Raw genomic sequence first — 57,250 nt, forward strand, 5'->3', positions numbered from 1 at the left:
AAGGCGGCCCCTCCATTGACGCCGACGCCCACCTGCGCCTCTCCGCGCCCGAAACCATCTGGACGACGACGCTGAAGTGATCCTCGCCGTCATCAACGCCAGGCACTAAGGAGGTCCAACTCAGGTCCGGAGGGCAGCCACCTCGTCAATGCGGTGGCCAATGCCGCCGGCGCATCGATCTGGATCAGGTGGCCGGCATCGGGGATCTCGGTCATCGTCGCACCGGGGATGAGTGCGTGGAGTCGGCGGCCGGCGTCGATGGGGAGCCAGGTGTCGTCGGTGCCCCAGATGACGTGCGTGGGTGCCCGGATTTGGTGATACATCGGTTCGATCTCGTCGGTGAACCGCTCGTCGGCCTGGGCGATCTGGAGGTAGAACGCTGCCTGCCCGTCGTCGCCGAGCCATGGAGCGACGAGCATGTCGAGGTCGTCGGGGCGCAGCCGTTGGTGCGCCGCGCCGGCGATGTACGCCTCCAGCGCCCCTCGATGTACCGCGGTAGGGAGCTGGGTGAACACGTCGGCGTTGTCGCGAACCAGCGTGAAGAACGGTGAGCCCCATGGCCGTAGCGCGACGACGTCGACGAGGCACAGGGAGTCGTACCGGGCGCCGTGAAGCAGGTGGGCACGAAGGGCGACCGCCCCGCCGAAGTCGTGTGCGACGACGTGCGGGGCGTCGAGGCCCCAGATCTCGAGCAGGTGTGCGAACAACTCGCCTTGGACGCCGAGGTCGACGCGGGCGTCGGAGCCTTTCGAGGACTGCCCGTAACCGGGCATGTCCCACAGGAAGACCGTGAAGCGGTCCGCGAGCGGCTCTGCGATGGGCCGCCACAGAGCCGAAGACCATGGCGTTCCGTGGAGGAACACCAGTGCGGGGCCCGCCCCGAACGACTGCCAGGCGATGCTGTGTCCCCGCCACTCGACCCTTTCGGGGAGGGATCGCGGCATCATCCGGATGTTTCTCGCAGCCCCGTCATGCCGACGACTGATCCCGGCGGGGAACCACGACCATCGGCTCCGCCAGCACGCGCAGCATCTTGGCGGCCGTCGAGCCGAGGAACAGGGTATCCGGCGCAGCCAGCCTGCTGGAGCCGACGAGGATCAGGTCTCCCTCGTGCCATTCGACGGTGCCGACGGCGTCCTCGACGCTGTCGCCCCGAGCGACGGTCGAGCTGACGCCGATCGACTCCGGTAGTCGTGCATGTGCGGCGTCCAGCGTCCTCTGCGAGAGTTCTATGGCACGGGCCAACGCCTCGTCGTCGGGCGCGCGGCGAGGCAGGTCATCGCGTGACACGAGGGACAGGAGTCGTAGGGGGAGATCACCCCGCGCACTCAGATCGACAGCGGTGTCGAGAATGGTCTCGGCTCCTGGACGTGGTCCGATCGCAGCGGTGATCTCCCGGATGCGCGCAGGTCCGGTGTGGCGGAACCCGCTGGGGGCCAGTACCACCGGGATGGGCGACGAGTGCAGGATGTCGTTGACGACCGAGCCGAGACTGTGGCGGCCGGTGATTCCTCCCCCGGATCCGCCCACGATCAGGATCGACGATTCGAGGCGCTCGGCCTCTGCGATCAGCCCGCTCGCGGGATTCTCGTTCACGGCGACGTGGGTCTCGGCCCGGACGTCGTCGGGGAGCAGGGCAGCTGCTTGGGCGAGCCACTTCTCGGCCGTCTCGTCGAGGATCGCGCTGAGGTTGGCATCGGAGCTGTCCGCTGGATCGCCGGGTGGTATGACCAAGGTGATGTCGAGCGACGCGCCGACCGTGCGGGCCAGGGTGACTCCCAGTGCGACCGCATCCTCCCCTCCGGGGGTGGCGAGGTATGCGACGAGCAGCTTCATTCCGGCTCCCATCATGCGCTCGTGGACCTGCAGGTGAACCCAGTGTGCGCCGTCGTCGCCGAGGGCTTCGGGTCAGGCGCCGCTCACCTGCGCCAGGGTATCGAACCCGACGCCGTCGGCCGGCGCGAAATGGGGGTCCGGCCCGGATCGAGGTGACGTCGGCGATCCGGGGCGAGTGTGTCGTCAGGAGAGGTGGTGGACGTCCTGAAGTCCGTACACCGGGGTCGGGATGCCGACGTGGCGGGCCTTGAGCTGCAAAGCGAGGTACAGCGAATAGTGCCGTGACTGATGCAGATTGCCACCGTGGAACCAGAGCCCCGGCTGTTGGGTCGGCTTCCACATATTGCGCTGCTCGCCTTCCCAGGGGCCCGGGTCCTTGGTGGTGTCCGACCCCAGGCCCCACACCTTGCCGACGCGGTCGGCGACGTCCTGGCCCATGAGGTCGGCGGCCCAGCCGTTCATCGATCCGTATCCGGTCGCGTAGACGACCACGTCGGCGGGTAGCTCGGTGCCGTCGGCGAGCACCACGCTGTTCTCGGTCAGATGATCGACCTGTCCGTGTTCGAGCTTGATCGTTCCGTCGGCGACGAGTTCACACGCGCCGACGTCGATGTAGTAGCCGGAGCCACGGCGTAGGTACTTCATGAAGAGTCCCGAGTCGTCGTCGCCGAAGTCGAGATCGAACCCTGCGGTCTCGAGACGATCGTAGAACTCCTTGTCGCGCTCGCGGATCTGGTCGTAGAGCGGAATCTGGAACTCGTGCATGATGCGGTACGGAAGGGAAGCGAACGTCAGATCTGCCTTCTTGGTCGTCATCCCGCCCGCGACCGCCTCCTCGCTGTAGAGCGCACCGAGGCCGATCTCCATCAGCGAGTCCGACCGGACGATGTGCGTCGATGACCGCTGCACCATGGTCGTGTCGACCCCGTTCTCCACCAATGCTTTACAGATGTCGTGCGCGGAGTTGTTGGAGCCGATCACCACGACCTTCCGGCCGACGAAACCGTCGGGTCCCGGATGTCGGCTGGAATGGTGCTGGTCGCCGGCGAAGACGTCCTGTCCCGGGATGCTCGGGACGTTGGCCTTTCCCGACATGCCGGTGGCGAGCACGAGCTGAGCCGGATGCAGGGTCATCCGTTCTCCGTCGCGGTCGAGTTCGACGGTCCACCGTTGTTCGGTCTCGTCGTAGGACGCGGACAGGCATGTCGTCTTGCTCCAGTACGGGACCTCCATCACCTTCGTGTAGAACTCCAGCCAGTCGCCGATCTTGTCCTTCGGCGCGAACACCGGCCAGTTGTCCGGGAACGGAAGATAGGGCAGGTGGTCGTACCAGACCGGATCGTGCAGGCACAGCGACTTGTAGCGCTTGCGCCATTGGTCGCCCGGTCGGTCATGACGGTCGACGACGATCGACGGCACGCCGAGCTGTCGCAGTCGCGCACCCAGCGCGATCCCGCCCTGGCCGCCGCCGATCACCAGCACGTACGGCTGCACAGACCGTCCTAGTGCGGCCTCCTCGTCGTCGCGCTTCTCCGCCCAGGATCGGCGATCGACGTCGGAGCCGTGCACCGCGCCGAGAACTCGCGTGGGCCCACTCGACTCCTCGTGCCCTTTGAGCTCCTGCAGCGTCGTGAGCAGGGTCCACGCGACATCCGCGCCGGTCAGGTCGTCCGGCTTGAGGCGGAGGTGACCCACTCCGCGTCCCGTCGCGGTCTCGAACTCGATGAACGCGGTGGCCACGCCGGAATCGTCGGCGGTGGCGGGCTCACTGGTCCGGAATCCCCGCGGGTCGGTGTCGTCGAGCCGCGCACCGAGCATGTCGGCGATGCCGTCGCGACCTTCGACGGTCCGCAGATTCCAGGTGAACGAGACCAGGTCACGCCAGAAGCCGTCCGTGGCGAACAGCGAGACCGCACGCCCGATGTCGCGGGCGGCGAGCGCCGCCTCGAAGGAGGCCAGCCACGCGTCGACGCGCTGTTGCGGATCGGTGGCGATACCGGCGGGTGGTTCCAATGTCTGCGTCATGGTGGTGCTCCTCGGGTCGACTCGGCGTTCCTGTGATCCACAGCACACGCGCCGACCGATGGGGGTGGCAAGGGTTGCATCGGGTTGCGGATCTCCTCCGCAACTCCCTGCAACCCCGGGTCCACCTTTGCCACCGGGTGTGACCGGGAGCACAATCGGGTCTGTGACGGTCTCTGAAGTCCACCCCGGCCCCGAACCCGCAGTCCCCGCGGGCGACGACCCGCGTCAGTACGCGCACCTGCTGAGCACGGTCTACGACGCCGCGATGGCGGGGGAGAAGATGCCCGCGCGGCCCCGGACGGTGATCGGCGAATCGTGGGACCGGGTCTCCGACGCCGGGGTCGACCCGGACGCCGGGGGCCCCGGCGACGGTCTCGACGCCGGTGATCTCGAGTCCCGTCGCCTGGACTCCGGTCTGTCGGTCGTCCTCGAGGACCTCACTCGGGGTCTCGATTCCGTGATCGCCGACGGCGACAACATCCTCGTCGTGGCCGACTCTGCCGGTCATGTGCTCTGGCGCAGCGGTGCACCTCGGGTGATGCATCGTGCCGATCGGCTCGGGTTCGTCGAGGGTGCGAACTGGGGTGAGAATTCCGTCGGCACCAATGCCATCGGCACGGCCCTGATGTCCGGACACGCCGTCCAGGTGTTCTCCGCCGAACACTTCGTGCGCACCCATCACGCGTGGACCTGCGCCGGTGCCCCGATCCGCGACCCGCGGACCGGGACACTCCTCGGCGTCGTCGACGTCAGCGGCCCGGCGGCGACGATCCATCCGACGACAGTGGCCCTGGTCGACGTGGTCGCGAAACTGGCCGAGGCGCGGTTGCGCGATCACCATCGCCGATGTCTGGATCAGCTCCGATCGGTGGCCGCGCCGATGCTGGCGCGCCTCGACGGGCCGGCGTTGGCGGTCGACACCGACGGCTGGGTCGTCGCGGTCGATGCCGTCGCCCCGCGTCCGCGCCTGGCATTGCCCCGGCATCCCGGTCCGGGCCGGGTGTGGCTGCACGGGCTGGGGGAGTGCGATCTCGATCCGTTGCCCGGTGGGTGGCTGGTGCGGGTGGCCGAGGACGACACCTCACCGTCGGGAACGATGCTCGACCTCGACTGGCGCGATCCGCGGGCGCCCTCGCTCACCGTCAGCGGAGCCACCGGTCGCTGGACCATGAGGCCGTCCCCGCGTCACGCCGAGATCCTTGCGCTGCTCGTCGAGCACCCGGCCGGGCGGAGTGCGGCGCAGATGTCGCGGCACCTCTTCGGGGTCGACGACCGGACGATCACGGTGCGGGCCGAGATATCGCGTCTCCGAAAGCATCTCGGCGGGCTGCTGGCGGCCAACCCGTACCGGTTCGCCGACGGGGTCACCGCCCGGGTGGACCGGGACGAGGGCGGCGTCCTCCGCTGACGCCCGGTACCGCCGTCACAGCGGCAGGCCCTCGCGGCGGGCGTAGGCGGTGCGGCAGCCGTCTGCACAGAATCCCAGTCGCACGCCGTCGTGGTCGAGGGTGATCGTTCCCCGTCCATCGGGGACGATCATCCCGCAGATCGGATCCACCAACCGGCCGGCCGGAGCGGGTGCCGCGGCTCCCTTCTCCTGCGCCGACCGGAAATCCTCGGTGAGAAACGACAGGACGTCTTCCGCGGTCGATGGCCGGCCGTCCAGACCGATCTGACCGTCGGGCACCCCCTCCACGCGTATCCACAGACTTCCCCGCGGTCGATCCCATCCGCGAGCCTCGTCGAGTCGCCGCACCGCCGTGCGCAGCAGTCCCATGAAGGTGTCGCCGCCTTCATCACGCCACGCGGCCGGCACGGTGAGGGTGACGATCACCGGCGGTGCGGTGTCGGCCGAGGGCGTACCGAATCCCGTGCGCCAGCCGTGTAGTTCGCGGAATGCGATGTGCGTGGCCTGTCGTGCCCGGTCGATCGTGTCGGTGGTCTGAGCGTCCGGTGCGAGGAACAGATCGAGGATCGCATCGCCCAGCATCGCGCGATCCTCGTCGTCGAACCTTCCTGCGGGGTGGGCGATCTCGATCAGCAACATGGGGACTCCTCGCTCGGTCGCGGACGGGCGTCGTCGTCACCATCAGCGTCCGTGAGAGTCCCGAGGTCTGCAATTACCTCCGAGGTCAAGACCTGAGGTCGGACAGTCGCTGCAGCACTGTGCGAGTCGCGGTGTCCGCGGGGACGAAGGTCTCGATGGCGATCTCGTCGACGGCGACGTCGCGGGGAGACCCGAACACCGTCACCGCGTACAGCAGGGAGAGGCGGCCGAAATCGGTGTCGAGCACCATCGGGGTCGCCAGTTCGGTGCCCGGGGCCATGCCGGGGTCGTCCTTGCCGTCCGGGTCGTCATCCCCGGCGCGGCCCGAGTAGCCGTCGAGCTCCGCGAGCAGATCGGCCAGATACGGGTCGGCCGTGCGCTCGTATTGACGTCGAATCCGTCGCAGCGTGATCGCCCGCCACTGGGCATGGTTTCGCAGCTGCGGTGCCAATCCGTCGGGGTGCAGGGTCACGCGCAGCATGTTCGGTCGCGGCTCGCGCAGGTACGCGGGCACACCGGACAGGAACGTCGACATCGCGCCGTTGGCTGCCAGCAGTTTCCATCGTGCGTTCACCGCGACTGCCGGGTACGGCTCGTGACCGGCGAGGAATTCGTCGATCGCCGTGCGGATCTCGCCGAGGTCGTCGGCGGTGTGCTCGGTGTGTACGGGCGCGAGACCTGCAGCCAGGAAGAATCGGTTCCGCTCGCGCAGCGGGACGTCCAGCTCATCGCACAAGCGCTCGATCATGCCGCGGCTCGGCCGGGATCGGCCGGTCTCGATGAAGCTCAGGTGCCGCGTCGAGACTCCGGTGGCGATCGATATCTCCAATTGGGATCGGCGGCGTCGCTGCCTCCAGTGACGCACCAGGGCGCCGACGTGCTCGTGCGCGGTCATGCTGCTCACGGTAGGGCGGGACGCTCGCGTCCATCACCGCTCCGGGCGATCGGGCCGCTACATTCGCTGTGTGGCATCCCTCGTCGACAGGTATCTCAGTCACATCACCACGGCCTGTACCGCGGATCGTTCCGGTGCGGTCGCCGATTACATCCCGGAACTCGCCCAGGTGGATCCCGAGGGCTACGGGCTGTCGTTGTGCATGCACGACGGGCAGATCTACTCCCGAGGCGACAGCACCGTGGAGTTCACCATCCAATCGATCTCCAAGCCGCTCAGCTATGCCATGGCGCTCAACCGGCTCGGCTATGTGCGTGTCGACGAGAAGATCGGGGTCGAGCCGTCGGGCGAGGCGTTCAACGAGATCAGCGTCGACGACCGCATGCGGCCGAAGAACCCGATGATCAACGCAGGCGCCATCCAGACCGTGTCGTTGCTGTTGCCACCTGTGCGTGAGGTGTCGGCGCAGACCGTCGACCAGGTCTTCGACGAAGTGGTGGCGTTCTACTCGGCATGTGCGGGGCGGCGGCTGGCGCTCGATTCCGCGGTCTACGGCTCGGAGGCGAGCACCGGATCACGCAACCGCGCGATCGCCTACATGCTCGACAGCTTCGGCGTCATGGACACGGACCCGGAGGCGGCGCTCGACCTCTACTACCGCCAGTGCTCCCTGCGGGTCACCACCGACGACCTCGCCGTGATCGGCGCGACGCTGGCCAATGGCGGGGCCAACCCACGCACCGGACGCCAGGTCATCGCACAGGAGGTCGCACAGCGGGTGCTGTCGGTGATGACGACATGCGGGATGTATGACGGCGCCGGCGACTGGGTGACGTCGGTCGGCCTGCCGGCGAAAAGCGGTGTGGGAGGGGGCATCCTGGCGACCCTTCCGGGGCAGCTGGGCATCGGAATCTACTCGCCGCGGCTGGATCGGCACGGCAACAGCGTGCGGGGGATCGACACGTGTCGTCACCTCTCGACCGACCTCGGGCTGCACATGTTCAATCTGAACCGGGAGAGCCGGGTCACGATCAGGTCCATCTACGACATCGGCGCTTTCGAGATCGGCGAGGAATGGTCCGGTCGGGAACGCGGCTTCCTGTCGACCTGTCGTGATCAGGTCAAGGTCTACGAACTGCAGGGCGATCTCACGTTCTCGGGTGCGGAGTCCGCGCTGCGCCGGATCGAGGCCGACATGGACGATTATCTGGTGGCCATCGTCGACCTCTCGCGGATCGACGTCATCGACCCGGTGGCCCGGACGATGATGCTCAGCGTCAAACACACCCTGGACGAGCGCGGGCAGTTGGCGATGGTGGTCGACCCCGACGGAGTGCTGCGCGCGAGCGTCGAGCGGCACCGCGAGGATCAGGTCGTGCCGGATCTGGTCGCACCGGAGACGCTTCGTGGCTTCGACCCGACACTGCCGCACGTCCACTCGTCGATGGCCGATGCGGTCATCGATGCGGAAGCATTTCAACTCGAGCGGCGTGCCGGGTAGAGCCAGAAGTCCGGCCCGTTACGCTGACCCACGTGCGTCTGGTTATCGCAGAGTGCCAAGTGGATTACGTCGGTCGGCTGACCGCCCATCTGCCGATGGCGAAGCGGTTGTTGCTGATCAAGTCGGACGGTTCGGTGAGTGTCCACGCCGACGACCGTGCCTACAAGCCGTTGAACTGGATGAGCCCCCCGTGCTCGCTGACCGAGTCGGCGGTACCCGACGGTGTCGACGCCGAGGCGTACTGGGTGGTCACCAACAAGGCGGGTGAGGAGTTGCGGATCACCATCGCGGCGATCGAGCACGACTCGGCCCACGACCTCGGCATCGACCCCGGACTGGTCAAGGACGGCGTCGAAGCCCACCTGCAGGAGCTGCTCGCCGAGCACGTCGAGACACTCGGGACGGGCCACACGCTGATCCGGCGTGAGTACATGACGGCGATCGGGCCGGTGGATCTGCTGTGTCGGGACGCCGACGGTGCGACCGTGGCGGTCGAGATCAAACGCCGGGGCGAGATCGACGGGGTCGAACAGCTGACACGATATCTGGACCTGCTCAATCGCGATCCGATCCTGGCTCCGGTGAGCGGTGTCTTCGCCGCGCAGCAGATCAAGCCGCAGGCCCGGACGCTGGCCGAGGACCGCGGAATCCGATGCCTGGTCTTGGACTACGACGCGCTGCGCGGCGCGGAGAGCACCGAGTTCCGCTTGTTCTGAACCGCCACGTCCGTGCGCAGGGTCAGGGCGCGGGTGTAGGGCTCAGGGCGACGACGGCGATGGTGCGACTGACCTTGTCCTGATATGCCTGGTAATCGAACACCGTGTCGTTCAGTGTCTGCCACATCACCGCACGCTCGTCCCCGGTGATCTCGGTACCGGTCACCGAGGTGACGGTGCCGGCGACGTCGATGCTGGCCGGGCTGCCCGCGCGCAGGTTCAGCCACCAGCCGGGCTCCCAGTCGGCCCCGCCGTTGGAGGCGACGACGATCCACCGTCCCCGGTCCGGCATGTAGATGAGGGGAGTCGTGCGCGGTTTGCCGCTGGTACGACCGGTCGTGGTCAGCAGCAGCAGGTCGGCGCCGCGGAACCGCTTGGGCCGCAGACGCGCGACGATACCGTTCATGACCCGGTTGACCAGCACGAACCCACGCCGCTTCATGACGAGATGGTAGCGAGCCACGCCCACTCACGCGGAGAGGTGGAGGTTCGCGTCAGTTCCCGGCGCCTCGTCCACCGGTCGAACCCGCCGAAGCCGACGCAGTCCCGTTCGGGCCGGACCGCTTGACCTGCGACTGTGTCGACAACGCTCGATTGAGCAGTTCCGCATCGTCGTTCTCGGTGAGTTCGGCGAGATCCGCGTGACGTTCGGACAACTGCGCGGGCAGCTTGGCGACCTCGTCGCGGACCCGGTCGAGCTGTTCGACGACCTGCTTACGTGCCTGGTCCGCCTTGCTCGCCAACTCGCGCGAACGGGCCAGGCGCTCGGTGGCGATCTCCTGCGCGGTGTCCTTCATACGTTGCGCCTCGCTGCGGGCGCGCTCGCGCTGGGCGGCGAGCTCTGCGTCGTGACGCTCCCGTTCGGCCTGCCGGGCCCGCGTGCTCTGCAACTCCAGCTCGGCCGCCTCGCCCTTGGCCTTGGTGACGATCCGGCGCGCCTCGTCGTGGGCGGCAGTCATCGTCTCTTTGTGCTCGGCTTCCATGGCGGCCTTGCGTTCGGCGATGAGCGTCGCGGCCTCCTCGGCTTCCTCGGCCGACCGCGCGGCCAGCTCGTCGGCGTTCTCGCGGATCTGGCGCGCCCGCTCCTGCGCTTCGGCGATCGTCTTCTTGGCGTCTTCGTCGGCGGTCTCGCGGATGCGGGTGGCGTCGGCCTCCGCGTCGTCCCGAAGCGTCGTGGCCTCCTGCCGGGCGATCGACGTCACCTCGGCGGCCTCGGCGGCGGCGTCGGCGCGGATCTCGGAGGCCTCGTCGGACGCCAGTTGCAGCATGCGGCCGAGGCGCTCACTCATCCCCTGCGCGGTGGTCGGCGGTACCGAGAGCTTGTCGACCTCGCGGCGCAACTCCTCGATCTCGTCGCGCGCCTCCTCGAGATGCGCGGCCAGTTCGTGCGCATTGGCGGTCGCGGCGTCGCGGTCGGCGGCGAGGACCCGCAACTCGGCATCCACCCGCTGCAGGTGTTCGGCCACCTGTTCGCGATCGAACCCGCGCATGACGATGGCGAACGGGAGATTACGCGGTGCCGGAGCTGACATGCGGCACAGTCTAACTCAGGGGTGCACCTCAGTGACCTGTGGAATCGGCCGCCGGCTCGACCAGTTCCAGCAGCACGCCGCCGGCATCCTTGGGGTGGACGAAGTTGATCCGCGAATCGGCTGTGCCGCGACGTGGCTGCGGGTAGAGGACACGGACACCCGCTGCGGTGAGGCGTTCGGTCACCGCGTCCACGTCGGTCACCCGCACCGCCAGCTGCTGCAGTCCCGGGCCGTTGCGATCGAGGAACTTCGCGATCGTCGATTCGTCGTTGAGCGGGGCGAGCAACTGGATGACCGCGCCGCCCGCGGTCCGCGGTCCGACCATCGCCTCGACGACACCCTGCTCCTCGTTGGTCTCCTCGTGGAGCGTCTCGAACCCGAGGTGATCGAGGTACCACTTTTTCGCGGCGTCGAGGTCGGGTACGGCGATGCCGACATGGTCGATGGCGACGACGAGATCCGAGATCACCGCGGTCGTCGAGGTGGCAGGGTCTGCTGCTGAGGTACTCATGCTCTAACGGTAGCGTTGAGGTCAGATGCTCACAGAGCGGGCGCTCGGTCTGCCGGCTCAGCCGATGTTGGAGGTCCCCCCATGTCCACGTCCACCGAACAGTCGTCGACGGTCATCGTCGCAGGCGCGCGGACCCCGTTCGGCCGCCTGCAGGGCTCGCTCAAGGATTTCAGTGCCGTCGACCTGGGTGCGCTCGCGATCGACGGCGCGCTGGAGCGTTCCGGGGTGCCGGCATCGGCCGTCGAGTACGTGATCATGGGTCAGGTGCTGACCGCGGGGGCCGGTCAGATGCCGGCACGGCAGACCGCGGTCAAGGCGGGTATCGACTGGGATGTCCCCGCCCTGACGATCAACAAGATGTGCCTGTCCGGCATCGACTCGATCGCGTTGGCAGATCAGTTGATCCGGGCCGGTGAATTCGACTGTGTCGTCGCCGGCGGCCAGGAGTCGATGACGCAGGCACCGCATCTGCTACCGGGCAGCCGCAGCGGGTTCAAGTACGGCAACACCGAGCTCGTCGACCACATGGCGTACGACGGGCTGTGGGATGTCTTCACCGATCAGCCGATGGGTGCGCTGACCGAACAGGGCAACGATGTCGTCGAGGGCCAGGAGGCCGAGGCGACCCGCGGCTTCACCCGCGCCGAGCAGGACGAGTTCGCGGCCCGCAGCCACCAGCGTGCGGCCATCGCGTGGAAGAACGGGGTGTTCGCCGACGAGGTGGTGCCGGTGAGCATCCCGCAGCGCAAGGGCGACCCCGTCTCGTTCGCCGAGGACGAGGGCGTGCGCGCGGACACCACCGCCGACTCGCTCGCCGGCCTGCGGCCCGCGTTCCGCAGGGACGGTTCTATCACCGCGGGCAACGCGTCACAGATCTCCGATGGCGCTGCCGCGGTGATCGTGATGAGCAAGTCGAAGGCACAGGAGCTCGGCGTGACGTGGCTGGCCGAGATCGGCCCGCACGGCGTCGTCGCCGGTCCGGACTCGACGCTGCAGGCCCAGCCCGCCAACGCCATCGAGAAGGCCTGCGCACGCGCGGGTATCGCCCCGTCGGACCTCGATCTGATCGAGATCAACGAGGCGTTCGCCGCCGTCGGGCTGGCCTCCACCAAGCAGCTCGGCATCGACCCGGAGATCGTCAACGTGAACGGCGGCGCGATCGCGGTCGGGCATCCGATCGGGACGTCGGGAGCGCGGATCACCCTGCACCTGGCGCTGGAGTTGCAGCGCAGGGGCGGTGGCGTCGGCGCGGCCGCGCTCTGCGGCGCCGGTGGTCAGGGCGACGCACTGATCATCCGGGTGCCCAAGAACTGATCGCCCGTCCAGACCGGCGGGGAGATCTTTACTACACCTCGTCGTAGAAGTATGTCCGATTCGGCACAATGGAACTCATGTCGCAACTCTTCGATCTCAGCACCCCCGCCAAACGCTTCCGGTTCGTCGCCGTCCTGGAGGCGATCACCTGGGTGGCGCTGCTGATCGCCATGTTCTTCAAGTGGGTCCTCGGTTACGAGGAGGCGGTCGCCGTGCCCGGGATGGTGCACGGCATCGTCTTCGTCGTGTTCGTGCTGGTGGCGCTGGTGACAGCGGTCCAGCTGCGATGGAACCTCGTCGTGACGGGGCTGGCCCTGGTGTCCTCGATCCCGCCGCTCGGCACCCTGGTCTTCGAATGGTGGGGCCAGCGCAACGGTCACCTCGCCGAACTCTCCGACGACGCGGCACCGCAGCGTCTCGCGGCCTGACGGCGAGCGCGCCGTGATCGTCGCGTTCAGCCTCACCCCGTCGGGTGGCGACGCCGTCGACGCCGACGGCGGCATGAGCGCCGCGGTGGCCGCGGCGGTGCAGGTGGTTCGCGACTCGGGCCTCCCGCATCAGACGACGGCGATGTTCACCTACCTCGAGGGCGACTGGGACGACGTGATGGCCGTGGTCAAACGCGCGATCGACGCCGTCGCGGCCAACGCTCCGCGTGTCGGGCTGGTTCTCAAGGCCGACATCCGGCCGGGGCACACGGACGAACTCACCGGCAAGGTCGACCGCGTCGACCGGCTACTCGGCTGACAGCATGGCGGCATGACGTCCTCTGCCGCCGCCGTCGCGACCGCAGACCGGCGGGCCCGCGGTGCGGTGGTCTCGGTCTTCGCGCTCAACGGTTTCCTGGCCGCGATGTGGGTTGCACACATCCCGGTCATCGTCGACCGGACCGGCGTTTCCGAGGACCAGCTCGGTGCCCTGCTGCTGTTGCTCGGGGGCTGCGCCTTCGTCGGCATGCAACTCTGCGGACCGATCATCGACCGTTGGGGGTCGAAGCCGATCACGGTGATCGCGGCGGTGCTGCTCTCCTCGGTCATCCTCGGGCCGGTCCTCGCCGACGACCTGGTCACCCTGGCTGCCGCGCTGGCCGCATTCGGGTTCGCCAACGGTGCTCTCGATGTCTCTATGAATGCGCAGGCGGTCGCCGTCGAACGGCGGTACCGCCGGCCGATCATGTCGTCGTTCCACGGGTTCTTCTCGGTGGGCAGCCTGATCGGATCCGGAGTGGTGGCGGTGACCCTGTGGCTCGACGTCGGAGTGATCCCGACAGTCGCAGTCGCCGCGGTGGTGGGCCTTGTCGTGGCCGGTGCCGTGTCGCGGTATCTGCTCGTGACGGTCATCGGGGAGCCGGCGGCGGCATCGCTGCCCGGCGTGGCGACCGGTCGCTGGTGGCACGGCATCGACCGTCGCCGCCTCATCGTGCTCGCCGCCGTGGCATTCGCGCTGATGCTCGCCGAGGGCACCGCCTACGACTGGAGTGCCCTGCACGTGGTCGAGACGTTCGGCACGGCGGAGTCGATCGGCGCGGTCGCGTTCGGCGCCTTCAGCGCGGCGATGACGGTGGCGCGTTTCGTCATCGATCCGATCGCCGCGGCGGTCGGGCCGATGGTGGTCGTGCGGGTCGGCGCGCTGATCGGTCTGGCCGGGATGTCGCTCGCCGTGGTCGCGCCGTCGGCGGGATGGGCGATCGTCGGCTGGACCGTGTTCGGTGTCGGGCTCGCGGGGCTCATTCCGCAGATCTTCACCGCCGCCGGCAATCTGACGGAGAATTCGAGCGGTCGTGCGATCTCGCTGGTGGTCGGATGCGGATATCTCGGCATGCTGGCCGGTCCGGCCGTGGTGGGCTTCATCAGCAGCCGCACCAGTTTGAGCATCGGTCTGCTCGCCGCGGTCGTCGCACTGACGTTCGCCGCGCTCGCCGCCGGGGTGGTGCGCGCACCTGCCGAGCGGCACGGCTCCGCGGCCGCGCGGCATGACACACTGGAGGGGTGAGCAGACCAACGAATCGGCAGCAGGCGGCGGGTGCCGCCCGGCAACAGGCTGCCGCAGCGGTAGCCATGTCGGGAGCGGTCGATCTGACCGCGCTCAAGGAACGCGCGGACGCGCAGCGCCAGCAGGCACAGCGGTCTGCGCAGGCGGCGCGGACGGCGCCGCCCGCGGACGGCGCAGCACCCCCGTCGCCGGGCGGTTCGCCCCCTGCGGGAGACGGCGGTGCCGTCATCGACGTCACCGAGGCGACCTTCGAAACCGAGGTGCTCGCGCGGTCGCAGCAGCAACTCGTGCTCGTCGACCTCTGGGCCGAGTGGTGTGGGCCGTGCAAGCAGTTGTCGCCGGTACTCGAGCGACTGGCCGGCCAGGCACAGGGCTCGTGGGTGCTCGCGAAGATCGACGTGGACGCCAACCCGCGGATCGCCCAGGCGTTTCGGGCTCAGTCCATCCCGATGGTGGTGGCCATCGCGCAGGGCCAACCGGTGGCTGCCTTCAACGGTGTGCGGTCGGAAGCGGAGATCTCACAATGGGTGGGGGAGATCCTGTCCCAACTCGGCGACGTGCTCCCGGGAGCCATGCCTGCCGATGCCGAACCGGAAGAGGACGACCCGCGGATGGTCGCGGCCGCGGACAAACTCAACGGCGGTGACTTCGAAGGTGCGCTCGCCGATTACCGCGCGATCGCGGAGGCGGAGCCGAACAACGTGGAGGCCGCGTCGGCGGCGCGCAACCTCGAGTTCGTGCTGCGCGCCCAGGCCCACGATCCGGCCATCGTCGACAACGCCGCCCCTGCCGACGTGGACGCACAACTGGCCGCCGCCGACGTCTTGCTGCTGTCGCAGCAACCCGAGGCGGCCTTCGACCGCATCATCGGCGTCGTGAAGGTCACCGCCGGCGACGACCGGACGCGCGCCCGCACCAGGCTGCTCGAGTTGTTCGAGCTGTTCGATCCGGCCGAACCATTCGTCGTCGCGGCGCGCCGCAAGTTGGCCACCGCCTTGTACTGACCCCCTCGTCGTCGTCGAACGTCGACTGGGCGCCACTTTCCGTCGACTGGGTGCCACTTCCCGTCGACTGGGTGCCACTTTCGCTCGACTGGGCGCCATTTCGCGTTGACTGGGCGCTATTTCGCGTTGACTGGGCATCCCGAGCTGAGGGGTTTGGTTGCGAGGCCCTTCGTGACGGGCCTCCGCAGGCTCCGGCCCTCCTCAGGGACCGGGGGTGGGACGGCCTCCTCAGGGTTCGGGAGTGGCCTCCGGCGCGAGGAAGATCGCGGAGTTGGGTGGCAGGGTGACCCGTGCCGAGGTCTCTCGACCATGCCAGCCCGGACCGTCGGCGACGACGCTGCCGAGATTGCCGATTCCGCTGCCGCTGTAGGCCGTCGAGTCGGTGTTCAGGACCTCGCTCCAGGTACCTGCCCTCGGCAGACCGATCTGGTAATCGGCGCGCTGGCTACCCGAGAAGTTGAACAGGCAGGCCATCATCGATCCGTCGCGTCCGAAGCGCAGGAAACTGATGACGTTGTTCGCGGTGTCGTTGGCGTCGATCCATTCGTAGCCGTCGGGCGTGGCGTCCTGACTGTAGAGCGCCGGACTCGCGCGGTAGACGCGGTTGAGATCGGTGATGAGTGCCGAGATGCCCGAGTGCAGTTCACCCTCCCATCCCTCGGTCTGGAACCAATCGAGGCTTCGGTTGTCGGCCCATTCGCCGGTCTGACCGAACTCCTGGCCCATGAACAGCAGCTGCTTGCCGGGATGTGCCCACATGTATGCCAGCAGCACCCGGACCCCGGCGGCCTTGGTGAAGGAGTCGCCGGGCATGCGGCTCCACAGCGTGCCCTTGCCGTGCACCACCTCGTCGTGGGAGATCGGTAGGACGAAGTTCTCGCTCCACGCATACATGAGCGAGAAGGTGATCTCGTGGTGATGGAAGCTCCGGTGCACCTGATCGCGCCCGAGGTATCCGAGCGTGTCGTGCATCCAGCCCATGTTCCATTTGAACGTGAATCCGAGCCCGCCGAGGTTGGTCATCTGGGTCACGCCCGGCCATGCGGTGGATTCCTCGGCGACGGTGACAACACCCGGAAAGTGTTTGTGCACAGTGGCATTGGTCTCCTGCAGGAACTGCACCGCCTCCAGGTTCTCCCGGCCGCCGTAGATGTTCGGGCGCCACTGTCCCTCCGGGCGTGAATAATCCAGGTAGAGCATCGAGGCGACCGCGTCCACACGCAGGCCGTCGATGTGGAACTGGTCGAACCAGTACAACGCGTTCGCGACGAGGAAGTTGCGCACCTCACGACGACCGAAGTTGAAAACGTATGTGCCCCAGTCGAGTTGTTCACCCCGCATCGGGTCGCCGTCTTCGTACAGCGGAGTCCCGTCGAACCGGGCCAACGCCCAGTCGTCCTTCGGGAAGTGCGCCGGGACCCAGTCGACGATGACGCCGATGCCCAGCGAGTGCAGGTGGTCGATGAGGTACCGCAGCTCGTCGGGGGATCCGAAGCGCGCGGTCGGGGCATAGTAGGAGGTGACCTGATAGCCCCAGGAGCCGCCGAACGGATGCTCGGCGACCGGCAGGAACTCCACGTGTGTGAAGCCCTTCTCCACCAGGTAATCACCGAGTTCGCCGGCGAGTTCGCGGTAGGACAGACCCGCACGCCACGATGCGATGTGCACCTCGTAGATGCTCATCGGTTCGCCGACGACGTCGGTGGCCTCCCGGCGGGCGATCCACTCGTCGTCGGACCAGGTGTACGACGACTCGGTGACCACCGAGACCGTCGACGGCGGGGGCAGCGTCCGCCGGGCCATCGGGTCCGCCTTGTCCCGGACGACACCGTCGGCGCCGTGAACACGGAACTTGTAGCGCATGCCGGCCCCGATGTCGGGGATGAACACCTCCCAGACGCCGCTGCTGCCGATCATGCGCATCGGCGCCTGGCGTCCGGACCAGTTGTCGAAATCGCCGACGACGACCACGCCGTGGGCGTTCGGCGCCCACACCGAGAACGCGGTGCCGCGGACCTCGCCGTCGGGAGTGGTGTACGAGACGATCCGCGCACCGAGGATGTCCCACAACGATTCGTGCCGGCCCTCGGAGAACAGGTGGACGTCTAGCTCGCCCAGGCTGGGCAGGAACCGATACCCGTCGGCGACGACGTACTCCTCGGTGCCGCCGCCGGCGGCGGGATATGCAACCCGGAGCCGGTAGTCGATCAGGTCGGCGTAGGGCACCGCAACGACCCACAGGTCGTCACTCTGCCGCGTCATCGGGTGGTCGACACCACCGATGACGGCGACCACCGACACCGCGTCGGGGCGCAGGGTGCGCAGGATGGTCCAGTCGCCGGGTGCATCGTGGGCGCCGAGAAAGGCGTGCGGGTCGGGATGGGTCAGGCTGAACAGTCGGCGCAGATCGTGATCTGAGGCGGACGGCTCCGGTCGGGGGGTACTGCTCCTCGTGGTCACGATCTACCTCACTGCATCCGGTAGGCGAGTCGGCGGGCGGCAGCGGGATCGAGCGGCGGCAGCGCCAAGATGTGCGCGACCGCGTGCCACGGTTCCAGCTGGATGTAATTGGCCTGGCCCCAATGGAACTCCTGTCCAGACACCTCGTCGCGGACGGTGAACCGATCCTGCCACTCGAAGCCGAGCGCCGGCATGTCCAACCAGACCGTGGACACCTCGGTGCCGAACGGGTTCAGATTGATCACCACGATCACCCGGTCCCCGGACACCGGGTCGAACTTGGAGTATGCGATCAGCGACGGGTTGTCGATGTGGTGAAAAGTGATGTGGCGCAACTGCTGCAACGCCGGATGACGTCGCCGGATGTCGTTCAGGCTGGTGATCCACGGTTCCAGTGACTCGCCGCGGCTGGTCGCGGCCTTGTGATCGCGCGGTCGCAGTTCGTACTTCTCCGAGTGCAGGTACTCCTCGCTGCCCTCGGCCACCGCGACGTGCTCGTAGAGTTCGTAACCGCTGTACACCCCCCATGTCGGTGCCAGCGTCGCCGCCAATGCCGCTCGCAGCGCGAACATTCCGGGACCGCCGTGCTGCAGGCTGGCATGCAGGATGTCGGGGGTGTTGACGAACAGGTTCGGTCGAGCCTCGTCGGCGTGGTCGGCGATCTCACGCCCGAACTGTTCGAGCTCCCACTTCTCGGTCTTCCACGTGAAGTAGGTGTAGGACTGCGTGAATCCGATGCGCGCCAGTCCGTACAGACGGGCCGGCCGGGTGAACGCCTCGGCGAGGAAGAGCACGTCCGGGTCGCGCTTCTTCACCTCGTTGATCAGCCATTCCCAGAAGTTCGGGGGCTTGGTGTGCGGGTTGTCGACGCGGAAGATCTTGACACCCAGTCCGACCCAGCCGAGCACCATCTTCAGAACCGCCCGATACAGGCCGTTGCGGTCGTTGTCGAAGTTCAGCGGGTAGATGTCCTGGTACTTCTTGGGCGGATTCTCCGCGTACGCGATCGTGCCGTCGGGCTGGGTCGTGAACCATTCCGGATGCTCACGCGCCCACGGGTGATCCGGCGCGCACTGCAGCGCGAGATCGAGCGCGACCTCGAGTCCGAGTTCGGCTGCGCGGGCGATGAAGTACCCGAAGTCCTCGCGGCTCCCGAGCTCGGGATGAATCGCGTCGTGTCCGCCCTCGTCGGAGCCAATCGCCCATGGGGAACCCACGTCGTCGGGACCGGCGACCAGCGTGTTGTTGCGGCCCTTGCGGTTCACCTTGCCGATGGGATGGATCGGCGGGAGATAGACGATGTCGAAGCCCATCCCGGCGATGCGCGGGAGGTCGTCGACCGCGGTGAGGAACGTACCGTGCACCGGATTGCCCTCGTGGTCCCAGCCGCCGGTGGACCGGGGGAAGAGTTCGTACCAGGAGCCGAACAACGCGCGACGTCGATCGACCCATACCCGGTAGGAGCGTGACTTCGTCACCAGCTCGCGCACCGGGTGGACCGTCAGCAGCTCGGCCACCTCCTCGGATACCGCGAGGTTGATGCGGTTCTCCACCCGCCGGCGCCGGGCGCGTAGTTGGTCGATCGCGTCGTCGACGATCTCCTGGGCGTCGATCGGCACGACGTCGCGCGCGGCGGTGAGGACCTGCGCGCCCACCTCGAGATCGTTGGCGAGGTCTCCGGCGCCCTGACCGGCATCGACCTTCTTCAACACGGCTGAGCGCCAGGTGGCGTACGGGTCGCTCCACGCCTCGATGCGGAACACCCAGTACCCGACCGCGTCGGGGACGAAGGCGGCGTTGAAGATGTCGGGTTCGCTCGCCGGCTCCATCCGGACATCCATGCTGCGTTGACCGGGGCCGTCGACATGCAGGGTCACACCGATCGCGTCGTGACCCTCCCGCCAGGCCGTTGTCGATATCGGGATCAGCTCACCGACAACGGCTTTCGCCGGCAACTGCCCGGCGGCCACCAGAGGCGCGATATCGTCGATCCCCATCCGCCCGATCACCGGCGGCCTCCTCTCGTACAACCTGCGACCCTGACATGACGCATGTTCCCGGTGCACGGTGGCGCCGGCATCCCTGCCTTCCTCAACCGTAGGGGATCGCGGCCAGTCTGCCCAACGCAGAACGGACCAGATCACCATCGGTCGTTCGCCAGAACGGTGGTAACGAAGCGAGCAGATACCCACCGTATCCGGCGGTGGCGAGCCGGGAGTCCAGAACTGCGACGACACCCCGGTCGTCGGTGGAGCGGAGCAGCCTACCTGCGCCTTGTGCGAGCAGCAGCGCCGCATGATTGGCGGCGACGGTGAGGAAACCGTTGCCGCCGCGGGCCTCGACGGCACGCTGACGTGCGGTGAGCAGCGGGTCGTCCGGGCGGGGAAACGGGATGCGGTCGATCACGACGAGGCTGCATGACGGCCCGGGGACGTCGACGCCCTGCCACAGCGACAACGTGCCGAACAGGCAGGTCCGCGGGTCCTCCGCGAAACGCCGGACCAGCGACGCCGTCGTGTCGTCGCCCTGGCACAGCACGGGCTGGGCGCACCGAGCACCGATCGCCTCGGCGGCCTCACGTGCGGCGCGCATCGACGAGAACAGTCCGAGGGTGCGTCCGTCGGCAGCCTCGACGAGGCCGGCGAGTTCGTCCAGGGTCTGCTCGGCGATCGCGTCGCGGCCCGGACGCGGCAGGTGCCGGGCGACGTAGAGGATCGCCGATCTCGGATAGTCGAACGGGGAGCCGGCGTCGAGTCCCGACCACCGGGGTGGCGCGGTGTCCGACGGGGGTGTGCGGCCAGACGCCGTCCTGTCGATGGCCGGGTGTGCGACGGCATCGGCGACCCGATCCCGGGTGGCGGGATCGGCGCCGTCGGTGTCGCGGCGGCCGGCAGCGGGCAGCCCCCACGTCGCGGCCAGCGCGTCGAAGTTGCCCCCGATCGTGAGGGTGGCCGAGGTCAGGATGACCGTCGCGTCCGCGAACAGCGAGGCCCGCAGCAAACCACCCACCGACAACGGTGCGATGCGCAGCAGTGCTCGCGTGTCGTTGCCCACCTTGTCGTGTGCGACCCACACGACGTCACGACGCTTCGACTCGTCGGGGTGATCGAAGGCGCCGAGCAGTCGCACGACGGTGTCGTGGGTGTCCTCGAGCGCCGTCAGTGCCGCCGATCGTGCCGCCGCAGAGTCGTCGGTGCCGTTGCGGGCCGGACCGATCTCGTTGCGCGCCAACCACAACCGATCGCGCAGACTCGCCAGCGACTCGGGGGCGCCGGACGGCAGGCGGGTCCATTCCCGAGCCGGCATCTCGGTGAGCAGTCCGTCGAGGTCCTCTGCGGCGCCCAGCAACGAATCGGTCGTCTCGTCGTCGATCAGTTTGCCGCAGCGCCGGGCCACCAGGGTGATCGCGGCGCCGGACAGCTCGGCGGTGGACACCGATGTGATCCGGTCGACGAGTTCGTGGGCCTCGTCGACCACCACCACGTCGTGTTCGGGCAGGATGGTCGCCGGGCTCATGGCGTCGATGGCGAGCAGTGCGTGGTTGGTGACGACGACGTCGACCTGCCCGGCCGCCCGCCGGGCCCGTTCGGCGAAACAGTCGTCGGCATAGCTGCAGTTCGCGGCGCCGAGGCACTCGCGGGCCGACACGCTGACCTGACGCCAGGAGCGGTCGCTGACACCGGGCGACAGGTCGTCGCGGTCACCGGTCTCGGTGTCCGACGACCATTCGCGCAGCCGCGTCACCTCACGTCCGGTCCGGGACAACTCGAACGCATCGAACAGTTCGCTCGCCGGTTCCTCGGCGGTCCCGCTGTGAATCTTGTTCAGGCACAGGTAGTTCCCGCGGCCTTTGAGGATCGCGAACTGCGGTTCCCGGCCGAGTGGACCGGCGAGTGCGGCCGCGACCCGGGGCAGGTCGCGTTCGATGAGCTGTCGCTGAAGGGCGATCGTGGCCGTCGACACCACGACCGTCCGGCCGGAGTCAACGGCATGACGGATGGCCGGCACCAGGTAGGCCAACGATTTGCCGGTGCCGGTACCGGCCTGAACGGCGAGGTGCTCGCCGGTGTCGATGGCGTGGGCCACGGCTGAGGCCATGCGAACCTGGCCGTCCCGACGGGCGCCGCCGAGAGAGGTGACCGCGGCGTCGAGCAGCGAGACCACCGATGGGCTGGGGGTCATCGGCTGATCGTCACCCGGTGTGCGACGAACCGTCGTAGATCAGGTCGCCGTCGAGTTCGACCCCGGCTTCGCGCATCGCGCCGAGAGCTTTCGTGGACGTGGTCGACGACACCGCCGCGGTGAAGTTCAACAGCACCCGGGTGTCGAATCCTTCGCGTACCGCGTCGAGCGCGGTGGCGCGCACGCAGTGATCGGTGGCGATGCCGACGATGTCGACGTGACGGATGCCGCGATCGCGAAGCCAGTCGGCGAGGCCGGTGCCATCCTCGGCGGCTCCCTCGAATCCGGAGTATGCCGCGCTGTAGTGACCTTTGAGGAACTGTTCGTGTGCGGCCGAGGAATCGAGGTCCGGATGGAACGCAACTCCTTCGGTTCCGACGCGACAGTGGGGTGGCCACGAGTCGACATAGTCGGGCTTGTCAGAGAAGTGGTCGCCCGGGTCGATGTGATAGTCGCGTGTGGCGACGATGGTGCGGTAGTCGCCGAAGAGCTGGTTGACCGCGCGGGCGACCGCCGCACCGCCGTTGACGCCGAGTGCGCCGCCTTCGCAGAAATCGTTCTGGACGTCGACGACGATCAGGGCGTGATCCTTCGGGGCCTGGTCTGACATGACTGGCTGTGGTCCTTCCAAGTTTCGACGAATGGCGCTAGCCGAGGACGTATCGGGTGGGCACCGCGGGATCTCCGTGGGACAGGCCCAAACCTTCCCACGGGAGGCTGATCAGTGCATCCGCGAGATGGTCGCGGGCGTCGGCGAGCGTGGGGAGGTCCGCAACCGGATCACCGTCACGGATGAGGGGAATCTGTAACGGGCGCAACGAGAATCCATTGGCCGACGGTGGTCCGTCGGTGGGTCGGTAGAGCACTTCTTCCACAATGGTGCCCGATGGTCGGGCCAGGCGTGCCGCGGTCTTCGCGCCACCCTTGGACTCCTTGTGGCTGGATCGCTTCGCAACGGGCAGGCCGTCGACCTCGACGAGTTTGTAGATCATCCCGGCGGTCGGGGCGCCGCTCCCGGTCACCAGCGACGTCCCGACGCCGTAGGTGTCGACGGGTTCGGCGCGCAGCGATGCGATCGCGTACTCGTCGAGGTCGCCCGAGACGACGATCTTGGTGTCTCGCGCACCGAGTGAATCGAGCTGTTCGCGCACCTGCCGTGCCAGCACACCGAGATCCCCGGAATCGATCCGCACCCCGCCGAGGTCGGGGCCGGCGACCTCGATCGCGTTGCGGACTCCCTGGGAGATGTCGTAGGTGTCCACGAGCAGGGTGGTGCCGATCCCCAGGGCCTCGATCTGGGCGGCGAAGGCGGCTTTCTCGTAGGGGCCCTGCGGGCCCGAGAAGCCGAGGGTGAAGGCGTGGGCCGCGGTGCCGGCGCTCGGCACGCCGTAGGTGCGGGCAGCCTCGAGGTTCGAGGTCGCCGCGAGTCCGGCGATATAGGCGGAACGGGCGCTGGCCACCGCGGCGCGTTCGTGGGTTCGCCGCGACCCCATCTCGATGATCGGCCGACCCGCGGCGGCGCTGACCATCCGCGCGGCGGCCGAGGCGACAGCACTGTCGTGATTGAGGATCGAGAGAACAAGGGTTTCGAGCAGGACCCCTTCGGCGAAACTCGCCCGGACGGTGAGGATCGGGGAGCCCGGGAAGTAGAGCTCTCCTTCGCGATATCCGTCGATGTCACCGGAGAACCGGTAGTCGCGTAGCCACGCGACGGTCTCGTCGTCGAGGAATCGGCTCACCACGGCCAATTCGTCCTCACCGAAATGGAAGCGGGACAACTCGTCGAGGATCCGCCCGGTGCCGGCGACGACGCCGTACCGCCGACCATCCGGCAACCGGCGTGCGAACACCTCGAACACGCACGGCCGGTGCGCCATCGGGTGACGCAGTGCGGCGGAGACCATGGTCAGCTCGTACTGATCGGTCAGCAGGGCGGTGTTCTCGATGGTCACAATCGCTTACCCTATGTCCTATGGCGCCTGACGAGACTAGTGCGCACGAGGCTACCGTCCCGGGCGAGCGAAGCGACGGGAGATTCCACAGGGGCGAGCGAAGCGACGGGAGAATTTGCAGTGCGCGGCCCGACGACGGCGATTCCGGCGGCACCACGGTCGTGGAACCCGGGCTTGCCGAAAATGCCGAGGCACTCGACAGGCCCTGGGTGACGATCGTCTGGGACGATCCGGTCAACCTGATGCGATACGTCACCTTCGTTTTCCAGAAGGTCTTCGGCTACTCCGAGTCCCATGCCAACCAGCTCATGATGCAGGTGCACACCGAGGGCAGGGCCGTCGTCTCGGCGGGCGAGCGTGACAAGGTGGAGGGCGACGTCCGCAAGCTGCACGCCGCCGGTCTCTGGGCGACGATGCAGCGAGACAGCTGAGCGGGGACGACAACCACGTGCGTACCTGGAAACGCAAGGGCCGGGGCTCGTCGCTGCGTATCTGTTCGCAGCTCGATCCCCACGAGGTGGAACTGCTGTCATCGATGGTCACCTCGATGCAGGAGTTGCTCCTCGAACGGGAATCGACCGCACCCACCGATGAGCTCTCCGAGGTCACCGGCATCCGGACGGGCCACTCGGAGGCTCCCTCGGACGTGACCCTGGGCCGTTTGTTGCCCGACTTCCACCGGCCCGACCAGGATCGGGCGCCGACTGCCGAGATGGTGAACGGCGAGGTCAACCGCGCGTTGCGGAGCGTGCACGAGCCGCACATCATCTCCGCGAAGATGGCCGCCGCCCAGGTCGTGTTGGACACCCTCCCGCGCGGTGGCGGCGAACTCGCGCTCACCGAGGCGCAGGCGATGGAGTGGTTGACCGCGTTGAACGACGTGCGGCTGGCGTTGGGAGCGATGCTCGGCATCTCCGAGGACACTCCCGATCAGCTCCCGCCGGAACATCCCCATGCCGCCCATCTCGACGTCTACCACTGGCTGACCGTGATGCAGGAACTGCTCGTCGAGGCGTTGATGTGACGGTCTCGGATGCCTGAGCCGCGGTCGGCCGTCGCGGTGCCCGGAAATCGCCTCTCCGATGTGGCGGGGATCGTCGTCGGCCATCATCACCGGGTCGACGCCGACGCGACCGTGGCGGATCCCGACGGTCGGGTCGAAGGGCGAGGGTGGGCGACGGGAACGACCGTCGTCCGCGTGGACCGATCCGATGACCGGCCGGCGCCGGTGTGTGCGGTCGATGTCCGGGGTGGTGGCCCGGGAACCCGAGAGACCGATCTGCTGGATCCGGTCAACACGGTGCAGACCGTTCATGCTCTGGTGCTGACCGGCGGAAGTGCGTTCGGTCTGGCGGCTGCGGACGGCGTCATGGCAGGGCTGGAGGAGGCGGGCACGGGCTTGCCGATGGACGAGTTTGGTCACGTGGTGCCGATCGTGCCCGGTGCGGTGATCTTCGACCTGCCGGTGGGGGATTGGCGTCTGCGACCCGACGCCGAGTTCGGCCGGCTGGCGCTGGAAGCGGCGTCGGCCGACTTCCGCACCGGAAGTGTCGGTGCGGGAGCCGGTGCGCGTGCCGGCGCCCTCAAGGGTGGTATCGGTACGGCCTCGGTCACCCTCGAGGAGGGGCCGGCCGCCGGGGTCACCGTCGGCGCGTTGATGGTGGTGAATCCGGTCGGCACGGTCATCGATCCGGCGACGGGACTCCCGTGGGCGGCCACCGCCGACGACCTTGGTCGCCACGGTCTGCGTGCCCCAGCGGCGGATCAGCTCGCGCAATACGTGGACCTGTCGGCGAAGCAGACGGTGCTCAACACGACGATCGGTGTCGTCGCGACCGATGCGGACCTGGGATCGGCCGCCACCCGCCGGGTGGCGATGGCGGGCCACGACGGCCTGGCGCGCGCCATCGTGCCCGCCCATTCACCGCTCGACGGCGACACGATCTTCGCGGTGTCGACCGGTGGTGTCCGGCCGGAGCCGACCGCCGAGGTTCCGGCGGGGATGAACCCGGACGTGGCGGTGCTCGCCGAGGTCTGTCGTGCGGCGGCGGCGGTGGTGCAGCAGGCCATCGTCGGCGGGGTGTTGTCGGCGGAATCGGTGGCCGGCATCCCGTCGTTCCGCGATGTGCTGCCGTCCGCGCTGTCAACCCGACCCTGACCTCCGATCGCGGCTCTGACATCGGCCAGAGATCGGGCACCGGGTCGCGTGGCGCGACCCGGTGCGGGGGAGGTTCAGGTGCGCGTGTCACGCTCCGGCCGTGTCCTTGTTGCTCTGCGCCCGCCGGAACCAGCGCCGCAGTCCACGCGGGTGGCGAACCATCAGGACGCCGATCGCGGCGAACGCGATGCTGCGGGGCGCCTCGTAGACGAACCCGGAGATCCCCTGCACGGCCGGGATCGGCAGGAAGAACCCGGCCATGCCCAGGAGGGTGAGGATCGCGATCCACCGCGGCACCGTGCGGTTGCGGAGCAGGCTCGCGCCGAGCAGTGCCATGCCGAGAAGCATCGCGAGACCGCCGACGACATTGAGCACCTCGACGCCACGCGACTCGATCATGTGCCCGTTGTCGGCGATCAGATGCGCGGTCTCGGGGTTCGCCGCGAGCGGGTGGGCAACGAAGAGTTCGATGGTCAGATGGGCGGCGCCGGTGACGATGTTGGCGATCAGGTAGGTGAGGATGCCGATGAAGCCGGCCATGCCGATCCGGGGCCGCATCCATGCATACATGCCCGGCAGCCCGAGGATCACCAGCACCGTGCCGATGCCGATGAGCGCCTGGGCGAGCGGCGTTCCGGGCGCGGTGAGGGCCGCGACGGAATGGGCCTCGCCGTCGACGATGGGGTGCAGGACCCCGCCGGTGAGGGTGAGGACACCGCTGATACTCAGCGCGGTGCCGCACATCCGCAGTACAGTTTCGCGAGACGGACCACCGGGGGCGACGAACTCGTCGGCGCCGGTAGGGGTGAGCAGGAGTGCTTGTGTGTTGGTCATGAGCAAAGACTCGGCGAGAGCGCTGGTGTGATGCTGGTGCGCGACTTGTCGGACGACGCCTCCGAACACCACCCGGCCATCGCGGTCCTCGGATCCCTCGAAGTGCGCGCACCCGATGGCGATCTCGTTCCCACCTCCGCTCGCCGACACGTCGACCTTCTGGCGATCCTCGCCGCCGAGCGCAGCGTTCGATCGGCGGGATATCTGTGTGAGCTGCTCTGGCGAGGTGATCCGCCGGACAGTGCCCTGGTGACCCTGCAAGGCTATGTGCTGCGCCTGCGTCGTGCGCTGAAGACGGTACCGGACATCCGGATCGACACCGAGGGAGGCGGATACGTCCTGAGGTGCACCGGTCCCAGTACCGATCTCGACCTGCTCGACGTGCTGTCGCGCGACGCCCGCGAGGCGTCCGCGGACGGGGACGTCGAACGAGCGGTGACCCTCCTCGTCGGCGCATTGCGGCTCTGGCGTGGCGATGCGCTCGCCGACATCGACGACATCACCGAGATCGCGCCGGAGCGCGCCCGACTCGACGAACTGCGCTCCGAACTCACCGAGATGTGTGCCGAAGGTCTGATCACCCTGGGCCGTGCGCGGCAGGCCGTCTCCATCCTCACCGAGGCACGTGGCCGACATCCGTTGCGGGAGGGCACAGCCCGACTGCTCGCCTTGGCCCTCCGGGACAGCGGCCGGACATCGGAGGGACTCGACGTCCTGGTCGATGTGCGACGGCGTCTGCGCGACGAACTCGGCTTGGACCCCGCGGTCGACACGGTCCGTGTCGAGGCCGAACTGCGTAGCCCGGTGACGGCTGAGCCGACGGCTGCGCCGGTCACCCGCCTCGTCGGGCGCGAGGATGCCACGGTCGCGATCGACCGGGCGTGGCGCAACAGTGCAGGCGAACTCACCGTCGTCACCGTGCGCGGAGCGGCCGGTATCGGAAAGTCGGCCCTGGTGGCGGACGCGCTCCAGCGGCATCGGGCGCCTGCGCTGTTCGCGGGCGGGCCCGCCGGGGCGAAGAACAGTGCGCTGGAAGCGGTCTCGACATGGTTGGATCAGCTCGCGGTCGATGGACGGGCCGTCCCGGAGAATCCCACGCCCCGCAGTCTCGCGTCGTTGCTGGCGACACTGGCCCGCGAGACGGGCCACGTCGTCGCCGTCATCGAGGATGCGCACCGGGTCGACGTAGACTCCCTGCGGATGATCGCCGCCGCCGCGCGCGTGGTGCGCGGACAGCCCGTACTGATGCTGATGACCGTTCGTCGCGACCCGGTCGCCCCAGATGTCGATGACGCCTTGCGGACGTTGCGCTCCGCGGGCCCACATCACCTGATCGACCTTGCCGGGCTGACCGACAAAGACGTGTCCGCGATCGTCGACGGCGAGTTGGGTTCTGCCGCAACCGGGGTCAGCGCGACGATCATCGAACAGAGTGCCGGGAGTCCGTTCGTCGCCGTGCAACTGTGCGATCTCGTCCGAGCAGGGGGTGACCTGACCCCGGGAATCGCGACGGCCGAGGTCATCCGGATGAAGCTCGACTCCGTCTCCGGCCCGGCTCGCCGGCTCGCCGACCTCCTCGCCGTCATCGGTTCTCGCGCCACCCTCGGGCTCGCCATGACCGCCGACGCGGAGCCGCAGTTCGACGATCGGTTGCGTGAGCTGGTCACCGCACAGATCGTCCGTACTGCCGACGGTTTCATCGACTTTGCGCACGATCTGGTGCGTGGCGCGGTCCTCGACCGCGTCGGCGCCGGACGCCGGTCAGAACTGCATCGGCGGGTCGCCGACGCGCTCGAGAGCACCACGCCCGACGCGGACACCGCCATCGCGTCGCATCGCAGCGCGGCAGCAATGGACCGACTGGACCCGTCTGCCGCCGAGGCCTGCGCATCGGCCTCTCGAACAGCTTTGCGGCACAGTGCGTTCCATGATTGCATCGAATTCTGCACACGCGGTCTGCGGCACGCGGGACCGTCCGAGCGGTACCTGCGCATCGAATTCGACTCCCTTGCCGGTCAGGCTCAGACACGGCTCGGAGACTATGACGCCGCGGCCGCCTCGTTCGATCGCGCCGGCCGCACCTGCGCCGACGAAGGCGATTGGGTCGGTCTCGGTCGTGTGGCCCTGCTGGGTTCTCAGAGCGGGGTGGGCGGGTACTTCTCCGGTTACGGCGTCGTGCAATCGGGTTCGGCTGCGCTGCGCACACAGGCTCTCGCGCACCGCGACGAACTGCCGGACCGCCTGGTGGCGGAGCTGGAGGCCGTCGAAGCCGTCGAACGAGCGGTCCACGGCATGCCCGGCGATCTCGACCATCTCGCCGAAGCGCGCGCCCGGTGCGAGCCGGGCAGCGATGCGTGGCAGCAGGTGAAGCTCGCCGAGTTCATCTGTATCTGGGATCCGGCCACCGTCGCCGAACGGAGCACGATCGCCGACGAGCTCTCCGATCTGGCCGGCGCCGACCTGCCGGCGCGCGCGACGGCGCTGCATCTGCGCCGGGTGTGCGCGCTGGAGTCGGGTGATCTCCGTCTGGTGCGCAGGCTGTCGGCCGAGTTCGCGCGTATCGCTGTCGATGGGGGCAGCGACACGGCCGCGATGCAACTGTGGTGGCGAGTGATGATCGCCGTACTCCGCGGCGACTACGACCGATCTCGAGAACTGATGCGTCAGGCCGTCGAAGGCCTGGGTGCCGTAGACGGACCTGCGCGTTTGCTCGCCGAGGCTTCGTTGCTGACCAGCCGTTCGATCGAACTGTGGCACAAGGGCCGTCTCGCCGAGGCCATGCCCGAGGTCGACCGCATGATCGAGGACATCGATGACGACTTCGCGTTGGTCGCCGCCATGGGGGCTGCCGAACTCGGCGATCACGGCCGTGCGTTGCGGCTGATCGAGACGATCCTCGCCCAACCCGGTCGCATGCACGGCCCCCGCCTGGTGACCCGTGTCCCGCTGCTCATCGAGGCCTTGCTGGTGGTCGCTCGCGATCCCCGGTACCGCAGCGAGGCCCAGGCGTTCGCGGGGCGGCTCGAGCCACACACAGAGGGCTGGGGAGACACGTTGCTGGTGCAGTGGCCGGGCCTGGTGTGCCTCGGTCCGTCCGGCTTGTACCGCGGGACCATCCGTGCACTCCTGGGACGGTCCGACGCCCGTGACCAGGTCGTCGCCGCGATGAACCGGGCCCGGGCCCTGGGCGCGCTGCCGTACGAGAAGCGGGCGGCGGAGCGGCTGACGATGTGGCCGTTCGTGGCGGACTAGGGCGGTGCCGGGGCGACTGCCTCGGTGCGCTCCCCGAGGAATAGCGTGATGGGCATCGGCGTTGATCGCCGGTGTGGTCCGTCGCCCGGGGTGACCGAGAGTTCAGGAGGAAAAGGGAGTGCTGACGATCAGCCAGGAACTGGTTGACGCCATGGTCGGGCATGCACGTGCCGACCATCCCGACGAGGCGTGCGGGGTGATCTCCGGCCCCGAGGGGGCGGATCGTCCGGAACGCTTCATCGCGATGATCAACGCCGAGAGGTCGCCGACCTTCTATCGGTTCGATTCCGCCGAACAGCTCAAGGTGTGGCGGGAGATGGACCGACGCGACGAGGAGCCGGTGGTGATCTACCACTCGCACACCGCGACCGAGGCGTACCCGAGCCGGACCGACATTTCGTACGCCAGCGAACCCAATGCCCACTACGTCTTGGTGTCCACGCGTGAGCCCGACACCGCCGAGATCCGGAGCTATCGCATCGTCGATGGCGTGGTGACCGAAGAGCCGATCGAGATCAGGAGCTGACCATGGCCGTAACCGTGTCCATCCCGACCATCCTGCGCACCCACACGGGGGGTGAGAAGCGTGTCGAGGCCACCGGTTCGACGCTGTCGGAGATCATCGACAACCTCGAGTCCGGCAACCCCGGCATCAAGGAGCGCCTGGTGGCCGACGGCAAACTCCATCGCTTCGTCAACGTGTACGTCAACGACGAAGACGTCCGGTTCTCCGGCGGTCTCGACACATCCGTCGACGACGGCGACGACGTCACGATCCTGCCTGCCGTCGCCGGCGGCCAGTAGTCCGTGGCGCGGTACACGTCCCTGATCGAGTCGGTCGGTCACACCCCACTGATCGGACTGCGGCGGTTGTCGCCCCGGTGGGACGAGACGGCCGAGGGGCCACACGTGCGGCTGTGGGCCAAGCTCGAGGACCGCAACCCCACCGGCTCGATCAAGGACCGTCCCGCTCTGCGGATGATCGAACAGGCCGAGCAGGACGGACTGCTGGCGCCGGGCTCGATCATCCTCGAGCCGACGAGTGGCAACACCGGCATCTCGCTGGCCATGGCCGCCAAACTCAAGGGCTATCAACTCATCTGCGTCATGCCCGAGAACACATCCGAGGAGCGGCGCTCGTTGCTGCGGATGTTCGGCGCCCAGATCATTTCGTCGCCCGCCGCCGGCGGGTCCAACACCGCGGTCGCGATGGCGAAGGAACTCGCCGCCGAGCACCCCGAGTGGGTGATGCTCTATCAGTACGGCAACGAGGCCAACATGCTCGCCCACTACGAGGGCACCGGGCCCGAGCTGTACGCGGACCTGCCCGAGATCACCCATTTCGTGGCGGGCCTCGGGACCACCGGAACCCTGATGGGTGTCGGTCGCTACCTGCGTGAACAGAATCCCGACATCGAGATCGTCGCAGCCGAGCCCCGCTACGGCGACGAGGTGTACGGCCTGCGCAACATCGACGAGGGTTTCGTGCCCGAACTCTACGACGACACGGTGCTCACTCGTCGGTTCTCGGTGCAGGGCGTGGATGCGGTGGCCCGGGTCCGCGAACTCATCGACACCGAGGGCATCTTCGCCGGCATCTCGACCGGAGCCATCCTGCAGGCCGCGCGTGGGATCGGCCGCAAGGCGATGAAAAACGGTCAGCGTGCCGACATCGGCCTGGTCATCCCCGACGCCGGGTGGAAGTATCTGAGCACCGGCGCGTACGAAGGTAGCCTGGAGGAGGCAGAGCAGGCGTTGGAAGGCCAGCTCTGGGCGTGAGCAGCGCTTCGCTGGCCCGACAAGCCTCGCTGGTCCACATATTCGATGGTCGAGTAGCGACGAGCGAGCGCAGCGAGCCCGACGCGTATCGAGACCCCGACGCGCTGTGAGTCCGACGCGTGTCCAGACCAGGTACCGACAGGAAGAGCAATGACCGTCAACCCCGCGCCGCCCGGATCGGGCACCACGGGCGCCCGCCCCCTGTGGCAGCGGTCGGTGATCATCATGGCCGCGATCACCGCGCTCCTGTTCGTCATCGAGGCAGTCGACGTCGCCACCGACTACCAACTCGACGCGGCCGGCATCGAGCCGCGAGAGATCGACGGGCTCGACGGCATTCTCTGGGCCCCGTTCCTGCACGCTGACTGGCAGCACCTGATCGCCAATCTCATCCCGGGACTCGTCCTCGGTTTCCTGCTGTTGATGTCGCGACGCTTCGTGATCGTCACCGCGATCGTATGGGTCGTGTCGGGGCTGGGGGTGTGGCTGTTCGCGCCGCCGTACACGGTGACCGTCGGTGCCTCCGGCATCATCTTCGGCTGGCTCACCTACCTGCTGCTGCGTGGCCTGTTCAATCGCGACATCTGGCAGATCCTCGGTGGTGTGGTGCTGTTCCTCATCTACGGCTCCCTGTTGTGGGGTGTGTTGCCCACCGATTCGACCGTGTCGTGGCAGGGCCATCTCTTCGGCGCCCTCGGCGGCGTGATCGCCGCCTGGTACCTGGCCGACCGTGACCGCCGCAAGTCCAAGAAGGTTGCCACGCAGCAGTTCCCGGGGGTGCGGTCATAGGGCCCGAGCACGCCCCCATCGGGATCTTCGACTCCGGTGTGGGCGGTCTGACAGTGGCCCGGGCCATCATCGACCTCCTTCCCGACGAGGACGTCACCTACATCGGGGACACCGCCAACGGGCCGTACGGGCCGCTCGCCATCCCCGACATCCGGCGCCACGCCCTGGCCATCGGCGACGACCTGGCCGAGCGGGGCGTGAAGGCGATCGTCATCGCGTGCAACACCGCGTCGGCCGCGTGCCTGCGCGATGCGCGTGAGCGCTACGCGCCGATCCCGGTCGTCGAGGTCGTCCTGCCGGCGGTTCGACGCGCGGTGGTGGCGACCAGGTCCGGTCGTATCGGGGTGATCGGCACCAAGGCCACGATCGCCTCACGCGCATACCAGGATTCCTTTGCGGCGGCCCGCGACGCCGAGATCACCGCCGTCGCCTGCCCGCGGTTCGTCGACTTCGTGGAACGAGGGATCACCAGCGGGCGCCAGATCCTCGGTCTCGCGCAGGGATACCTGGAACCGTTGCAGGAGGCCGACGTCGACACCGTCGTGCTCGGCTGCACCCATTATCCGTTGCTGTCCGGTGTCATCCAGCTGGCGATGGGCGATCAGGTCACGTTGGTGTCGAGTGCCGAGGAGACCGCCAAGGATCTGTTCCGGGTGCTCACCGAACTCGATCTGTTGCATCCCCATTCCGACCGCGATGCCGTTCGGGAGTTCCGGGCAACGGGCGATCCGGAGTTCTTCGCTCGTTTGTCGACCCGGTTCCTCGGGCCGGCGATCGGTCAGGTGCAGCACCTCTGAACCCGACCGGGTCATCGTTGGACAGTTGTGACCCCGTAGGCGAGTCCTGGTTCGACCCGCGTGGCACAGTAGGGCGTATGCGTTTGACCGTCCTCGGGTGTTCCGGAAGTGTGGGCGGGCCCGGTAGTGCCTGCTCGGGCTACCTGCTCTCGGTCGACGGTGAACGGCCGGTCCTGATGGACTGCGGACCGGGGGTACTCGGTGAACTCCAGGGTCGGGCGGACCCCGTCGACGTCGATGTGGTGTTGAGCCACCTGCACGCCGACCACTGCCTGGATCTGCCCGCGATGCTGGTGTGGCGCCGGTATGCGCCGCGCCCCGCCGAGGAGCGGGCCCGCCTGTACGGGCCGCCCGGCACCGCGGTGCGGATCGGTTCGGCGTCGTCGGAGATCAGCGGCGAGGTCGACGACATCTCCGACACCTTCCAGACCATCGAGTGGGAGGACCGGGTCGACGTCGACCTGCGCGGGATGACCATCAAACCGGTCCGCGTCAACCACCCGCCGGAGACCTTCGGACTCCGTGTGACCGGGCCCGATGGTCAGGTCGTCGCGTTCAGCGGTGACACCGGGATGTGTGACGAGGTCGTCGAGGTCGCCGAAGCGGCCGACATCTTCCTGTGCGAGGCGACCTGGACGCACGCACCGGACGACCGGCCCCCCAATCTGCACCTGTCCGGGTACGAGGCGGGCCAGATCGCCACCAAGGCGGGCGTGCGTTCCCTGGCCCTGACCCACCTGGCGCCCTGGTACGACGCGGAGGAGATCCTCGCCGAGGCGCGCTCGACCTTCTCCGGTCCGGTGAATCTCGTCCGTCCCGGCCAGGTCTTCGACCTGGTGCCCTGAGCAGTGAAATCTCCGGTGCCCGAGTAGCGACGTGCGAGCGCAGCGAGCCCGACGCGTATCGAGACCTCCCGCCTCGGCCGACGCCGGTGACCGATCGTTAGAGTTGGTGCCGTGACGACACGAGCTGACGGCAGGGCCGACGACGAACTCCGACCGATCACCTTCACCCGCGGTTTCACGACCCATCCGGCGGGTTCTGTACTGGTCGAATTCGGTGGCACGCGCGTGATGTGCACAGCCAGCGTGACCGAGGGTGTGCCGCCGTGGCGGCGCGGCTCGGGCCTCGGCTGGCTGACCGCAGAGTATGCGATGCTGCCGTCGTCGACCCACGAGCGCTCGAGCCGGGAGTCGGTGAAGGGCCGGGTCGGTGGCCGGACCCACGAGATCAGCCGACTCGTCGGCCGGTCGCTACGGGCCTGCATCGACCTCGGCGCACTCGGCGAGAACACCATCGCCATCGACTGCGACGTGCTGCAGGCCGACGGCGGCACCCGTACCGCCGCGATCACCGGTGCCTACGTCGCATTGGCCGACGCCATCACCTATCTGAAAGCCGCCGATCGGCTGAACGACCCACAACCGTTGTCGTGCATGATCGCCGCGGTGAGTGTGGGCGTCGTGGACGGCCGGGTGCGAATCGATCTTCCCTACGAGGAGGACGCGCGTGCCGAGGTCGACATGAACGTGGTCGCCACCGATGCCGGCACATTGGTCGAGGTCCAGGGCACCGGAGAAGGCGCCACCTTCCCGCGCGCCACCCTCGACAAGCTGCTCGATGTCGCGATGGCCGGAACGGAGAAGCTCTTCGAGGCGCAGCGTGAGGTGCTCGCCGCGCCGTATCCCGGCACGCTCCCGACCAAGTCCTGACAACGGGGTCCTGATGCCGAAACTGCTGGTGGCCAGCCGCAACGCCAAGAAGCTGGTCGAACTGCAGCGAGTGCTCGACGCGGCCGGTATCGACGGTATCGAGGTCATCGGACTCGATGCGGTGGACGAGTACCCGGAGGTGCCGGAGACGGGCGCGACGTTCGAGGACAACGCTCTGATCAAGGCGGTCGCCGGTGTGGAAGCAACCGGATTGGCATGTCTGGCAGATGATTCCGGACTGTCGGTGGACGCACTGAACGGAATGCCGGGGGTGCTGTCGGCACGGTGGAGCGGCCGCCACGGCGACGATCAGGCCAACAACGACCTGCTGCTGGCCCAGATCTCCGATGTACCCGATGATCGGCGGGGCGCGGCGTTCGTGTCCGCCTGCGCGCTGGTGGTCCCGTCGGGGGAGCGAACAGTGGTGCGCGGGGAGTGGCGGGGCACGATCCTGCGCGAGCCGCGAGGTGCCAACGGCTTCGGATACGATCCGTTGTTCGCGCCCGATGATGCTGTGGCGCAGGGTCGTTCGTCGGCCGAGCTGCCGGCGGAGGAGAAGGACGCGCTCAGTCACCGGGGCGCGGCGCTGGCGCGACTGGTGCCGACCTTACGGTCGCTGGCCGACTGACACCGGCTCGCCCTCCGCCCCGCCGTGGATGGCCAGCATCCGCGCCACCGAATCGGGCCAACGGAACAGCGCCGCGCGACGTCGCGCCGCGGATTCCCGCTCCGGGCGGGGGAGTTCGAGCACCTGCTCGATGGCCTCGGCGAACCCGACCGCCGTGTTGTGCGCCAGCGCACCGCAGGTCGGATCGACGAGGCCGGCGACCGCCGAGGACCGCGACGCCACCACCGGGGTGCCCGACGCCAACGACTCCAGCGCGGACAGGCAGAACGTCTCGTGCGGCCCGGGTGCCAGGGAGATCTCGGTTGTCGCCAACAACGCGGCCACCTGCCGGCGGTCGGCGAGGTGGCCCAGAAAGGTGACCGGTAGGCCGCGAGCGGCGCGTTGCAGCGCCGGTCTGCGGGGACCGTCCCCGGCGACGACGAGATGGACCCGTCGCCGTGACGAGTGCAGTTCGGCGATGGCCGCGATGCTGCGGTCAGGCCGCTTCTCCGGCGACAGCCGGCCGCAGTGGGTGATGAGAGTGGTGGTGTCGTCGGCGAAGCGCGCCCCGACCTCGGGGTCGGCATGGCGCGGATCGAAGACGTCGAGGTCCACCCCCAACGGTGCGTGCCGCACGTTGGTCGCCCCGATCCGGCCGAACTCGGCGGCGGCGAAGTCGGTGGTGCACACCACGGTGTCGAACGATCGCGCGGTGCGGCGGTTGGCCTCGTCGGCCATCGAGCGGGCCATGGGATGTGGCATCGCCATGCTGAGCAGGCGGTCGAGCCGCTCGTGCGAGACCATCGTCGAGTGCACGTCCCGGGCGCGGGCCCAGCGTCCGAAGCCGCGGAGCGTCAGCCGATCCGAGACCTCGAGAGCGTCCGGCCGCAGGTGGCGAAGGATGTCCGCGACCCGACCGGGTGACGCCACCCGATAGCCGCCCGAGAACGGCAGTCGGGGTGCGCGGACGGACAGACGATGGACACCGGACGGCAGCGTCTCGGCACCGTCGTGCGCTCCCGGAACGACGAGCACCACCTCGTGGCCCTCGGCGACATAGCCCGCTCCCCACCGATCCACCGCGGTCCGGAGGCCGCCCGAGCGGGCTCCGTAGAAGTTGGCGAGTTGCACGATGCGCACCCGCTCAGTGTTGTCCGTGGTGGGTGAACGGATGCCGACCACGGCGTCACGCGGCGGCGATCACCTCGTGAACCTCTCGTTGTGTCGGCATCGCCCTTCGTGACGACCCTCCGCAAGCTCCGGGTCTCCTCAGGGATCGGGTGGTGACTCTGGCCGTTCCCTGAGGAGCGAGGCGCCAGCCGAGCGTCACGAAGGGCGGTCAGAGACCGAACTCCGCCTTCACTTCCTGGGTGCGCTTGTGCTCGAACCAGAACGACAGGAAGGGAATGGTACCGGCGATGCAGGTGGTGATGATCTTGCCGAGGGGCCAGCGGACCTTGATGGCGAGGTCGATGGTCAGGATCAGATACACGAAGTAGACCCAGCCGTGCACGATCGGGACGAAATCGAGTGCATCGACGTCGAAGCCGTATTTCAGCACCAGCTCGGCGACGAGCAGCAGCAGCCACAGGCCGGTGATCCACGCCAGGACGCGGTAGCGCAGCAAGGCGCCACGGACCTTCTCCACGGGGGTCGTCGTGCCTGTGTCGGTCGTGTCGGTCACCTCGGGCGTTCCTCACTGCTCACGTCGGGATGGTCGGACCGATCGAGATCGGCCAGGAATGTGTTGTACTCGGCCAGCGCGGAGTCCTCACCCGCCGAGGGGCGCGAGGCCAACGAGGAAGCGCTCGGCGTCGTCGGCCGGTCGGGCAGGATGCCTGCCGGGATCTCGGTCGGACCCTTGGTGCCGTGCGCGACCTTGCTCTGCTCCGCCGAGTTGTTCTCCAGCACCACGAACCGGCGGTAGGCCCACAGCACCGCGACGGCGAACGCCGGCCACTGCAGCGCGTACCCGAGGTTCTGCGCCGTCCCCGACGACGACTCGTATCGATCCCACTGCCACCAGGCCAGTGTCAGACAGGCCACCGCAGCGATGACCACCAGCGCGATGAGCGCCGGACGGTGCCTGCGCCGCGGGGTGGACGAACCTGACTGCATACCCTCGACGGTACCTGGCCAGCGATGATCGGCTCGCGGGCGGTACGCTGACCCCGGCGCCGGTGTGGCCGGCGACACGCGCGAGTGGCGGAATTGGCAGACGCGCTGGATTTAGGTTCCAGTGTCTACGGACGTGGGGGTTCAAGTCCCCCCTCGCGCACCACGTGCGGTTGATCAGCGTGCCGCGCGGCCTTCCACGTAGTGGCGCCGGCACAGGGCCCGATAGACGACGGGTCCGTCGTGGGTGTCGCCCACGGCGATCACCGCACCCGTCCGGGCCACCCGTCCGTCGACGATGCGCGCGTTGAGGAATCCCGGCCGGCCGCACCAGCACAGCACGATCGCCTGCATCCGGTGAACCTCGTCGGCGATCTCCACGAGTCGGGCCGAGCCCGGGAACAGCACCGACCGGAAGTCGGTGAGCAGTCCGAAGGCGAACGCGTCGATCCCGGCGTCGTCGACGATCCGCGCCAGCTGGTCCACCTGGGTGGAGCTGAGGAACTGGGCCTCGTCGCAGACGAGGTAGTCGAGTTCGCGGCGCTCGTGGTGACCCAGCACCGTCGCCTGGAGATCGTCGCCGGGGCCGAGAGCGACCGCATCCGCACTCAGACCGATCCGGCTGGTCACCTCGGCCTCGCCGGAGCGATCGAGGGTGGTCAGGAGAAGGCCCGTTCGCCCCTGTTGTCCTTGGTTGAAGTGGGTCTGCAGCGCGAACGTCGACTTCCCCGCGCCCATCGGCCCGTGGTAGAAGATCAGCTCCGCGTCACCGTCCATGGTCGGAGAAGATACGCGGTCTCGGAATCAGCGGTCGTCGCCGCAACAATGCTTCGACGGGTTCGGCGGCACGTTCATGACGGGGTTGGCGTCGCAGAAGTTGTAGGGCTTCAAGGTGAACCCTGCGTAGTCGGTGGGCATGATGGGCCAGTCCTCGGTGCGGGGAAAGTGGGTCAGGCCGAACGTGTGCCACAGGACGATGTCCTCGCCGTCGGTCGGCCGGTCCGCTGCCTGGTAGGCAGGCAGTCCCTGCCCCAGCGCGCTCTGGTTCACGAAATCACCTGCCGCATACCGCTCGGAGGCATCGTATCGCGTGACCCAGAGCGCCCGGGTGGTGAAGCCGGCGCGCCCCGCGATCGAGGATTCCGGGTCTGCGAGCAGCATCGGGGTCTGCTCGGCGTGGAGTGCGTAGGAGGGATGATGGCCCATCCGGCCGGTCTTCTCGGTGTTCACGATGTGCCATGTGCGTCCCGATGCGGCGTCGGCCATCCGGGCGCCGTCGGCCTCCGATGCGATCCGCGTCCTGGCGACGGTGAACGCGTTGCCCCAGGGATTGCCGTCACCCATCGGGACCCGCACCGCGTCGACCTCGTCGACGGCGTTGGCGAGGCCGTCGACCATCATGTCGAGCCGGGCGCTGAACAGGTGCTGGTGATAGGGGAGGCCGAGGCCGGGCGCGACCAGGGTCTGGTATTCGGAGCCCTCCTCCGGGTACGCGGCGGTGAAGGCGATGCCCGTCAGCTTCGCCTCGAGCGCGATGGTGCCGTCGAGGTAGAGATACCAGTAGAAACCGTAGTCATAGTTGCCGACGGTGGTGAAGAAGCTGATCACCAGACGCCGTTGCCGCCGGACCTCGTTCATGCCGGTGAAGATGTCGGAGTGCTTCCAGAGCGTCCCGTAGTCCTCTTCGTGCATGCAGACCCCGTTCTTGACGGTCCGCGGCCCACCTTGCTCGTCGGCGAGGGTGAGGTCGAAGTAGTGGATCTCGCCGAGACAGTCGCAGCCCAGTGCCAGCTCGTTCGCATATCGACCGAACACGTATTCGCCGGTGTCGAAGTAGTTCTGCCAGTAGCGGCTCGGGGACGGATCCGCGTACGGGACGACCATCTCGTTGATCGACGCCCGGTAGAGGACGTCGCGGCCCTGGTACCGGAGTTTGCGAAGGATCAGGCCCTCGCGTTGATCGTAGGAGATGTCCAGGGACCAGTTGGCCCACTCGATGTGCTCTCCCGAGACGGTGAAGCTGGGACCCTCCGGTTGGGTGATCTCTATGGGCTTGAGACCTTCGAGCGGCGGGCCGGCGACCTCCGGGGTGTCGAAGTTGCCCGACTCCGCCGGTACGTCGAAGACCCGGTGATCGATGAGCTCGACGAGCTCGCGGTTGATGATGTCGACGTAGGCGCAGAGGCCGTCGACGGGATGAGCCCACGGTAGGTCCTTGTCGTGTTCCTGCACGAAGGCGAACGAGCGGACTATGCGCCTTCCGGCCTCGCCGGGGTTCTCGTAGGTTCCCGCCGACAGCGGTACGGCGACGGTCTTCGACGGATCGACGCCGCGTGTGCGCAGAGCGTCGCGCCAGCGGGGTTCACCGGCGAGGAACTCGGCGACGAGTTCGAACTCGGCATCCAGGATGGGCAGTTGGCCGACGGCGTGGTCGATCTCGTCAGTGGAGATCACCTGTCCCTGGGACACCGACACAACGGCGTCGAGTGCGTCTCCGGTGGCGGTGTCGAGCAGCATGACCCGGGCGTGGCGGTCCGGAGCCGGACCGGAGCCGGCGTCGAATGCGAGGATCGCCGACTTCTCGGGTTCGTCGAGTCCGACGTAGACGAACCGTGTGGTGGTCGAGACATGTCCGGCTTCGGCGAGAATGGTTCGTGCGGAGATGATCTCGGATGCGGTCAGGCTACGCAGCGGGTTGCTGAGGTCGGTCGGGGTGGGTGCGTCGTCGAGGGTGGTCATCGCAGATGTCGCCTTTCTGGCGTCCGGAGAACGCGAGCGCAGAGAGATCGCGTCGGGTGAGTGTTCCGTATGCCCCGGCATTGCGGCGACGGATGACGTTCCTGCACCACATGTAGCACGATCTCGGCGACGATGAGAGCCACTCGACGGCTCGGCGGTGTCGCCGAGCCGTCGAGTGGTGGTTGTGGCCGGTGTGGTTGCCGGCCCGTCGGTATAGGCGGCGTATCAGCCGCGGGCGTACCAGGCGGCCGCGACGAGGGCCGGTTGGCCGAACAGCCGCCCGAGGCGCTTGCCGTCGGTGTCGAGACCGAAGGCGTCGATCTTCTCCCGGTACTGATGGATGTTGCCCGGGAACACGGCGACGAAGAAGGCGGCGACGATCGCACCCACCGTCCGGCGGTGACGTGGGAGGGCGATCAGGCTCAGGCCCAGACCGACCTCGGCCACCCCGGAGGCGACCACCGTGAAGTCTTTGTCCAGCGGGATGACGTCCGGGACCTGGGCCTGGAACTCCTTGCGCTGGAACGTGAGATGGCCGATCCCCGCTGTGGTGAGGATGGTGCCCAGCGCAAGCCGTGCGATGCGGGGTCCGCGGGCGTCCTTCTTGGTACGAATCAGATCGAGGGAAGTCATGGGTCCTTTCGGAAGGTGTTGCGAGCGGGGACGTCGCTCAGTCGTCGGCGATGGTCAGCGTGACGTCGATGTTCCCACGGGTGGCGTTCGAGTACGGGCAGACCTCGTGCGCCTTGTCGACGAGTTCCTTGGCCGTCCCCGCCTCCATCGCGGGCAGCGTGACCTCGAGTTCGACGGCGAGCTCGAAGCCGCCGGAATCGTTGGAGCCCAACGACACCCGGGCGCCGACGGTGGAGTCGGTGACGTCGGCGCCGGCCTGACCGGCAACGAGCCGCAGGGCGCTGTGGAAGCACGCCGCGTAGCCGGTCGCGAACAGTTGCTCGGGGTTGGTGCCGACGCCCGAACCGCCGAGTTCCTTGGGCATGTCCAGGTCGAGATCGAGCTTCCCATCCGATGAGCGGGCGTGCCCGTTGCGGCCGTCACCGGTGGCGAGGGCCTCGGCGGTGTAGATCGGTTTCATGGTGCGTCCTTTCGGGTGGTTGCTTCATCGAGATGCCGGCGCAGTTCGCCGGTCAGTTGATGCAGTGTGGTGCGGAGTCGGACCAGATCATCGATGTCGAAGGGGATCTCGTGGTCGGAGTCCTGCTCGGCGGCCTCCGCGATCGCCGACGTCAGCGAGTCGTACACGCAGTCCGCGCGTGCCCCGAGGGCGGCGCCCTCGGGCGTGAGGGCCACGGTGACCGACCGTTCGTCTTCCGTCGATCGGCGGCGGGTCAGGTACCCGAGTGTCTCGAGCCTGCGGAGCAGCGGGGAGACCGTGCCGGAATCCAGTTGCAATCTCCGGCACAGCCGGGTCACGGTGATCTCGTCCTCTTCCCAGAGGACCAGCATCGCGAGGTACTGCGGGTAGGTCAGCCCCAGCTCTGCCAGGCCGGGCCGCTGCGCCGCGATCACTGCCCGCGACGCCGAGTACAGCGCGAAACAGAGCTGCTCATCGAGTCGAACATCGGTCACGTCATCGACGCTACACGATTTTGGTTGTGCACAACATAAGTTCCGCACGGGCCGCCGACCGTCAACCGCAGTTGACGCGAGGCGGCGCAGACGGCACGCTGGTGCCATGAAGACGGGATTCGACGCCGACGACGGGCGGACGCCGGTCGAGGAACTCGCGCGGGTCGCCGCCCGGCGACGCGACCTCGCTCGCGAGGAGGAGGTGGCGGTCCGGCGGGCTCGGCACGCCGGTCTCTCCTGGGCCGAGATCGGACTGCTGCTCGGCGTGTCCAAACAGGCCATGCACAAGAAGTACCGGAAGGTCGGATGACCGCCGGCATGCCGCTCACCGACGCGAACGTCATCGACGCGCTCGGCCGGGATCTACGCTGCGCCGGATACACCGGCGACGGGGTCGGCGATCTCCTCGGCGAGGCCGCGAACGAGGCGCTCGGTCGTGGTGTCTGGTGGCCCGCGCTCGCCGCCACCCTCGGCGTACCGGAGACGACCACGGCGCTCGCGACGATCGTACGCCTGTTCCTTCTCGGCTCCGACGAGTCCGAAAAAGATGTGGCGCAGTCATTCCCGGAATCCGGGATCGATGCGCTGCTCGGCAACGGCGTGCTGATGCGATCCGGTGGCGGCGACATGCTGCGGGCTGCGCTCGACATCCGTCCGCACGCCGACGACGTCCGTGATTATCTCGTGGTGTCCGATCAGGACGCCGTGATGCGCGCCGGTCCGGTGGCGCCCGACCACGTCCTCGGCATCGGTGGTGCGTCGGTGTCGTTGGCGCGGGCGGTGATCCGGCGACCTGTACATCGTGCACTCGACATCGGGACCGGCTGCGGCATCCAGGCGTTGCACCTCGACACGCACTGCGACGAGATCGTCGCAACCGACACCAACCCGCGAGCGCTGGCGCTGGCCGCGGCGACCGCTCGTCTCAACGACATGAGCTGGGACCTGCGTTCGGGCAGCCTCTTCGAACCTGTTGCGGGGGAGCGGTTCGACCTGATCGTGTCGAACCCGCCGTTCGTCATCGGGGCGGGAACGCAGGACTACATCTACCGCGATTCCGGTGTCGCCGGCGACGCGCTGTGCGCCGATCTGATCCGACAGGTTCCCGCGCATCTCAATCCTGGTGGCACGGCGCAGCTGCTGGCGAACTGGATGGTGCCGAACGACACGGATTGGCAGGACCGGGTGCGGGGATGGCTCGCCGGCACCGGACTCGACGCGTGGGTGGTGCAACGTGAGTTCGCCGATCCCATCAGCTACATCTCGCTGTGGCTCTCGGATGCCGGGGAGACGACCGACGTCGCGGCGGAGCGGGGTGCGCGATGGCTGGACTGGTTCCGCGAGAACGACATCGCCGGCATCGGGATGGGGTCGATCACCCTGCGGCGCCCGCCCGACGGGACGCGCGGCGAGCCGGACCAGGTCATCGAGGAGATCGTCGGCGCAGGGGAGGAGATCACCGGACCGGAAGCCGAAGCGTTCCTGGCTCGGCGCCACTACCTGCGGACGACGACCGACGACCAACTGCTGGCCACGAGGCTGTCGTCGGCACCGGTCTTCCTGGACGAGCAGTACCTCCCCGGCAGTGAAGGCTGGCAGCAGATCTCGGCCGCGGTACGACGCCCGGGCGGTCCCGGTGCGGTCCTCGGTGTGGACGAGGTCTCGCGAGCGCTTCTGGCCGGGTGCCGCGGTGAGGTGCCGTTGGCCGCGCTGATCGAATTGCTCGCCGGATTCCATGGGGTGGAGGCCGATGCGCTCGCGCAGGCGGCGCTACCGGTCGTGCGAGAGGCGATCGGGCGAGGGATTCTCTACGAGGCAAGGTAGATGATCGCCCTTCGTGACGGGTCGGGGGTGGGCCAATCACCTGGTCCCTGAGCATCCTATGGCGTTGGGGGTCAAGAGGTCGCTGATGGTGGTGGTGGCGTGGGGGTATGGCCGCGGGGCGTGGTGGTGGTGCTCGCGGCTTGGGGTGTGGCTTGAGGTGTGGGTTCCGGGCCGGGGTCTGCCCTGACGCGTGCTCTACCTAGCGTGCAAACGGGTTGGTGCCCAACATCCTTCATCCGAGCTTTGGTCGCGTGAGGGTGGGACTGCTCAGGCTCAGGGTCGGGTTTGGTGCCCGAGGAGATTGCGAGCTTGTCCCGGTCGGAGGGGTTTTGGGGTCAGGCGGCGGTCCTTTCGGTGGTGCTCGGCGCGGGGCCGGCCAAGGCGGGCCAGCACCCGGCGTGGGCGCGGCTGCGTCATCTGGAGGAGATCCGGAGCGCTAGCGGAGGATCGTCACGAAGGGCCCTTCGTGACGCTCGCAAGCTCGCTCCTCAGGGACCGGGGTGAAGCTCGCTACTCAGGGCGGCGCGCTCGCAAGCTCGCTCCTCAGGGTCCGGCGGACACGCTCGCAGGCTCGCTCCTCAGGGATCGGGGGAGACGCTCGCAAGATCCCTCCGGTCCGACCGGCCCGTGGCCGGGGTGTCGGGGCCGCCGGGATGCCTCCGAAACCGGTTGTGCAGCACCATCGGCAGCCGGTGCAGTTTGTCGATCGCGAACTCGCGGCGGAACTCCGCCCACGCCCAGCACAACCCGAACACCACGATCACGACGCACAGACTCGTCGTCGTGCTCCATGGGCGATGGGCGATGTGAATGGGCAGGATGACGAGCGCGAGTGCTTGCAGCACGTAGGAGTCGAGGCTGCGGGTGCCGGTCATCACCAGCGGGCGGAGCCAGTCGTGATGCCAGCGGCGCAGCAACATCACGAACACGCCGTAGATCGCCGGCACGAGCAGCCACGCGCCGACGGCGCGTGCGGGACGGAAATCCAGCTTGTCCGCCAGCGCGGGTTCGAACCGCATCCACGGCCCCGCGTCGACCCCGAAGTGCATCAGGAGTGCGAAACCGACTGCGCTCGCCACGACGAGTGCGAGGTGCCGTTCGATGACGCCCGCCACATCCCAGTCGCGCCACTTCCAGCCGATCACCACCGCGGGCACGAACATGATCTGCCAGCCCGCCCAGTTCTGGATGCGGTGTCCCGCGGTGAATGAGGTGACGTAGAACCAATCCGGCGACCACAGCAGTGAGATCCCGTACAACACCAGGGACCCGGCGACGATGATCTGCCACCGGTTCCGCATCAGCAAGGGAAACAGCAGGTACGCCGACGCCATCAGCACCATGTACAGCAACAGGATGTTCCCGCCGCTGGGGAGATAGCGCATCGTGAACGCCAGTTGCAGACCGTCCGACCAGCCGTCGACGGGGAGCAGCAGGGTGAGCCACCGGTGCCCGGCGAGTGCGGCGGCGACCGCGACGATCGAGATGGTCAGCTGGCACACGTACAGAACCGCCAGCCGTCGTGTCAGGCGCCGATACGCGAACCGCAACGACGCACGTTCGATCCATCGCCGGTAGACCAGGCCGAGAACCAGCCCCGAGAGCAGCACGAACGCCGACATCCCGTCGACGTACGGATATGCATGGGTGGGCGCCGCGATGCGCGTGCCGGCGGCGAAATGCAGCGAGATCATGCTCCAGATCGCGAGCCCCCGCGTCGCGTCGATGGCGAGATCTCGATTCATCGGGTGTCAGAATACCTGGGGCGGAGCAGGATCCCGGTCTCGGCGAATGCGGTGTCGCGGAGATGACGTGTCGCGACACACCAAACGCCCGGTCCCTCGACGGAGACCGGGCGTCTGGCCAGTGCGATCAGGTGTAGAGGTCCGCGATCGCCTTCTTGTGTGCGTCGTGGATCACGTTGCGCTTCAACTTCATCGTCGGAGTCAGCTCGCCCGACTCGATCGTGAAGTCGCCCTCCAGGATGGCGAACTTCTTGATCGCCTCGGCGTTGGACACCTTGGTGTTGGCGTCCTTCACGGCCGCATCGATCTCGGCCCACAGGGTCTCGTTCTGTGCGAGGTCCGCCATCGAGGTGTCCGCGGGCAGGTTGTGACGCTCGAGCCAGCCGGGCGCGGCCTCGGGATCGATGGTGATGAGCGCGGCGATGAACGGCTTGTTGTCGCCCACCACCAGGCACTGGGAGACCATCGGATGCGCTCGGATGGTGTCCTCGAGCTGTGCGGGGGAGACGTTCTTGCCGCCCGCGGTGACGATGAGCTCCTTCTTGCGACCGGTGATGAACAGATAGCCGTCGTCGAGGTGACCGATGTCGCCGGTGTGGAACCAGCCGTCCTTGATCGACTCGGCGGTGGCCTTCTCGTTCTTCCAGTACCCGCCGAACACGACGGGGCCCTGGAGCAGGATCTCACCGTCGTCGGCGATGGCGACCGTCACGCCCGGGACCGGTCGTCCCACCGAGCCGACCTTCTGGTGCTCCTCGTTGTTCGCGGTCACCGCGGCCGTGGTCTCCGACAGGCCGTAGCCCTCGTAGACGGGGATGCCGACGCCGCGGAAGAAGTGCCCGAGGCGGGCGCCGAGGGGCGCGCCACCGGAGATCGCGCCCTCACAGTTGCCGCCGAGCGCGGCGCGCAGCTTGCCGTACACGAGCCGGTCGAACAAGGCGTGCTTGATCTTCAGACCGAGTCCGGGACTGCCGTCCTCGAGCGCCTTGCTGTAGGCGATGGCCGTGTCGGCGGCGCGGTCGAAGATCGAGCCCTTGCCGCCGTCGTAGGCCTTCTGCTTGGCGGAGTTGTAGACCTTCTCGAAGACACGCGGAACCGACAGCACGTAACTCGGCTGGAACTTGCCGAGATCGTCGATCAGGTTCGGGATGTCGTTGGTGTGCCCGAGGATGACACCGTTCTCGATGCAACCGACGGCGACGACGCGGGCGAACACGTGGGCGAGCGGAAGGAACAGCAGAGTCGACTTGCCCTCGACCATCCCGGCGCCGACGGCGTCGCGGGTCGCGGCGCACTCCGCGAGGAAGTTCGCGTGGGTGAGGACCACGCCCTTCGGCTTGCCGGTGGTGCCCGAGGTGTAGATGAGGGTGGCGGCATCGGACGACAGGGCCTGGGCACGGCGGGCGTCGAGTTCCTCGTCACCCAGTTTGGCGCCCCGCTTGGTGATCGTGGCGAGCGCATGATCGTCGATCACGAGGGTCTCGCGCAGCGCGGGTGCCTCGTCGATGACGCGGATGTGCTTGGTGTAGTGCGAATGTCCCTCGACGAACAGCAGGGCGGTGCCGGAATCCTCGAGGATCCACTGCACCTGGTCGGGCGCTGAGGTCTCGTAGATCGCCACCGTCGTGGCGCCGGCCCGCCAGATGGCGTAGTCCAGAACGGTCCACTCGTATCGCGTCGACGACAGAATCGCGACGCGCTCGCCCGGTTTGATTCCCGATGCGATGAGACCCTTCGCCACCGCGTCCACCTCGTCGACGAACTGCTTGGCGGTGACGTTGATCCACTGATCCCCGGAGCGCCGCTTCAGCAGCGGCATCGTCGGACGTTCGGCCCGATAGCGGAGAATGCTGTCGATCGTCGTCGCCTTGTCCTCGATGGCGAGGTCGGACGGTGTGGTGTATTGCTGCATGGCGGCTCCCCTACGCGCACGAAATGGGTCATAACGGACACTGTGTTGTCCGCGTCAACACGTCAGCTCTGTTGAGTGGAACTGACGGTACCAGTATCCGTGGTCGGCATCACAGAATGGTGTCCGCGGAGCGTAGCGGCGGTCACAGCACTCCGTGTCAGATCTCGAGGATTCCGCCTGCGGGGCGTTCGGCCACTAGAGTTGGCCAGTGTGAAGAGGACTGCGCGCGCATGAGTGCCACCGAGGATCCGGACGGCTCCACGGGAGCCGGTGACATCACCTTCGACGACCTCGACATCGCGCCGAAAGTCCGGCAGGCCATCGCGGATGTGGGCTACGAGACGCCGTCGCCGATCCAGGCCGCGACGATCCCGCCGCTGATGGACGGTCGCGACGTCGTGGGGCTCGCCCAGACCGGAACCGGGAAGACCGCTGCCTTCGCGATCCCCATCCTGTCGCGGCTCGACACATCGAAGCGCCGGCCGCAGGCGCTGGTCCTGGCCCCCACTCGGGAGTTGGCGCTCCAGGTCGCCGAGGCCTTCGGGCGTTACTCCGCGCACCTACCCGAGGTTCGGGTCCTACCGATCTACGGCGGCCAGAGCTACGGGGTGCAGCTGTCCGGTCTGCGCCGTGGTGCCCAGGTGATCGTGGGGACGCCCGGCCGCGTCATCGATCACCTCGACAAGGGGACGCTGGACATCTCCGAACTCGACTTCCTGGTGCTCGACGAGGCCGACGAGATGCTGACGATGGGTTTCGCCGAGGACGTCGAGCGCATTCTCGCCGAAACCCCGGACGACAAGCAGGTCGCGCTCTTCTCGGCCACCATGCCGAGCGCCATCCGACGTCTCGCACAGCGCTACCTGAACGATCCGCAGGAGATCACCGTCAAGTCGCGGACCGCGACGGCGCAGAACATCACCCAGCGCTATCTGCAGGTGTCGCATCAGCGCAAACTCGACGCACTGACCAGATTCCTCGAGGTCGAGACCTTCGACGCCATGATCGTGTTCGTGCGCACCAAGTCGGCGACCGAGGAACTGGCGGAGAAGTTGCGTTCGCGCGGATTCTCCGCGGTCGCGATCAACGGCGACATGGCGCAGGCACAGCGCGAGCGGACCATCAACCAACTCAAGAGCGGCTCCATCGACATCCTCGTGGCCACCGACGTGGCCGCACGCGGGCTCGATGTCGACAGGATCTCCCACGTCGTCAACTACGACATCCCACACGACACCGAGTCCTACGTCCACCGCATCGGTCGCACCGGTCGAGCCGGTCGGTCCGGAAACGCCTTGTTGTTCGTCTCCCCGCGAGAGCGGCACCTGCTCCGGGCCATCGAACGGGCCACGCGATCGACCCTCGCCGAGATCGGTCTACCCAGCGTCGAGGACGTCAACGCCCAGCGGGTGGCGAAGTTCGCCGACTCGATCACCGAGAACCTCGCGTCCGACAACCTCGACCTGTTCCGCAAGCTCGTGGAGAACTACGCGCAGGAGCACGACGTCGCCATGGCCGACGTCGCCGCGGCATTGGCGCTGGAGACACGTGACGGCGGCTTCCTCATGGCGCCCGATCCGCCCGAGGGTGAACGAGCCGAGCGTCGGGAGCGGGCGCCACGCCGGTCCGGTGGCCAGTTCGCCACCTACCGGATCGCAGTCGGACGCCGCCACAAGGTGTCACCGGGGTCCATCGTCGGCGCCATCGCGAACGAAGGTGGGTTGACCAGGGGGGACTTCGGCAACATCAGCATCCGTGACGACTTCTCGCTGGTCGAACTGCCCGAGAACCTCGACAACGAGACCCTGGCGTCGCTGCGGCACACCAAGATCGGGAAAAACCCCATCGACATCCGGCGTGACTACGGGCCGCCACGCACTCGCGGCGGCGCCAAACGCGGGCAGGGCCAGCGCGGCGGCGGAACCCGCGACGGCTACGCGAAGAGGTCGGACACCTGGGGAAAGCGCGGTCCGAAGCGGATCGCCGGCCGCGGCCGCGGCTGAGTGAATCCCTAGGAGTCCCTGAGAATTTCACGCCGCGTGGGGCAGAACTTGCCGGATCGAGATAATTCCGTAACCTTTGTGTGGGGGCTCGGAGGATACGTGATCGATGACCACGCCACGGCGTGGGGCACCGACCGGAGCCGACGCACACCCCCGATCATTCGACAACGAGATACACACAGGAACGGTGAGTCACCAGTGTCAGTGGTGAATTCGATAACAGCAGCCGACGCCCGAGAGCATTGCCAGTCGTCGCGTGCAGTCCTCGTCGACGCACGTCCGCAGGTGATGCGCCACCAGGGAAGCCTCCCCGGGGCGGTCGTCGTGGAGCCGACCGACGTGCGCGAGCAGTTCACGCCCACGCCGTCGGGCACATTCCCGATCGTGCGCAACCCCGACACCGAGATCGCTGTCGTGTCCGTCTCGTCCCAGGCCCCCGTCATCGCCGAGGAGATCGCCGGCCTGGGCTACACCAACGTGCGCTACGTCGACGGTGGCTACCGCGCGATGCGGTCGCAGTTCCAGGAGTAGTCCGGTCTCTCGGGCCGGCGTCGGATTGGTAGCGTGCGGGAGGTATCCACGCCCGTGATCCAGCCGAGGACGCCGGCGCAGGCGTACGCAGGAGGGATCGATCACCGATGGCCGAGGAGACCGACACGTCGCAGCCGGACCAGGTCGTCCGGCTGATCGGTTACCTCCGCGAACTCGTCCGCTCCCGCTTCGACGTCGTCACCGACGTCGGCGATCATCCCGGCGTGCTCTGGGTGGGGAAGTCCACCGCCGTGCCGGTGCGGACGGCGGCGGTCGCCGGGCAGACGGTCATGGAGCTCGGCCCGGCCGATGACGCGCACGCGGAACTCACACGGATGGTGGGTGAGCTGCAGGAGGACCCCGATGGCCTCGAGCTCGTCCTCGCCAACGCGCTCGTCTCGGTGCACGACGCGACCGCGCCCTCGGACGAACCGCCGCTTCGACATGAACATCTCGTCACCCAGCAGGTCGTAGCGGACCGCGACGACGAGACCGGCTCGATCCGGGTCGTTCTCGGGGCCGGAGCGGTACCCGTCGTGCACGACTCATCCCTCCTCGCCACGGTCGACGGCGTCGACCTGTCCGGTACCCTCAAGACGCGCGCGAAACTCGCCGAACTGTCCAGTCCGGTCGGACCGAAGATCGGCGACCTGATCGACGAGTGGCTGTCCCGGGTCGCTGTGGACCGCGATCGCGTGTCGGTCTCGGCCGACCTGCGTCCGGCGGTCGTGCTCCGTCGACGCGGCGTGGCCGCCGTGCTCGACTTCTACGACGCCATGCTCGCGGAGCTGCGTGCCGAATCCGAGGATGCGCCGGTCGGCCTCGCGCAGCTCGTCGCGCCGATCGAGGCGCCCGACCGCGTCGCGGCATTGGCGAGAACCGGCGCGAAGGCTCCCGACGAGCTCGTGCGGGAGGCGTTGTATCCGTTGCCCGCCAACGTCGAACAACGCGACGTGCTCGCCCAGCTCGGACTCGACACCGGGGTCGTGGTGGAAGGCCCACCGGGGACCGGCAAGACGCACACGATCGCCAACCTGACTGCGGCATTGCTGGCACAGGGGCAGCGCGTGCTGGTCACCAGTGAGAAGGCGCATGCGCTGCACGTCCTGCGCGACATGCTGCCCCCGGAACTGCGCGATCTCACCGTGTCGATCGCCGATGTCGGCACCGACGATTTCGAGGCGACGGTGTCGAGTGTCGAGGCGATCGCGGACCGGAGGTCTCGATACCAGCCCCGGGTGGTCGATGCGGAGATCGCGGACGTGATCGGAAAGCGCGATCAGGCGCTGCGCCGGCGCGAACGAGTCCTCCGCGAACTCTGGTCGGCGCGCGAGTCCGAGACGGAGGTGCACGAATGGGTGGCCGGTGACTACCGCGGCACCGCGGCCGAAGTGGTACGCCAGTGCAAGGCCGACGAGGAACGATACCGGTGGCTCCCCGGTCCCGTCGAGGGTGCGACGCCTCCGCTGGACACCGGCGAGTTCGAGCGGCTCAGGGCCCTGCTGACGAGCACCCTCGGCTCGGAACCACGTCTGGGTCAACGACTTCCCGACCTGGCCACGCTACTGCCGGAACCAGCAGTGCTCGACGACATCTGCGCACGGATCGCGCAGCGGCCCACCGATCCCGAAGTCGGGAGCGGGTCTCTGCTGTCGATCCTCGACGATGTCGAGAGCGCACGGCTCGTCCGGATCAAGGAGGTGTGCGAGCGGCTCGCGGTGGCGGCCGGCGAGGTCTCGAACTTCCCACCCGCGATCGTCGACATGGCGGATCGCCTGCTCGACGGCCAGGCCGCCCATCTCTGGTCGCGGGTCGTGGGTCTCTCGCCGGTGATCGCCGACGCGGCCGAACGCGATCGTGCGATCGGTGGCCATGTCGTCGACGTCGACGGGGCCGGCCCGGGCGACGACGCGGTGTTCGCCGCCGCGGCCGACCATCTGGTCGGCGGAGGGCGCTGGCGAAGCAGGCTGCTGCGGTCGCCGCAGCAGCGGGCCGTCGAGGAATCCCGCATCAACGCCACCGTGGACGGCCGGGCACCGACCGATGAGCAGGGTCTGCGTCTGGTCGCCGACCATCTGGCGGTTCTCGATGCCGTGGGCAAGGTGCAACGGGTGCTGGCGGACCTGCATGTCCCGGTGGACAACACGGGATCCCGGTCGGCGCAGCTGAACGCGCTGGTGCGACTCGACGGTCAGTTGGCGTGGATCTCCGAACTGATGACCGGGCGTGACCAGCTGGTCCGCGAACTCGAGGCGATCAGTCCCGGTGGTCCACGCCCGCGCAGCGTCGCCGACGTGTCCGCCGTGGCCCGGCAGGCGGGCGCGATCGCCGCGACCAACGACGCCGTGCTCGCCGAGCACGAACTGGCCGACTGCGCCTACCGGCTGGCCGCCGAGGTGGAGCAGGGGCCCTCCCCCGAGGGCGACGCGCTGTTGTCGGCGTTGGCGGGCGCCGACCCCGACACCATTCGCGACGCGCGCCGCGCCTGGAACACCGCCCGGGACGAACTCGCCGACCAGACAGCGCTCGACCTGTTGACCCTGCGACTGCGCAGCAAGGCTCCCGAACTCTACGCAGTGTTCACCGACACCGCGGATGATCGTTTGTGGCACAGGCGGTTACGGGATATCGATGCCGCCTGGTCATGGCGGCGCGCGCAGACCTGGATCGAGGAGCGCAGCGATCCCGGACTCGAGGGTCGCCTGCAGTCCGAACTCGACGAACTCGAGGCCGACATCGGCGCCCTCACAGTCCGCCTCACGGCCGCGCGGGCGTGGCGGGCCTGCCTCGAACGCATGACGGTCGCCGAAGTCCAGGCGCTGCAGTCCTACCGCGATCACATGATCAACCTCGGCAAGGGATCGGGCAAGTACGCCAACCGCTTTCGTGCCGCCGCCCGCGCCGCGATGGAGCAGGCACAGGGCGCGGTACCCGCCTGGATCATGTCGATCAGCCAGGTCGCGGAGACCGTCACGCCGCGCCGCGACGCGTTCGATGTCGTCATCGTCGACGAGGCGAGCCAGGCCGACATCACGAGCTCGTTCCTGCTGTGGTTGGCGCCGCGTGTCATCGTCGTCGGCGACGACCGACAATGTGCACCGAGCGGTCTCACCGGCACCACCCTCGACGATGCGTTCGCCAAACTCGACGCCCACCTGCCCGACCTCCCGACCTACCTCCGGGACGGACTGACGCCCCGGTCGAGTCTGTTCTCGCTGCTGCGGAGCCGATTCGGGCATCTCATCCGCCTGCGCGAACACTTCCGGTCGATGCCCGAGATCATCGAGTTCTCGTCCCGCCAGTTCTATTCAGGCGCGCCGCTGGTGCCGGTGCGGCAGTTCGGCGCCGACCGCCTCCCGCCTCTGCGTGCCGTCCATGTGCCGGATGGGGATGCGAGCGGGCAGGGTCAGGGTCTGGTGAACGAGGCCGAGGCGATCGCGATCACGGATGCGCTGTCGGCGTGCCTGCGGGACCCGGCCTATGACGGAGCGGATTTCGGGGTCATCGCTCTGCAGGGCACCAAGCAGGTCGACGAGATCACGCGACGACTCCGGGAGACGCTGACCGACCGGCAGTGGCGTGAGCGGAGGTTGCGGGTCGGCACCCCGCCGGATTTCCAGGGTGACGAGCGTCGGGTGATGTTCCTGTCGATGGTGGTGTCGGATTCCGCCGCGATCGCGCCGCTGACCCGTGCGGAATCCCAACGGCGGATCAATGTGGCCGCATCGCGCGCGATGGACCAGATGTGGCTGTTCCACTCGATAGACCTCGACGATCTCAAGGCCAACGATCTGCGTCGGTCACTCGTCGCGTACGTGGAGTCCAATCAGGGACCCACACTTCCGCCGATGCCCGAAGACGTCTCGGAAATCGAACGGCAGCAGCCGTTCTCGAGTCTGTTCGAGCAGCGGGTGTTCAACCGCCTGACGGAGCGCGGGTACCACGTGGTGCCCGCGATGACCGTCAACAACCGCACCATCGACCTCGTCGTCACCGGGGCGGATGCCCGGATGGCCGTGGAATGCGACGGCGATACGTTCCGGACCACCGGCGAACAGGCACGATCGGACATGGAGCGGGAACGCGAACTCCGCAGGTGCGGATGGGAGTTCTGGCGTGTTCGCGAGTCCGAGTACGAACTGGATCCGGACCGCGCGCTCGCCGGACTGTGGGAGGCGCTGGATCGACGTGGGGTCAAGCCAGGGTCGGTGCCCGGTCCGAAGGTCGTCGGCGGCGCGGCCGCGAACAGTGGAGAATGGACGCCCATCGACCTCACCGCCGGCGAGTGACCACGTTCATCTCCCGGGTATGAGCTTGGCCGCCAAGATTTTTCGAGGGTGAGAGCGCCACCGGGGGAGGAGCCGGTACTCAGCCCACGTGCGCGAGGAGTGCGGGAAGCCCCACGGCTGCCGACGCGCGGACGCTGTGGGTGACGAACCGACTCAACGCCGACGGCTCCGGATTGAACTCGATGACCGGCACGCCGCGGTCCAGCGCCTGCTCGGGTAGCGCGGCGGCGGGGTACACCACACCGCTCGTGCCCACCACGAGGACGACGTCGGCGAACGCGAATGCGTTCTCCGCGGCCTGCCACTCGCCGGCCGGCAATCCCTCACCGAACCAGACGACCCCCGGCCGAACAGGAGACAGGCAGACCGGGCACGACGGGGGTTCCACGCGGATCTCCTGCACCGCCCGCTCGGGGTCCGCGTCGGTGCCCTGATACGGGCGACCGCAATTGCTACATCGAGGGGCGAACAGACTCCCGTGGAGGTGACTGACCGCCGTGCTGCCGGCTCGCTCGTGCAGGTCGTCCACGTTCTGGGTGACGACGAACACCCCGCGGTCGCGTTCCAGGCTCGCCAACGCCCGGTGGCCGGCGTTGGGAGCCGCGCCCCGGACCAGTCGTGCACGCCACTGATACCAGGCCCAGACGAGGCCCGGATCGTTCTGCCAGGCGGCGGGAGTCGCGATCTCGGTGGGGTCGAACCGCGCCCAGAGCCCGGTCTCGGTGTCCCGGAACGTCGCGATCCCGCTGTCCGCCGACATCCCCGCGCCGGTGAAGACGGTGACGACCTCGGCCCGACGGACCGCCTCGACCGCGGCCGCGGGAATGGCGATGTCGCCCTCGCGCCGGGAGACGGTGTCGTCGGTCATCGCGAGTCCCTCGCCAGTGCTGCTCGCAGGATCTCCGCGGTGTGGTCGGGGTCCGGGTCCCGCCGGACGACGAGTCCTTTGGCGAAACTCAACTTGTCACCGTCGTGTCGCGGCACCACATGGAGATGAGTGTGGAACACCGATTGAAAGGCCGCGCGGCCGTCGTTGAGCACCAGATTGACGCCATCGGCCGCGATGTCGCCGCTCTTCATCGCGGCCGCGATGCGCTGGCCGGCGGCGAACAGTCGCGCGCCCACCTCGGGGGCCAGGTCCGCGAGTCCGGACGAGTGATCGCGGGGCAGGATCAGGGTGTGGCCCCTGGTCACCGGACGGATGTCGAGAATCCCTATGACCGCGTCGTCGCGGTAGACGGTGCGGGCGGGCGCGGACCCCTCGACGATGGCACAGAACACGCAGGACGACATGACCCCCGAGGGTACTTTTCCGCCCCTGGTGCAGGTCGATCGGACGGGGCCCCGCGACGTCGCCACCAGGAGTGGAACACATCACATAACGATTTCATAACGCACCGATTCGGGGGTCCGAACCGCCGATCGAGCGCTCGGGCGCCGCGCCTCAACTGCACCGATGCCCGAGGGCCGCGAGCGTATTTCGGTGAACACCTGTCCTACCGCCGAGGTTACCGGTGGGTATACCGGCGGGTTCGATTTGAACATGAGGAAACCCTCATTTTCGTGTGTCATCATTGGGTCACGTTCACGCCGACGGTGACTCACGGATGAGTCCCGCGAGCCGCGAAAAGCACTGCGCGGCAGGTGTGTTCACCAGTGTGCCATTGACTGCTGCCCTGGACCCGACCAGGCCGACCGACGCCCGACGTGCGGATACATTCCGCGCTCCGCCGCCGACTACCAGCCCCCGAGATCCACGACCCGACACGCCCGCGAACGTGTCGAGACAAGAGGAGTGCACGTGACCGTCGACCAATACCGCTCCGGAGCACAGGGTGCCGCGCACTCGAACCGCCCCACCGCGCCATTGATCGATCGTCTCGCCGACGGCGAGCCGTATGCCATCAGCTTCGGCGGACAGGGCTCGCCGTGGTTGCCGACCCTGGCCGAACTGGTGGTCGACGCAGATCTCGAACACCGCATCGCGAAGATCGTCGCCGCCGCGGAACGCATCATCGACCCGGTCGCCGACCAGGTCACGATCGCTCTCGTCGACGGCTTCCACCCGTTGACCTGGGTGCGGGCTCACGACGCCGAAGAGGCCGTCCCCAGCGACGCCGAGCTCGCCGACTTCACCTTGTCGGGCCCGGGCGTCCTGTTGACCCAGCTCGCCGCCATCGAGGCGCTCAAGAAGCAGGGCCTCGACACCGCGGTCATCTCGCCCACGGCCGTGATCGGCCATTCCCAGGGCGCGATCGCCACTCACGCGATCGGCGCCGACGGCCAGGTCGCCGAATCGGGGCAGGGCCTGCTCCTGGCCATCGCACAGCTCATCGGTGCCGCCGGCACCCTGATCGCCCGTCGTCGCGGGCTGGCGACCACCACCCACGGCACTCCGATGCTCGCGGTCTCGGGGGTCGCGCCGGAACGCATCTCGGACATCCTCGTGGAGTACCGGGCAGGTCTCAGCGACACCGAACTCGCTTCGGCGCCGGTACTGGCGATCAACAACGGGCGTCGATCGGTCGCGTTGTCGGGTGCGCCGCGCCACCTCGCCGCGTTCGCCGCCTTCTGCGAGCGGATCGCCGCCGAGGAGGCCGACGACCGCAA

Annotated in this window: 52 protein-coding genes and 1 tRNA gene (1 of these 53 cut by a window edge); 27 read left to right on the forward strand and 26 right to left on the reverse strand. The window is 68.1% G+C overall.

All coding sequences use genetic code 11. From position 1 onward, the window contains the following. Positions 1–92: 92 nt before the first annotated feature. The 3 genes from V1Y59_RS05690 to V1Y59_RS05700 all read right to left on the reverse strand — a co-directional run bounded on the left by V1Y59_RS05690 (position 93) and on the right by V1Y59_RS05700 (position 3,861). On the reverse strand, positions 93–944 hold the full coding sequence (locus V1Y59_RS05690; protein ID WP_330503876.1) for an alpha/beta fold hydrolase: 852 nt from the start codon (positions 942–944) through the stop codon (positions 93–95). 25 nt (positions 945–969) lie between these two features. Further along, on the reverse strand, positions 970–1,851 hold the full coding sequence (locus V1Y59_RS05695; RefSeq protein ID WP_330503877.1) for a universal stress protein: 882 nt from the start codon (positions 1,849–1,851) through the stop codon (positions 970–972). Positions 1,852–2,019: 168 nt separating this feature from the next. Then, positions 2,020–3,861, reverse strand: a complete 1,842-nt coding sequence (locus tag V1Y59_RS05700) for an NAD(P)/FAD-dependent oxidoreductase (RefSeq protein ID WP_330503878.1) — start codon at positions 3,859–3,861, stop codon at positions 2,020–2,022. A gap of 163 nt (positions 3,862–4,024) precedes the next feature. Here V1Y59_RS05700 and V1Y59_RS05705 point away from each other — a divergent pair, with 163 nt between their 5' ends. After that, positions 4,025–5,269: a helix-turn-helix domain-containing protein gene (locus V1Y59_RS05705; protein ID WP_431309109.1), complete on the forward strand. Its 1,245-nt coding sequence runs from the start codon at positions 4,025–4,027 to the stop codon at positions 5,267–5,269. Positions 5,270–5,284: 15 nt separating this feature from the next. Here the strand turns inward: V1Y59_RS05705 and V1Y59_RS05710 are convergent, their stop codons facing one another. Further along, complete coding sequence (locus tag V1Y59_RS05710) at positions 5,285–5,908, reverse strand: hypothetical protein (RefSeq protein WP_330503879.1); 624 nt, start codon at positions 5,906–5,908, stop codon at positions 5,285–5,287. An 85-nt stretch (positions 5,909–5,993) separates the two neighbouring features. Further along, positions 5,994–6,803 carry a helix-turn-helix domain-containing protein gene (locus V1Y59_RS05715; protein ID WP_330503880.1) on the reverse strand — a complete coding sequence of 270 codons (810 nt, stop codon included), beginning with the start codon at positions 6,801–6,803 and terminating at the stop codon, positions 5,994–5,996. Positions 6,804–6,873: 70 nt separating this feature from the next. Here V1Y59_RS05715 and glsA point away from each other — a divergent pair, with 70 nt between their 5' ends. Both glsA and nucS read left to right on the forward strand, forming a co-directional pair. Beyond that, the gene (gene glsA / locus V1Y59_RS05720) at positions 6,874–8,304 is read left to right on the forward strand and encodes a glutaminase A (RefSeq protein WP_330503882.1); all 1,431 of its coding nucleotides are present in this window, start codon (positions 6,874–6,876) and stop codon (positions 8,302–8,304) included. Positions 8,305–8,336: 32 nt separating this feature from the next. Continuing rightward, positions 8,337–9,020 carry an endonuclease NucS gene (gene nucS / locus V1Y59_RS05725; RefSeq protein WP_330503883.1) on the forward strand — a complete coding sequence of 228 codons (684 nt, stop codon included), beginning with the start codon at positions 8,337–8,339 and terminating at the stop codon, positions 9,018–9,020. Positions 9,021–9,042: 22 nt separating this feature from the next. Here nucS and V1Y59_RS05730 read toward each other — a convergent pair whose 3' ends face one another. Genes V1Y59_RS05730 through mce form a run of 3 tightly spaced genes read right to left on the reverse strand, consistent with a single transcriptional unit; the run spans position 9,043 to position 11,063 of the window. Then, positions 9,043–9,462, reverse strand: a complete 420-nt coding sequence (locus V1Y59_RS05730) for a nitroreductase/quinone reductase family protein (protein WP_330503884.1) — start codon at positions 9,460–9,462, stop codon at positions 9,043–9,045. 52 nt (positions 9,463–9,514) lie between these two features. Further along, positions 9,515–10,552 carry a coiled-coil domain-containing protein gene (locus tag V1Y59_RS05735; protein WP_330503885.1) on the reverse strand — a complete coding sequence of 346 codons (1,038 nt, stop codon included), beginning with the start codon at positions 10,550–10,552 and terminating at the stop codon, positions 9,515–9,517. Positions 10,553–10,580: 28 nt separating this feature from the next. Further along, on the reverse strand, positions 10,581–11,063 hold the full coding sequence (gene mce, locus V1Y59_RS05740) for a methylmalonyl-CoA epimerase (RefSeq protein WP_330503886.1): 483 nt from the start codon (positions 11,061–11,063) through the stop codon (positions 10,581–10,583). 81 nt (positions 11,064–11,144) lie between these two features. Between mce and V1Y59_RS05745 the strand changes: the two genes are divergently transcribed. From V1Y59_RS05745 to V1Y59_RS05765, 5 genes are all read left to right on the forward strand, one after another. Beyond that, on the forward strand, positions 11,145–12,377 hold the full coding sequence (locus tag V1Y59_RS05745; protein ID WP_330503887.1) for an acetyl-CoA C-acetyltransferase: 1,233 nt from the start codon (positions 11,145–11,147) through the stop codon (positions 12,375–12,377). Positions 12,378–12,454: 77 nt separating this feature from the next. Further along, a complete protein-coding gene (locus V1Y59_RS05750) occupies positions 12,455–12,805 on the forward strand; it encodes a DUF3817 domain-containing protein (protein ID WP_431309110.1) in 351 nt (116 codons plus the stop codon). Between the two features lie 13 nt (positions 12,806–12,818). Continuing rightward, complete coding sequence (locus tag V1Y59_RS05755) at positions 12,819–13,124, forward strand: thiamine-binding protein (RefSeq protein WP_330503889.1); 306 nt, start codon at positions 12,819–12,821, stop codon at positions 13,122–13,124. A 12-nt stretch (positions 13,125–13,136) separates the two neighbouring features. Beyond that, positions 13,137–14,369: an MFS transporter gene (locus tag V1Y59_RS05760; protein WP_330503890.1), complete on the forward strand. Its 1,233-nt coding sequence runs from the start codon at positions 13,137–13,139 to the stop codon at positions 14,367–14,369. Next, entirely contained in the window at positions 14,366–15,373 is a 1,008-nt protein-coding gene (locus V1Y59_RS05765) for a tetratricopeptide repeat protein (RefSeq protein ID WP_431309111.1), read from the forward strand. The genes V1Y59_RS05760 and V1Y59_RS05765 overlap by 4 nt, the downstream gene beginning before the upstream one ends. 228 nt (positions 15,374–15,601) lie before the next feature. On the opposite strand, the gene glgB is transcribed toward V1Y59_RS05765, so the two are convergent. The 5 genes from glgB to V1Y59_RS05790 all read right to left on the reverse strand — a co-directional run bounded on the left by glgB (position 15,602) and on the right by V1Y59_RS05790 (position 23,967). Next, positions 15,602–17,833, reverse strand: coding sequence for a 1,4-alpha-glucan branching protein GlgB (glgB, locus tag V1Y59_RS05770; RefSeq protein ID WP_330503891.1), 2,232 nt, complete (start codon positions 17,831–17,833; stop codon positions 15,602–15,604). A gap of 8 nt (positions 17,834–17,841) precedes the next feature. Then, positions 17,842–19,842, reverse strand: coding sequence for a maltotransferase domain-containing protein (locus V1Y59_RS05775; RefSeq protein WP_330503892.1), 2,001 nt, complete (start codon positions 19,840–19,842; stop codon positions 17,842–17,844). An 82-nt stretch (positions 19,843–19,924) separates the two neighbouring features. Next, positions 19,925–22,015 carry an ATP-dependent DNA helicase gene (locus V1Y59_RS05780; RefSeq protein ID WP_330503893.1) on the reverse strand — a complete coding sequence of 697 codons (2,091 nt, stop codon included), beginning with the start codon at positions 22,013–22,015 and terminating at the stop codon, positions 19,925–19,927. 10 nt (positions 22,016–22,025) lie between these two features. Next, positions 22,026–22,625 (reverse strand): isochorismatase family protein, encoded by a 600-nt coding sequence (locus V1Y59_RS05785; RefSeq protein ID WP_330503894.1) that lies wholly within the window; start codon positions 22,623–22,625, stop codon positions 22,026–22,028. A gap of 37 nt (positions 22,626–22,662) precedes the next feature. After that, positions 22,663–23,967, reverse strand: coding sequence for a nicotinate phosphoribosyltransferase (locus V1Y59_RS05790; protein WP_330503895.1), 1,305 nt, complete (start codon positions 23,965–23,967; stop codon positions 22,663–22,665). Between the two features lie 20 nt (positions 23,968–23,987). Here V1Y59_RS05790 and clpS point away from each other — a divergent pair, with 20 nt between their 5' ends. The 3 genes from clpS to V1Y59_RS05805 are packed head-to-tail and all read left to right on the forward strand — an operon-like array spanning position 23,988 to position 26,125. Further along, a complete protein-coding gene (clpS, locus tag V1Y59_RS05795) occupies positions 23,988–24,398 on the forward strand; it encodes an ATP-dependent Clp protease adapter ClpS (RefSeq protein ID WP_330503896.1) in 411 nt (136 codons plus the stop codon). Between the two features lie 17 nt (positions 24,399–24,415). Next, entirely contained in the window at positions 24,416–24,991 is a 576-nt protein-coding gene (aosR, locus tag V1Y59_RS05800) for an oxidative stress transcriptional regulator AosR (protein WP_330503897.1), read from the forward strand. A 9-nt stretch (positions 24,992–25,000) separates the two neighbouring features. Further along, a complete protein-coding gene (locus V1Y59_RS05805) occupies positions 25,001–26,125 on the forward strand; it encodes a P1 family peptidase (RefSeq protein ID WP_330503898.1) in 1,125 nt (374 codons plus the stop codon). 87 nt (positions 26,126–26,212) lie between these two features. Here the strand turns inward: V1Y59_RS05805 and V1Y59_RS05810 are convergent, their stop codons facing one another. Then, on the reverse strand, positions 26,213–26,959 hold the full coding sequence (locus V1Y59_RS05810) for a hypothetical protein (protein ID WP_330503899.1): 747 nt from the start codon (positions 26,957–26,959) through the stop codon (positions 26,213–26,215). A 36-nt stretch (positions 26,960–26,995) separates the two neighbouring features. On the opposite strand from V1Y59_RS05810, the gene V1Y59_RS05815 reads away from it, so the two are divergent. The 9 genes from V1Y59_RS05815 to rdgB all read left to right on the forward strand — a co-directional run bounded on the left by V1Y59_RS05815 (position 26,996) and on the right by rdgB (position 35,916). After that, entirely contained in the window at positions 26,996–30,211 is a 3,216-nt protein-coding gene (locus V1Y59_RS05815; RefSeq protein WP_330503900.1) for an ATP-binding protein, read from the forward strand. A gap of 118 nt (positions 30,212–30,329) precedes the next feature. Further along, on the forward strand, positions 30,330–30,737 hold the full coding sequence (locus tag V1Y59_RS05820) for a M67 family metallopeptidase (protein ID WP_330503901.1): 408 nt from the start codon (positions 30,330–30,332) through the stop codon (positions 30,735–30,737). 2 nt (positions 30,738–30,739) lie between these two features. After that, positions 30,740–31,015 carry a MoaD/ThiS family protein gene (locus V1Y59_RS05825; RefSeq protein WP_330432440.1) on the forward strand — a complete coding sequence of 92 codons (276 nt, stop codon included), beginning with the start codon at positions 30,740–30,742 and terminating at the stop codon, positions 31,013–31,015. Between the two features lie 3 nt (positions 31,016–31,018). Then, entirely contained in the window at positions 31,019–31,990 is a 972-nt protein-coding gene (locus V1Y59_RS05830; protein WP_330503902.1) for a PLP-dependent cysteine synthase family protein, read from the forward strand. Positions 31,991–32,140: 150 nt separating this feature from the next. Beyond that, positions 32,141–32,779: a rhomboid family intramembrane serine protease gene (locus V1Y59_RS05835; RefSeq protein ID WP_330503903.1), complete on the forward strand. Its 639-nt coding sequence runs from the start codon at positions 32,141–32,143 to the stop codon at positions 32,777–32,779. Then, complete coding sequence (gene murI, locus V1Y59_RS05840; RefSeq protein ID WP_330504115.1) at positions 32,776–33,576, forward strand: glutamate racemase; 801 nt, start codon at positions 32,776–32,778, stop codon at positions 33,574–33,576. The genes V1Y59_RS05835 and murI overlap by 4 nt, the downstream gene beginning before the upstream one ends. A gap of 77 nt (positions 33,577–33,653) precedes the next feature. Then, on the forward strand, positions 33,654–34,421 hold the full coding sequence (locus V1Y59_RS05845) for a cyclic nucleotide-degrading phosphodiesterase (protein WP_330503904.1): 768 nt from the start codon (positions 33,654–33,656) through the stop codon (positions 34,419–34,421). Between the two features lie 111 nt (positions 34,422–34,532). Then, positions 34,533–35,288 carry a ribonuclease PH gene (gene rph / locus V1Y59_RS05850; protein WP_330503906.1) on the forward strand — a complete coding sequence of 252 codons (756 nt, stop codon included), beginning with the start codon at positions 34,533–34,535 and terminating at the stop codon, positions 35,286–35,288. Between the two features lie 13 nt (positions 35,289–35,301). Beyond that, a complete protein-coding gene (gene rdgB / locus V1Y59_RS05855) occupies positions 35,302–35,916 on the forward strand; it encodes an RdgB/HAM1 family non-canonical purine NTP pyrophosphatase (protein ID WP_330503907.1) in 615 nt (204 codons plus the stop codon). Here rdgB and V1Y59_RS05860 read toward each other — a convergent pair. The 3 genes from V1Y59_RS05860 to V1Y59_RS05870 form a co-directional block, all read right to left on the reverse strand. After that, on the reverse strand, positions 35,896–37,035 hold the full coding sequence (locus V1Y59_RS05860) for a glycosyltransferase (RefSeq protein WP_330503908.1): 1,140 nt from the start codon (positions 37,033–37,035) through the stop codon (positions 35,896–35,898). The two genes, rdgB and V1Y59_RS05860, sit on opposite strands and share 21 nt — an antisense overlap. A gap of 199 nt (positions 37,036–37,234) precedes the next feature. Beyond that, positions 37,235–37,579 carry a DUF3817 domain-containing protein gene (locus V1Y59_RS05865; RefSeq protein WP_330503909.1) on the reverse strand — a complete coding sequence of 115 codons (345 nt, stop codon included), beginning with the start codon at positions 37,577–37,579 and terminating at the stop codon, positions 37,235–37,237. Further along, positions 37,576–38,013 carry a transcriptional regulator gene (locus V1Y59_RS05870; RefSeq protein ID WP_330432432.1) on the reverse strand — a complete coding sequence of 146 codons (438 nt, stop codon included), beginning with the start codon at positions 38,011–38,013 and terminating at the stop codon, positions 37,576–37,578. The genes V1Y59_RS05865 and V1Y59_RS05870 overlap by 4 nt, the downstream gene beginning before the upstream one ends. Positions 38,014–38,091: 78 nt before the next feature. On the opposite strand from V1Y59_RS05870, the gene V1Y59_RS05875 reads away from it, so the two are divergent. Next, positions 38,092–38,176: transfer RNA gene (locus V1Y59_RS05875), tRNA-Leu, on the forward strand. 11 nt (positions 38,177–38,187) lie between these two features. Here the strand turns inward: V1Y59_RS05875 and V1Y59_RS05880 are convergent. The 5 genes from V1Y59_RS05880 to V1Y59_RS05900 all read right to left on the reverse strand — a co-directional run bounded on the left by V1Y59_RS05880 (position 38,188) and on the right by V1Y59_RS05900 (position 42,336). Continuing rightward, the gene (locus V1Y59_RS05880) at positions 38,188–38,787 is read right to left on the reverse strand and encodes a thymidine kinase (protein ID WP_330503910.1); all 600 of its coding nucleotides are present in this window, start codon (positions 38,785–38,787) and stop codon (positions 38,188–38,190) included. 27 nt (positions 38,788–38,814) lie between these two features. Then, positions 38,815–40,749, reverse strand: a complete 1,935-nt coding sequence (locus V1Y59_RS05885) for a primary-amine oxidase (protein WP_330503911.1) — start codon at positions 40,747–40,749, stop codon at positions 38,815–38,817. 225 nt (positions 40,750–40,974) lie between these two features. Beyond that, positions 40,975–41,382, reverse strand: coding sequence for a DoxX family protein (locus V1Y59_RS05890; RefSeq protein WP_330503912.1), 408 nt, complete (start codon positions 41,380–41,382; stop codon positions 40,975–40,977). A gap of 37 nt (positions 41,383–41,419) precedes the next feature. Then, complete coding sequence (locus V1Y59_RS05895) at positions 41,420–41,842, reverse strand: organic hydroperoxide resistance protein (RefSeq protein WP_330503913.1); 423 nt, start codon at positions 41,840–41,842, stop codon at positions 41,420–41,422. Next, positions 41,839–42,336 (reverse strand): MarR family winged helix-turn-helix transcriptional regulator, encoded by a 498-nt coding sequence (locus V1Y59_RS05900; RefSeq protein ID WP_330503914.1) that lies wholly within the window; start codon positions 42,334–42,336, stop codon positions 41,839–41,841. Before V1Y59_RS05900 ends, V1Y59_RS05895 begins: the two co-directional genes overlap by 4 nt. Before the next feature lie 106 nt (positions 42,337–42,442). Here V1Y59_RS05900 and V1Y59_RS05905 point away from each other — a divergent pair, with 106 nt between their 5' ends. Together V1Y59_RS05905 and V1Y59_RS05910 are read left to right on the forward strand one after the other, a co-directional pair. Beyond that, complete coding sequence (locus V1Y59_RS05905) at positions 42,443–42,646, forward strand: hypothetical protein (RefSeq protein ID WP_330432421.1); 204 nt, start codon at positions 42,443–42,445, stop codon at positions 42,644–42,646. Beyond that, complete coding sequence (locus V1Y59_RS05910; RefSeq protein WP_330503915.1) at positions 42,643–44,160, forward strand: DUF7782 domain-containing protein; 1,518 nt, start codon at positions 42,643–42,645, stop codon at positions 44,158–44,160. Before V1Y59_RS05905 ends, V1Y59_RS05910 begins: the two co-directional genes overlap by 4 nt. A gap of 578 nt (positions 44,161–44,738) precedes the next feature. Here the strand turns inward: V1Y59_RS05910 and opgC are convergent. Together opgC and V1Y59_RS05920 are read right to left on the reverse strand one after the other, a co-directional pair. Next, positions 44,739–45,905: an OpgC domain-containing protein gene (opgC, locus tag V1Y59_RS05915; RefSeq protein WP_330503916.1), complete on the reverse strand. Its 1,167-nt coding sequence runs from the start codon at positions 45,903–45,905 to the stop codon at positions 44,739–44,741. Between the two features lie 127 nt (positions 45,906–46,032). Then, on the reverse strand, positions 46,033–47,817 hold the full coding sequence (locus tag V1Y59_RS05920; RefSeq protein ID WP_330503917.1) for an AMP-dependent synthetase/ligase: 1,785 nt from the start codon (positions 47,815–47,817) through the stop codon (positions 46,033–46,035). 230 nt (positions 47,818–48,047) lie between these two features. Here V1Y59_RS05920 and V1Y59_RS05925 point away from each other — a divergent pair, with 230 nt between their 5' ends. The 3 genes from V1Y59_RS05925 to V1Y59_RS05935 all read left to right on the forward strand — a co-directional run bounded on the left by V1Y59_RS05925 (position 48,048) and on the right by V1Y59_RS05935 (position 54,640). After that, positions 48,048–49,820, forward strand: coding sequence for a DEAD/DEAH box helicase (locus V1Y59_RS05925; RefSeq protein ID WP_330503918.1), 1,773 nt, complete (start codon positions 48,048–48,050; stop codon positions 49,818–49,820). Between the two features lie 198 nt (positions 49,821–50,018). After that, on the forward strand, positions 50,019–50,351 hold the full coding sequence (locus V1Y59_RS05930) for a rhodanese-like domain-containing protein (protein ID WP_330503919.1): 333 nt from the start codon (positions 50,019–50,021) through the stop codon (positions 50,349–50,351). Between the two features lie 107 nt (positions 50,352–50,458). Next, a complete protein-coding gene (locus tag V1Y59_RS05935; RefSeq protein WP_330503921.1) occupies positions 50,459–54,640 on the forward strand; it encodes an AAA domain-containing protein in 4,182 nt (1,393 codons plus the stop codon). A gap of 79 nt (positions 54,641–54,719) precedes the next feature. On the opposite strand, the gene V1Y59_RS05940 is transcribed toward V1Y59_RS05935, so the two are convergent. Together V1Y59_RS05940 and V1Y59_RS05945 are read right to left on the reverse strand one after the other, a co-directional pair. Then, positions 54,720–55,508, reverse strand: coding sequence for an SIR2 family NAD-dependent protein deacylase (locus V1Y59_RS05940; RefSeq protein WP_330503922.1), 789 nt, complete (start codon positions 55,506–55,508; stop codon positions 54,720–54,722). Continuing rightward, positions 55,505–55,933 carry an HIT family protein gene (locus V1Y59_RS05945; protein WP_330503923.1) on the reverse strand — a complete coding sequence of 143 codons (429 nt, stop codon included), beginning with the start codon at positions 55,931–55,933 and terminating at the stop codon, positions 55,505–55,507. The genes V1Y59_RS05940 and V1Y59_RS05945 overlap by 4 nt, the downstream gene beginning before the upstream one ends. Before the next feature lie 508 nt (positions 55,934–56,441). Between V1Y59_RS05945 and V1Y59_RS05950 the strand changes: the two genes are divergently transcribed. Continuing rightward, positions 56,442–57,250 carry the start of a fatty acid synthase subunit beta domain-containing protein gene (locus tag V1Y59_RS05950; protein WP_330503924.1) on the forward strand. Its footprint extends 8,449 nt past the window's final position, so the window shows 809 of its 9,258 coding nt (coding positions 1–809); it begins with the start codon at positions 56,442–56,444; the stop codon falls past the right edge of the window.

This window comes from Gordonia prachuapensis (genome assembly GCF_036350515.1).
GTDB lineage: Bacteria > Actinomycetota > Actinomycetes > Mycobacteriales > Mycobacteriaceae > Gordonia > Gordonia prachuapensis.

What these genes read in the sequence shown, in the direction of transcription:
- V1Y59_RS05690 (WP_330503876.1), bottom strand. Translation starts at nt 944, where the DNA reads ATGCCGCGATCCCTCCCCGAAAGGGTCGAGTGGCGGGGACACAGCATC.
- V1Y59_RS05695 (WP_330503877.1), bottom strand. Translation starts at nt 1,851, where the DNA reads ATGATGGGAGCCGGAATGAAGCTGCTCGTCGCATACCTCGCCACCCCC.
- V1Y59_RS05700 (WP_330503878.1), bottom strand. Translation starts at nt 3,861, where the DNA reads ATGACGCAGACATTGGAACCACCCGCCGGTATCGCCACCGATCCGCAA.
- V1Y59_RS05710 (WP_330503879.1), bottom strand. Translation starts at nt 5,908, where the DNA reads ATGTTGCTGATCGAGATCGCCCACCCCGCAGGAAGGTTCGACGACGAG.
- V1Y59_RS05715 (WP_330503880.1), bottom strand. Translation starts at nt 6,803, where the DNA reads ATGACCGCGCACGAGCACGTCGGCGCCCTGGTGCGTCACTGGAGGCAG.
- V1Y59_RS05730 (WP_330503884.1), bottom strand. Translation starts at nt 9,462, where the DNA reads ATGAAGCGGCGTGGGTTCGTGCTGGTCAACCGGGTCATGAACGGTATC.
- V1Y59_RS05735 (WP_330503885.1), bottom strand. Translation starts at nt 10,552, where the DNA reads ATGTCAGCTCCGGCACCGCGTAATCTCCCGTTCGCCATCGTCATGCGC.
- mce (WP_330503886.1), bottom strand. Translation starts at nt 11,063, where the DNA reads ATGAGTACCTCAGCAGCAGACCCTGCCACCTCGACGACCGCGGTGATC.
- V1Y59_RS05745 (WP_330503887.1), top strand. Translation starts at nt 11,145, where the DNA reads ATGTCCACGTCCACCGAACAGTCGTCGACGGTCATCGTCGCAGGCGCG.
- V1Y59_RS05750 (WP_431309110.1), top strand. Translation starts at nt 12,455, where the DNA reads ATGTCGCAACTCTTCGATCTCAGCACCCCCGCCAAACGCTTCCGGTTC.
- V1Y59_RS05760 (WP_330503890.1), top strand. Translation starts at nt 13,137, where the DNA reads ATGACGTCCTCTGCCGCCGCCGTCGCGACCGCAGACCGGCGGGCCCGC.
- V1Y59_RS05780 (WP_330503893.1), bottom strand. Translation starts at nt 22,015, where the DNA reads ATGACCCCCAGCCCATCGGTGGTCTCGCTGCTCGACGCCGCGGTCACC.
- V1Y59_RS05785 (WP_330503894.1), bottom strand. Translation starts at nt 22,625, where the DNA reads ATGTCAGACCAGGCCCCGAAGGATCACGCCCTGATCGTCGTCGACGTC.
- clpS (WP_330503896.1), top strand. Translation starts at nt 23,988, where the DNA reads ATGGCGCCTGACGAGACTAGTGCGCACGAGGCTACCGTCCCGGGCGAG.
- V1Y59_RS05805 (WP_330503898.1), top strand. Translation starts at nt 25,001, where the DNA reads ATGCCTGAGCCGCGGTCGGCCGTCGCGGTGCCCGGAAATCGCCTCTCC.
- V1Y59_RS05810 (WP_330503899.1), bottom strand. Translation starts at nt 26,959, where the DNA reads ATGACCAACACACAAGCACTCCTGCTCACCCCTACCGGCGCCGACGAG.
- V1Y59_RS05825 (WP_330432440.1), top strand. Translation starts at nt 30,740, where the DNA reads ATGGCCGTAACCGTGTCCATCCCGACCATCCTGCGCACCCACACGGGG.
- V1Y59_RS05835 (WP_330503903.1), top strand. Translation starts at nt 32,141, where the DNA reads ATGACCGTCAACCCCGCGCCGCCCGGATCGGGCACCACGGGCGCCCGC.
- V1Y59_RS05845 (WP_330503904.1), top strand. Translation starts at nt 33,654, where the DNA reads ATGCGTTTGACCGTCCTCGGGTGTTCCGGAAGTGTGGGCGGGCCCGGT.
- rdgB (WP_330503907.1), top strand. Translation starts at nt 35,302, where the DNA reads ATGCCGAAACTGCTGGTGGCCAGCCGCAACGCCAAGAAGCTGGTCGAA.
- V1Y59_RS05870 (WP_330432432.1), bottom strand. Translation starts at nt 38,013, where the DNA reads ATGCAGTCAGGTTCGTCCACCCCGCGGCGCAGGCACCGTCCGGCGCTC.
- V1Y59_RS05880 (WP_330503910.1), bottom strand. Translation starts at nt 38,787, where the DNA reads ATGGACGGTGACGCGGAGCTGATCTTCTACCACGGGCCGATGGGCGCG.
- V1Y59_RS05885 (WP_330503911.1), bottom strand. Translation starts at nt 40,749, where the DNA reads ATGACCACCCTCGACGACGCACCCACCCCGACCGACCTCAGCAACCCG.
- V1Y59_RS05890 (WP_330503912.1), bottom strand. Translation starts at nt 41,382, where the DNA reads ATGACTTCCCTCGATCTGATTCGTACCAAGAAGGACGCCCGCGGACCC.
- V1Y59_RS05895 (WP_330503913.1), bottom strand. Translation starts at nt 41,842, where the DNA reads ATGAAACCGATCTACACCGCCGAGGCCCTCGCCACCGGTGACGGCCGC.
- V1Y59_RS05905 (WP_330432421.1), top strand. Translation starts at nt 42,443, where the DNA reads ATGAAGACGGGATTCGACGCCGACGACGGGCGGACGCCGGTCGAGGAA.
- V1Y59_RS05910 (WP_330503915.1), top strand. Translation starts at nt 42,643, where the DNA reads ATGACCGCCGGCATGCCGCTCACCGACGCGAACGTCATCGACGCGCTC.
- opgC (WP_330503916.1), bottom strand. Translation starts at nt 45,905, where the DNA reads ATGAATCGAGATCTCGCCATCGACGCGACGCGGGGGCTCGCGATCTGG.
- V1Y59_RS05920 (WP_330503917.1), bottom strand. Translation starts at nt 47,817, where the DNA reads ATGCAGCAATACACCACACCGTCCGACCTCGCCATCGAGGACAAGGCG.
- V1Y59_RS05925 (WP_330503918.1), top strand. Translation starts at nt 48,048, where the DNA reads ATGAGTGCCACCGAGGATCCGGACGGCTCCACGGGAGCCGGTGACATC.
- V1Y59_RS05935 (WP_330503921.1), top strand. Translation starts at nt 50,459, where the DNA reads ATGGCCGAGGAGACCGACACGTCGCAGCCGGACCAGGTCGTCCGGCTG.
- V1Y59_RS05940 (WP_330503922.1), bottom strand. Translation starts at nt 55,508, where the DNA reads ATGACCGACGACACCGTCTCCCGGCGCGAGGGCGACATCGCCATTCCC.
- V1Y59_RS05945 (WP_330503923.1), bottom strand. Translation starts at nt 55,933, where the DNA reads ATGTCGTCCTGCGTGTTCTGTGCCATCGTCGAGGGGTCCGCGCCCGCC.